The sequence below is a fragment of the Arthrobacter sp. AQ5-05 genome (assembly GCF_003287975.1).
Lineage (GTDB): Bacteria > Actinomycetota > Actinomycetes > Actinomycetales > Micrococcaceae > Paeniglutamicibacter.
Genome location: NZ_QMKQ01000018.1, coordinates 1 through 57,671 on the forward strand (window position 1 = coordinate 1; position 57,671 = coordinate 57,671).

Annotated in this window: 46 protein-coding genes and 3 pseudogenes; 19 read left to right on the top strand and 30 right to left on the bottom strand. The window is 61.8% G+C overall.

Annotated elements, in window-relative coordinates:
- Window positions 1–124: 124 nt before the first annotated feature.
- Window positions 125–1,222 (bottom strand): annotated as a pseudogene (locus tag DQ353_RS14630) (IS256 family transposase); the annotation flags it as partial.
- A 139-nt stretch (window positions 1,223–1,361) separates the two neighbouring features.
- Here DQ353_RS14630 and DQ353_RS14635 point away from each other — a divergent pair.
- On the top strand, window positions 1,362–1,643 hold the full coding sequence (locus tag DQ353_RS14635; protein ID WP_113763510.1) for a transposase: 282 nt from the start codon (window positions 1,362–1,364) through the stop codon (window positions 1,641–1,643).
- Between the two features lie 415 nt (window positions 1,644–2,058).
- Here DQ353_RS14635 and DQ353_RS14640 read toward each other — a convergent pair whose 3' ends face one another.
- Together DQ353_RS14640 and ffh are read right to left on the bottom strand one after the other, a co-directional pair.
- Window positions 2,059–3,276 carry a hypothetical protein gene (locus DQ353_RS14640; protein WP_146755260.1) on the bottom strand — a complete coding sequence of 406 codons (1,218 nt, stop codon included), beginning with the start codon at window positions 3,274–3,276 and terminating at the stop codon, window positions 2,059–2,061.
- On the bottom strand, window positions 3,266–4,816 hold the full coding sequence (ffh, locus tag DQ353_RS14645; protein WP_071215264.1) for a signal recognition particle protein: 1,551 nt from the start codon (window positions 4,814–4,816) through the stop codon (window positions 3,266–3,268). Before ffh ends, DQ353_RS14640 begins: the two co-directional genes overlap by 11 nt.
- A 115-nt stretch (window positions 4,817–4,931) precedes the next feature.
- Here ffh and DQ353_RS14650 point away from each other — a divergent pair, with 115 nt between their 5' ends.
- Both DQ353_RS14650 and DQ353_RS14655 read left to right on the top strand, forming a co-directional pair.
- Complete coding sequence (locus tag DQ353_RS14650; RefSeq protein WP_113763514.1) at window positions 4,932–6,350, top strand: glucose-6-phosphate dehydrogenase; 1,419 nt, start codon at window positions 4,932–4,934, stop codon at window positions 6,348–6,350.
- Window positions 6,351–6,502: 152 nt separating this feature from the next.
- Window positions 6,503–6,874 carry a DUF1003 domain-containing protein gene (locus DQ353_RS14655; RefSeq protein ID WP_353616694.1) on the top strand — a complete coding sequence of 124 codons (372 nt, stop codon included), beginning with the start codon at window positions 6,503–6,505 and terminating at the stop codon, window positions 6,872–6,874.
- 203 nt (window positions 6,875–7,077) lie between these two features.
- On the opposite strand, the gene DQ353_RS14660 is transcribed toward DQ353_RS14655, so the two are convergent.
- The 5 genes and pseudogenes from DQ353_RS14660 to DQ353_RS14675 all read right to left on the bottom strand — a co-directional run bounded on the left by DQ353_RS14660 (window position 7,078) and on the right by DQ353_RS14675 (window position 10,897).
- On the bottom strand, window positions 7,078–8,160 hold the full coding sequence (locus DQ353_RS14660; protein ID WP_181578414.1) for a carboxylate-amine ligase: 1,083 nt from the start codon (window positions 8,158–8,160) through the stop codon (window positions 7,078–7,080).
- A 195-nt stretch (window positions 8,161–8,355) separates the two neighbouring features.
- Complete coding sequence (locus DQ353_RS22625; RefSeq protein WP_113763517.1) at window positions 8,356–8,802, bottom strand: CDGSH iron-sulfur domain-containing protein; 447 nt, start codon at window positions 8,800–8,802, stop codon at window positions 8,356–8,358.
- Window positions 8,799–9,830, bottom strand: a complete 1,032-nt coding sequence (locus tag DQ353_RS22365) for an iron-containing redox enzyme family protein (RefSeq protein WP_146755261.1) — start codon at window positions 9,828–9,830, stop codon at window positions 8,799–8,801. Before DQ353_RS22365 ends, DQ353_RS22625 begins: the two co-directional genes overlap by 4 nt.
- Before the next feature lie 438 nt (window positions 9,831–10,268).
- A pseudogene (locus tag DQ353_RS22630) lies at window positions 10,269–10,514 on the bottom strand (IS5/IS1182 family transposase); the annotation flags it as partial.
- A complete protein-coding gene (locus tag DQ353_RS14675; protein ID WP_181578415.1) occupies window positions 10,514–10,897 on the bottom strand; it encodes a hypothetical protein in 384 nt (127 codons plus the stop codon). The pseudogene DQ353_RS22630 and the gene DQ353_RS14675, both read right to left, overlap by 1 nt.
- Here DQ353_RS14675 and DQ353_RS22370 point away from each other — a divergent pair.
- The 9 genes from DQ353_RS22370 (at window position 10,889) to DQ353_RS14715 (ending at window position 21,121) form a co-directional block, all read left to right on the top strand.
- The gene (locus DQ353_RS22370) at window positions 10,889–11,023 is read left to right on the top strand and encodes a hypothetical protein (RefSeq protein ID WP_286166836.1); all 135 of its coding nucleotides are present in this window, start codon (window positions 10,889–10,891) and stop codon (window positions 11,021–11,023) included. The two genes, DQ353_RS14675 and DQ353_RS22370, sit on opposite strands and share 9 nt — an antisense overlap.
- Before the next feature lie 47 nt (window positions 11,024–11,070).
- Window positions 11,071–11,817 carry a hypothetical protein gene (locus DQ353_RS14680; RefSeq protein ID WP_113763523.1) on the top strand — a complete coding sequence of 249 codons (747 nt, stop codon included), beginning with the start codon at window positions 11,071–11,073 and terminating at the stop codon, window positions 11,815–11,817.
- A 377-nt stretch (window positions 11,818–12,194) separates the two neighbouring features.
- Window positions 12,195–12,620, top strand: a complete 426-nt coding sequence (locus tag DQ353_RS14685; RefSeq protein WP_146755262.1) for a hypothetical protein — start codon at window positions 12,195–12,197, stop codon at window positions 12,618–12,620.
- A gap of 69 nt (window positions 12,621–12,689) precedes the next feature.
- Window positions 12,690–13,460: a hypothetical protein gene (locus DQ353_RS14690; RefSeq protein WP_146755263.1), complete on the top strand. Its 771-nt coding sequence runs from the start codon at window positions 12,690–12,692 to the stop codon at window positions 13,458–13,460.
- Between the two features lie 103 nt (window positions 13,461–13,563).
- Window positions 13,564–14,322, top strand: a complete 759-nt coding sequence (locus tag DQ353_RS14695; RefSeq protein ID WP_113763528.1) for a hypothetical protein — start codon at window positions 13,564–13,566, stop codon at window positions 14,320–14,322.
- Window positions 14,323–14,636: 314 nt separating this feature from the next.
- A complete protein-coding gene (locus DQ353_RS14700) occupies window positions 14,637–15,662 on the top strand; it encodes a 3-oxoacyl-ACP synthase III (RefSeq protein ID WP_071215254.1) in 1,026 nt (341 codons plus the stop codon).
- Complete coding sequence (locus DQ353_RS14705) at window positions 15,659–18,247, top strand: alpha/beta fold hydrolase (protein ID WP_113763530.1); 2,589 nt, start codon at window positions 15,659–15,661, stop codon at window positions 18,245–18,247. Before DQ353_RS14700 ends, DQ353_RS14705 begins: the two co-directional genes overlap by 4 nt.
- Window positions 18,244–19,272, top strand: coding sequence for an NAD-dependent epimerase/dehydratase family protein (locus DQ353_RS14710; protein WP_113763532.1), 1,029 nt, complete (start codon window positions 18,244–18,246; stop codon window positions 19,270–19,272). Before DQ353_RS14705 ends, DQ353_RS14710 begins: the two co-directional genes overlap by 4 nt.
- Window positions 19,273–20,290: 1,018 nt before the next feature.
- Complete coding sequence (locus tag DQ353_RS14715; RefSeq protein ID WP_113763534.1) at window positions 20,291–21,121, top strand: SGNH/GDSL hydrolase family protein; 831 nt, start codon at window positions 20,291–20,293, stop codon at window positions 21,119–21,121.
- 100 nt (window positions 21,122–21,221) lie between these two features.
- Here the strand turns inward: DQ353_RS14715 and DQ353_RS21745 are convergent, their stop codons facing one another.
- Entirely contained in the window at window positions 21,222–21,647 is a 426-nt protein-coding gene (locus DQ353_RS21745) for a hypothetical protein (protein ID WP_181578416.1), read from the bottom strand.
- 417 nt (window positions 21,648–22,064) lie between these two features.
- Here DQ353_RS21745 and DQ353_RS14720 point away from each other — a divergent pair, with 417 nt between their 5' ends.
- The gene (locus DQ353_RS14720) at window positions 22,065–23,909 is read left to right on the top strand and encodes a glycosyltransferase (protein ID WP_181578417.1); all 1,845 of its coding nucleotides are present in this window, start codon (window positions 22,065–22,067) and stop codon (window positions 23,907–23,909) included.
- A gap of 223 nt (window positions 23,910–24,132) precedes the next feature.
- Entirely contained in the window at window positions 24,133–25,410 is a 1,278-nt protein-coding gene (locus DQ353_RS14725) for a CDP-glycerol glycerophosphotransferase family protein (RefSeq protein ID WP_113763538.1), read from the top strand.
- 94 nt (window positions 25,411–25,504) lie between these two features.
- On the opposite strand, the gene DQ353_RS14730 is transcribed toward DQ353_RS14725, so the two are convergent.
- Window positions 25,505–25,768: a P-II family nitrogen regulator gene (locus tag DQ353_RS14730; protein ID WP_286166841.1), complete on the bottom strand. Its 264-nt coding sequence runs from the start codon at window positions 25,766–25,768 to the stop codon at window positions 25,505–25,507.
- An 85-nt stretch (window positions 25,769–25,853) separates the two neighbouring features.
- Between DQ353_RS14730 and istA the strand changes: the two genes are divergently transcribed.
- Both istA and DQ353_RS14740 read left to right on the top strand, forming a co-directional pair.
- Window positions 25,854–27,506 carry an IS21 family transposase gene (gene istA / locus DQ353_RS14735; protein WP_113763540.1) on the top strand — a complete coding sequence of 551 codons (1,653 nt, stop codon included), beginning with the start codon at window positions 25,854–25,856 and terminating at the stop codon, window positions 27,504–27,506.
- Window positions 27,499–28,272 (top strand): ATP-binding protein, encoded by a 774-nt coding sequence (locus tag DQ353_RS14740; RefSeq protein WP_113763542.1) that lies wholly within the window; start codon window positions 27,499–27,501, stop codon window positions 28,270–28,272. The genes istA and DQ353_RS14740 overlap by 8 nt, the downstream gene beginning before the upstream one ends.
- 95 nt (window positions 28,273–28,367) lie before the next feature.
- Here the strand turns inward: DQ353_RS14740 and DQ353_RS22375 are convergent.
- The 3 genes and pseudogenes from DQ353_RS22375 to ftsY form a co-directional block, all read right to left on the bottom strand.
- Window positions 28,368–28,508: pseudogene (locus tag DQ353_RS22375) on the bottom strand (P-II family nitrogen regulator); the annotation flags it as partial.
- Complete coding sequence (locus tag DQ353_RS14750; RefSeq protein WP_113763544.1) at window positions 28,505–29,836, bottom strand: ammonium transporter; 1,332 nt, start codon at window positions 29,834–29,836, stop codon at window positions 28,505–28,507. The gene DQ353_RS14750 and the pseudogene DQ353_RS22375, both read right to left, overlap by 4 nt.
- A gap of 239 nt (window positions 29,837–30,075) precedes the next feature.
- Window positions 30,076–31,263, bottom strand: coding sequence for a signal recognition particle-docking protein FtsY (gene ftsY / locus DQ353_RS14755; RefSeq protein ID WP_113763546.1), 1,188 nt, complete (start codon window positions 31,261–31,263; stop codon window positions 30,076–30,078).
- A gap of 36 nt (window positions 31,264–31,299) precedes the next feature.
- On the opposite strand from ftsY, the gene DQ353_RS14760 reads away from it, so the two are divergent.
- Window positions 31,300–32,571: an MFS transporter gene (locus tag DQ353_RS14760; protein WP_113763547.1), complete on the top strand. Its 1,272-nt coding sequence runs from the start codon at window positions 31,300–31,302 to the stop codon at window positions 32,569–32,571.
- Window positions 32,572–32,622: 51 nt separating this feature from the next.
- Here DQ353_RS14760 and smc read toward each other — a convergent pair whose 3' ends face one another.
- On the bottom strand, window positions 32,623–36,207 hold the full coding sequence (gene smc, locus DQ353_RS14765; protein WP_181578418.1) for a chromosome segregation protein SMC: 3,585 nt from the start codon (window positions 36,205–36,207) through the stop codon (window positions 32,623–32,625).
- A gap of 136 nt (window positions 36,208–36,343) precedes the next feature.
- Between smc and DQ353_RS14770 the strand changes: the two genes are divergently transcribed.
- Window positions 36,344–37,162 (top strand): serine hydrolase domain-containing protein, encoded by an 819-nt coding sequence (locus DQ353_RS14770; RefSeq protein ID WP_113763551.1) that lies wholly within the window; start codon window positions 36,344–36,346, stop codon window positions 37,160–37,162.
- A gap of 27 nt (window positions 37,163–37,189) precedes the next feature.
- Here the strand turns inward: DQ353_RS14770 and mutM are convergent, their stop codons facing one another.
- The 8 genes from mutM to DQ353_RS14810 all read right to left on the bottom strand — a co-directional run bounded on the left by mutM (window position 37,190) and on the right by DQ353_RS14810 (window position 47,555).
- The gene (gene mutM, locus DQ353_RS14775) at window positions 37,190–38,107 is read right to left on the bottom strand and encodes a bifunctional DNA-formamidopyrimidine glycosylase/DNA-(apurinic or apyrimidinic site) lyase (protein ID WP_113763553.1); all 918 of its coding nucleotides are present in this window, start codon (window positions 38,105–38,107) and stop codon (window positions 37,190–37,192) included.
- Window positions 38,108–38,110: 3 nt separating this feature from the next.
- Window positions 38,111–38,812, bottom strand: a complete 702-nt coding sequence (gene rnc, locus DQ353_RS14780; protein ID WP_113763555.1) for a ribonuclease III — start codon at window positions 38,810–38,812, stop codon at window positions 38,111–38,113.
- A 9-nt stretch (window positions 38,813–38,821) separates the two neighbouring features.
- The gene (rpmF, locus tag DQ353_RS14785) at window positions 38,822–39,025 is read right to left on the bottom strand and encodes a 50S ribosomal protein L32 (RefSeq protein ID WP_007273166.1); all 204 of its coding nucleotides are present in this window, start codon (window positions 39,023–39,025) and stop codon (window positions 38,822–38,824) included.
- 2 nt (window positions 39,026–39,027) lie between these two features.
- The gene (locus DQ353_RS14790; protein ID WP_083411287.1) at window positions 39,028–39,591 is read right to left on the bottom strand and encodes a YceD family protein; all 564 of its coding nucleotides are present in this window, start codon (window positions 39,589–39,591) and stop codon (window positions 39,028–39,030) included.
- 143 nt (window positions 39,592–39,734) lie between these two features.
- Window positions 39,735–41,060, bottom strand: a complete 1,326-nt coding sequence (locus tag DQ353_RS14795) for a LicD family protein (protein ID WP_286166842.1) — start codon at window positions 41,058–41,060, stop codon at window positions 39,735–39,737.
- A gap of 353 nt (window positions 41,061–41,413) precedes the next feature.
- Window positions 41,414–43,087, bottom strand: coding sequence for a stealth family protein (locus tag DQ353_RS14800; RefSeq protein ID WP_286166838.1), 1,674 nt, complete (start codon window positions 43,085–43,087; stop codon window positions 41,414–41,416).
- Window positions 43,088–43,138: 51 nt separating this feature from the next.
- Window positions 43,139–45,850: a bifunctional glycosyltransferase/CDP-glycerol:glycerophosphate glycerophosphotransferase gene (locus DQ353_RS14805; RefSeq protein WP_113763559.1), complete on the bottom strand. Its 2,712-nt coding sequence runs from the start codon at window positions 45,848–45,850 to the stop codon at window positions 43,139–43,141.
- A gap of 298 nt (window positions 45,851–46,148) precedes the next feature.
- Window positions 46,149–47,555, bottom strand: coding sequence for a stealth family protein (locus DQ353_RS14810; protein ID WP_113763561.1), 1,407 nt, complete (start codon window positions 47,553–47,555; stop codon window positions 46,149–46,151).
- A 190-nt stretch (window positions 47,556–47,745) separates the two neighbouring features.
- Here DQ353_RS14810 and DQ353_RS14815 point away from each other — a divergent pair, with 190 nt between their 5' ends.
- On the top strand, window positions 47,746–48,912 hold the full coding sequence (locus DQ353_RS14815) for a CDP-glycerol glycerophosphotransferase family protein (RefSeq protein WP_146755265.1): 1,167 nt from the start codon (window positions 47,746–47,748) through the stop codon (window positions 48,910–48,912).
- 171 nt (window positions 48,913–49,083) lie between these two features.
- Here the strand turns inward: DQ353_RS14815 and DQ353_RS14820 are convergent, their stop codons facing one another.
- The 8 genes from DQ353_RS14820 to DQ353_RS14855 all read right to left on the bottom strand — a co-directional run bounded on the left by DQ353_RS14820 (window position 49,084) and on the right by DQ353_RS14855 (window position 57,617).
- A complete protein-coding gene (locus DQ353_RS14820; protein WP_113763565.1) occupies window positions 49,084–51,150 on the bottom strand; it encodes an acyltransferase family protein in 2,067 nt (688 codons plus the stop codon).
- 304 nt (window positions 51,151–51,454) lie between these two features.
- A complete protein-coding gene (locus tag DQ353_RS14825) occupies window positions 51,455–51,916 on the bottom strand; it encodes an FAD synthase family protein (RefSeq protein ID WP_113763567.1) in 462 nt (153 codons plus the stop codon).
- Window positions 51,917–51,969: 53 nt separating this feature from the next.
- Window positions 51,970–52,863: a glycosyltransferase family 2 protein gene (locus DQ353_RS14830; RefSeq protein ID WP_113763569.1), complete on the bottom strand. Its 894-nt coding sequence runs from the start codon at window positions 52,861–52,863 to the stop codon at window positions 51,970–51,972.
- A gap of 4 nt (window positions 52,864–52,867) precedes the next feature.
- Window positions 52,868–53,692 carry a CDP-alcohol phosphatidyltransferase family protein gene (locus tag DQ353_RS14835; protein WP_113763571.1) on the bottom strand — a complete coding sequence of 275 codons (825 nt, stop codon included), beginning with the start codon at window positions 53,690–53,692 and terminating at the stop codon, window positions 52,868–52,870.
- Window positions 53,689–54,735, bottom strand: a complete 1,047-nt coding sequence (locus DQ353_RS14840) for a glycosyltransferase family 2 protein (protein WP_286166839.1) — start codon at window positions 54,733–54,735, stop codon at window positions 53,689–53,691. Before DQ353_RS14840 ends, DQ353_RS14835 begins: the two co-directional genes overlap by 4 nt.
- Window positions 54,732–55,595, bottom strand: coding sequence for an ABC transporter ATP-binding protein (locus DQ353_RS14845; protein WP_113763573.1), 864 nt, complete (start codon window positions 55,593–55,595; stop codon window positions 54,732–54,734). Before DQ353_RS14845 ends, DQ353_RS14840 begins: the two co-directional genes overlap by 4 nt.
- Window positions 55,579–56,451 carry an ABC transporter permease gene (locus DQ353_RS14850; protein ID WP_113763575.1) on the bottom strand — a complete coding sequence of 291 codons (873 nt, stop codon included), beginning with the start codon at window positions 56,449–56,451 and terminating at the stop codon, window positions 55,579–55,581. Before DQ353_RS14850 ends, DQ353_RS14845 begins: the two co-directional genes overlap by 17 nt.
- Before the next feature lie 110 nt (window positions 56,452–56,561).
- A complete protein-coding gene (locus tag DQ353_RS14855) occupies window positions 56,562–57,617 on the bottom strand; it encodes an LCP family protein (protein ID WP_113763577.1) in 1,056 nt (351 codons plus the stop codon).
- Window positions 57,618–57,671: the final 54 nt, after the last annotated feature.

Here is a 57,671-nt window from a genome sequence, read left to right on the forward strand (position 1 = left end):
TCATCACCCGGGTGGCCTTCGGATTCAAAGCACCCGAAGCCCTCATCGGCCTGGCGATGCTCAGCCTCGGAGGCCGGAAACCGGTACTCCCGGGACGGGGATGACCCACGGAAGAGTCAGTAGAGCCACGATTCTTCGTTACTTTGCGCAGCTGGAAATTCAGTGACTCAATGGCGTTCGTCGTGTAAATCACCTTTCTCAAGGCCGGCGGAAACGCCAAGAACGGCGTAAAACGCTCCCACGCGCTCTCCCACGTCTTTACCGCGGCCGGATACTTGGTGCCCCACTCGCCGTCCTTGAACCCCTTCAAAGCAGCGCTAGCGGCTTCCTGGTTCGGTGCCGTGTAGATGTTGCGCAGTTCCGCGGCGACCTTCTTGCGGTCCGCGTAGGAAACAAAGCGCATGGAGGAACGGATCAGGTGCACCACGCAGGTCTGCACCGTGGCGTAGGGCCACGTGGCGCCGATGGCCTCGGGGAATCCGGTGAGCCCGTCGCAGCACACGATCAGCACGTCCTGCACCCCGCGGTTGGCCAGCTCCGAGCAGACCTGGGCCCAGAACTTCGCGCCCTCGGCCGCGGCGATCCAGATCCCCAGCACGTGCTTGATCCCGTCCATGTCCACGCCGACGGCGATATGCGCTGCCTTGTTTTTCACATGCGCACCGTCGCGGATCTTGATGACGATCGCATCCAGATACATGATCGGGTAGATCGGATCCAGCGGGCGGTTCTGCCAGGCGATGACCTCGTCGAGGATCTCGTCGGTGATCTTCGAGATCGTCTCGCGCGAAAGCTCGGTGCCGATCGTGGTGGCCAGGTGGTGCTCGATGTCGCGCACCGTCATGCCCCCGGCGTAGAGGCTCACGATCATGTCGGCCAGCTGCCCGGTATGCCGCGAGCCCTTGGGAACCAGTCGCGGGACGAAGGTCCCGGCCCGGTCCCGCGGCACCGCCAGGTCGATGTCCCCGGCGCTGGTGGACACCGTCTTGGGGTAGGAGCCGTTGCGCGAGTTCGGCACTGCGCGGCCGGCGTACTCGTGCTTCTCGTAGCCCAGGTGCTCGGTCAGCTCGGTCTTCAGTCCCCGCTCCAGCCCGGCGCGGATCAGGTGCTGGATGAAGCCGTCCTTGCCATCGAGTTCGATCTCGCCCCGGTCGATCTGCCCCATCAACTCGTCGAAGGCGCCCGAGGCCTTCAGCGCTTCCATGTTCCCCACGGCGGCCATCCGCTCTGCCGCCGCGGAGGCGTCCACTTTCACTGCCAAATCCTTGTTTCCACTCACGGTCACAATTGTCTCCTGAATCAGATGGTGACTAGGTCACTTACACACTCCATCTGACACGCTCCAGGGGCTTGCCACGACTTTGCGGAAGCCCTGCCGAGGGCCCAAACAAGTCCAAGACCTGCTCAACAAATACGCTGATTGCCCGATCCCGGAGGTCAAGCGGCTTTGCAAGACCCTGAAGAAATGGCAGAAGGAAATTTGCGCCTACTTCGCCACCAAGGGCGCCTCCAACGGACCCACCGAGGCCATCAACGGTGTCATCGAAACCACGCGGAGGGTTGCCCGGGGATTCCGGAATTTCGAGAACTATCGCATCCGCTCCCTGCTCTCCGCCGGCGGCCACCGGCACTACCGGGCTTAGGACGTCCTCACCACGCTAGAATCCGTAGAGCCGCTTAACTGGAAAAATTTCACACGCGGTTAGTGGAAAAGTTTCAACGGCTTGCGCCAAAGCTGGCGTACGTTACGTTCCGTGCGAGACCATTGGCGATATCCGAAGTTTTCTGATCTGCTGCATGGATTAGGCTATTTATCTTCCAGCATTAAGAACTCACGTAGATTACACTAATGGGCTATCCATCCGAATCGATTCACTCGCAAGCTGCATTCCGTCCACAGAGTGTTAATATGGTCCCCTAGAGGTTGGTAACGGCTATCCAAAACAGAGATCAATCAAAACACTTTCAATTCTTGTCTGTTGATGCTGGCTGCCGATCGCGGATGGGTCATTCAATTGGGATCTCCATTTCCTTGAATGTTTCCGATTAGCTGATTGTTTAGAGAGATCTCTGGCGCTTGCCCCACAAGCGCCAGCCGCCGATCACCAGGTTCGTCAACGCATCGATGCCCCAGAACGCGGCAATAAGCGCCACCGCCCAGAACGGCAGCCACGGCTGCTGCCAGTCGGTGAGCATCGCCAGCGCCAGGGCCACCAGGGCCTCTATGACACCCCAGATCACCTGGGTGCGCGGGCGCCAGGAGAGCACGTTGAAGAACTTGCGGATGCCGGTGGCCTCGCGTGCGTCGGCGCTCATGCCGCTGGCAATCGTGCCGCCCAGGGACTTGGGCTCCACCAGCAGTGCGGTTTCCGGCAGCGTGCCTGCCTCGACGTAGTCGGCCAGGGATGGATCACGACCAAAGATTTCCAGTACGGTGCGCAGCTTGTCCACCGACCCGCTGCCGCCCAGGGCCTCGTTGAGCCGGGCGATCACGTCCTCGCCGATGCCGTATTCGGTCAGCTCGGCAATGGATTCCAGGTCCGGTGCCAGCCATTCGCGGGACAGGAAGTCGGCGACCTCGGCGGCAGGTGTTCCGGGCGCGGTGGCAAGCACCGGGGCTGCTGCCACCGACCAGCCGTGGCCGAAGCCCGGGTAGCCGTGGAGCTTGCGATTTTGGCCCTCGAACCAGAAGACCATGGAAAAGCGCGGGCCCAGCCTCGAAAGCATGATGGCGGGGAAGGTGGCTTTCGAAAGCATGATCTCGGGCATGTAGCCCTCGTGCACCGCCACGTCGCCGGAAGCGGTGGAAAAGTGTTGCCAGGCGGTCTTGGTCGCCCCGGCAAAGAGCGCGACCTCCGAGCCCTTGAAGGTGCCCAGCAGCACCGAACGCCCTCCGGTGGGGTATTCGAGCGCCGCGTCGTCGATGGGTTCGCCGCTTTCGGCATCCACCCCGTCGAAGTCGGCCCAACGGGCCCCGGTCCCCCGCTTCAGGGCAATGGCAAATCCCTCGATCTGCTGCCCGAAGCTGGTGTTGCCGTCCGCATCGGCCATAACGATGAACCCCTCGGCGTTCACCGCCAGGACCATCTCGATCACGCAGAGCTCACCCCAGGAGACCGGCTCGGCCAGCAGCGCAATGGACTGCCTGGCGCGCAGCGTCTCGGAGATCCGCCGGTGTGCATCGCTCCCGCTGGGCTCGTCGAAGATCAGGGCCATGGAGGCGATCAGCCACTGCGGGCTCTCGCCTCCCGGCCCGGGGTGGGGGCTACTTGCCAAGGAACTTCTCAAACCCCTTGGGCAGGTTCAGTTCCGACGGGTCGAAGTCCTTGGGCCCGGCGCCGAACGCGGCACCGGCCGGTGCCTTGGGCTTGTTGGCCTCGGCCGCGGCAAGCTGGGCGGCCTTGGCCGGGTTGCCGAACTTCGCCGGCTTCTTCTTCCCGCCCTTGGCGCCCTTCTTGGCCCCGCCGCGCCCGCCGGGCATGCCCGGGATGGCGCCGCCGGAGGCCAGCTTCTTCATCATCTTCTGCGCCTCGCCGAAGCGCTCGAGCATCGAGTTGACCTCGGAGACGTGCACGCCCGAGCCCTTGGCGATGCGGGCGCGGCGCGAGCCGTTGATGATCTTCGGGGCCACGCGCTCGTGCGGGGTCATCGAGCGGACGATGGCCTCGATGCGGTCCATCTGCGACTCGTCGAACTGCTCGAGCTGCTGGCGGGAGATCTGCGACCCGGGCATCATGCCCAGGATCTTCTTCATCGATCCCATCTTGCGGATCTGGGCCATCTGGGCCAGGAAGTCATCGAGGGTGAAGTCCTCGCGGTCGGCGAACTTCTTCGCCATCCGCTCGGCTTCGCCCTTGTCCCAGTTCTGCTCGGCCTGCTCGATCAGGGTGAGGATGTCGCCCATGTCCAGGATCCGCGAGGCCATGCGGTCCGGGTGGAAGATCTCGAAGTCGTCCAGGTTCTCGCCGGTGGAGGCGTACATGACCGGCTTGCCGGTCACCGAGGCCACGGAGAGGGCCGCGCCGCCGCGGGCGTCGCCGTCGAGCTTGGTCAGCACCACGCCGGTGACCCCGACGCCGTCGTTGAACGCCTGGGCGGTGTTGACCGCGTCCTGGCCGATCATCGCGTCGATGACGAACAGGACCTCGTCCGGGTTGACCGCGGCACGGATGTCCGCGGCCTGGGCCATCATCTCGGCGTCGATGCCCAAACGTCCCGCGGTGTCGACGATGACCACGTCGTGGAGCTTGGTGCGGGCTTCGGCCACGCCGTCGCGGGCCACCGCGACCGGGTCGCCGGTGGCGGACTCGAACTCGGAGGAGACGCCCGGGTGCGGTGCGTACACCGGCACGCCCGCGCGTTCGCCGTTGACCTGCAGCTGCTTGACGGCGTTGGGGCGCTGGAGGTCGCAGGCGACCAGCAGCGGGGTGTGGCCCTGGGCCTTGAGGTGCTTGGCCAGCTTGCCGGCCAGCGTGGTCTTGCCGGCGCCCTGCAGGCCCGCGAGCATGATCACGGTCGGCGGGTTCTTGGCCAGGTTCAGCCGGCGGGTCTCCCCGCCGAGGATGCCCACGAGTTCCTCGTTGACGATCTTGACGATCTGCTGGCCCGGGTTCAGCGAGGCCGAGACCTCTTCGCCCAGGGCGCGTTCCTTGACCTGGGCCACGAAGGCGCGGACCACCGGAACGGCGACGTCGGCGTCCAGCAGGGCACGGCGGATCTCGCGTACGGTGCCGTCGATGTCGGCCTCGGACAGCCTGCCCTTGCCGCGCAGGTTCTTGAAGGTGGATGTCAGGCGGTCGGAGAGTGAATTGAACACGTGCCGTGCACTTCTTTCGTTGTGGGATTCAGGCGCGGTCTAACCCGCTGGACTCAACATCCAAGATTACCAAGAAAGACTGAGCGTTTTGGGCAACACGTGGCAATGTAGAGGAGTGAGCATTGAAACAGGCCATCACGGCGGCACCCACGTAAGCACATTGTTGATCCTCGGAGCCTCCGGCGACCTGACCGGAAGGCTGCTGCTTCCGGGCCTGGCCCGGCTGATCGGCTCGGGCCGCGCCACCGGGCTGCACCTGGCCGGGGCCGGGGGCCCGGGCTACAGCCACGAAAAATGGGCCCAGCGCGTCACGGAAACCTGCGAGGCCGCCATGGAGCACGCCACCGAGGCCGGCCGGGCGGAACTGGCGAAGATCGCGGCGCACACCTCCTTCACCGAGCTCGATGTCACCAAGCCCAACGAGCTGGCCAACATGGTCGAGACGCTCGATGGCCCGGTGGCCCTCTACTTCGCCCTGCCCCCGGCCGTGAGCCAGAAGGCCTGCGAGGTCCTGGAACCCGGGCAGCTGCCCGAAACCACGCTCCTGGTCATGGAAAAGCCCTTCGGCTCCAACCAGCAATCCGCCCAGGGCCTGAACCGCACGCTGATCCGCCTGGTGCCGGAGGAGAACATCCACCGGGTCGACCACTTCCTGGGCAAGGGCACGGTGTTCAACATCCTGGGCCTGCGCTTCGCCAACCGGCTGCTCGAACCCCTGTTCACCTCCGAGCACGTGGAGAAGATCGAGATCTTCTACGACGAGGAGCTCGCCCTGGAGGACCGGGCCGGGTACTACGACGGGGCCGGGGCGCTGCGCGACATGATCCAGTCGCACCTGCTCCAGATCCTGGGACTGCTGACCATGAACGCCCCTGCAACCCTGAAGGAGCGCGACGTGCGCGACCACCTGGGCTCGGTGCTGCGTGCCACGGCCCTGGCCGGGGACCCGAGGAAGTTCACCCGGCGGGCCCGATACACCGCCGGCACCTCCAAGGGACGCCCGGTGCCGGACTACGCTGCCGAGAAGGGCGTGGAGCCGGCGCTGAAGACCGAGACGCTGGCCGAGGTCACGCTGCACATCAACAACTCGCGCTGGGCTTCGGTGCCGTTCATCCTGCGCGCCGGCAAGGCGCTGGGCACAGCCCGGAAGGAAGCGATCATCACCTTCCGCCCGGTCTCCCACCTGCCCACCGGCTTCAAGGGCACCGACAAGCCCACCAAGCTGCGCATCGGGTTCGGCCCCGACACCCTCTCGCTGGATTTGGACGTCAACGGCCCCGGGGACCTGTACACCCTGGACCACGTGACCCTGGCGGCGGAACTGAACTCCCCGGACCTGCTCCCCTACGGCGAAGTGCTGCTCGGGGTGCTCTCCGGGGACCCGACCCTGTCGGTGCGCGGGGACACCGCGGAGGAATGCTGGCGGATCGTGGACCCGATCCTCACCGCGTGGGCCGATGACATGGTGGACCTGGACGAGTACCCGGCCGGGGGCAACGGCCCGGCGGGCTGGGACACCAACTGCACGCTGTAGCCGTAGGCGCCCGCTGAGCCAGGGCAGGCCATGCAAGGAATGCCGGACTGCGGTGCCCGACCGGGCATTACGCTGATGCCACGGGTACACACCAGAAAACGTGGCATCAGCAGCACCGGGAAGCGCTGACCCTGGGCCAGCGCTCGGCCGACGTGCTGCGCAACTCCATGGGCAGTTGGCCGTTCGTGGGCAGCTTCGTGTTGTTCATGCTGCTCTGGGTGGCGGCCAACAGCTTCATCCGCCCCGGCCAGGTCTGGGATCCCTACCCGTACATCCTGCTGAACCTGTTTTTGAGCATGCTGGCGGGGCTCCAGGGCGCCATCTTGCTGATCGCGGCCAAGCGCCAGTACGCGATTGCCGCGGCCATGGCCCAGCACGACCTGGACACGGACATGGGCTCGAAGAGGGACCTGGACCTGTTGATGGAGATGAACCGGGCGCAGCTGGCCATGATCCAGCAGCTGCGCACCGAGCTGCAGCGCCTGGGCAAGCCCGGAACCGGCCCGGACACCCCGGGCCGGTGAACCGCCGCCATTGACTTGCCGCGCGGCACAGCCAGGAGGTCGCCCGATTGTGTTTTCCCGCGGGCAGCAGGCGGCAGGTCGGGCGATGGTGGGCACAGCCGATCGTGGAGTCCACGACACCTCTCGGTTGACCAGGCGTTACGCGCTGCCGTGGCCCACTTCGATCTGCCGGCGCGCCGTGCCCCCGCGCACCGGCCAACGGCTCAGGCCGTCAGCTCCTGCCCGGCGTCGCCGACCACTTGGACCAGGCCTCCGCGCTGGAAGCTGTTGCGCTGGCGCTGGGCACCGTTGCCGTGCCGTGCCAGGCGTTCCAGGCCCGCGTGGACAAAAGCCGTGTCGCCGTTCAGGGACAACGCCTCGCCAATGAACTGCAGCAACGCCTCGAGCAACAGGCCGGTCCCCAGCGTCCGCCCGCTGCCGGGGTCCACCTGGTTGCCGACCATGCCGTGCTTGGCTGCCTGCCAGAAGGCGAGGTCCAGGACCTCGGGCAACAGCGGCCCGCCCGTTGCGGGGGCACGCAGGGCCGTGTCGACCAGTGCTCGCACCAGCAGTGCCAGCAACACCGAGTCCTCGGCGCGCAGCTGCGCGTCCGCGATCCTGACCTCAACGGTCGGATACCGGCTCGACAGGCGCGCGGCCCAGCCGATGTGGCCCTGGTCCACGACCACCTCGGAAGCCAACAGGGTGTCCAACCGGGTCCGGTACTCGTGCCCGTCGGCAAAATGCGGCTGGATGCCCTGCACCGACCACCGCCGGTAATGGATGCTGCGCCAGGAAGCGAAGCCGGTGTCGGCACCGTGCCACCACGGGGAGTTCGACCCGATCGCCAGCAGCAGCGGCAGCCAGGGCCGCAGGGCGTTCAGGGCCACGACACCGGCATCCGCATCGGGCACCGAGACGTGGACATGCAGACCCGAGACGTATTGCTCCGAGCTGATTCCGGGCAGGTACTCGTGCAGCCTGCGGTAGCGTTCCTGGTCGGCGATGACGGCCGGACCGGTGGGGACCACCGGTGCCGCTCCGAGTCCGACGGGCAGCAGGCCCAGCTCCTGGGCGGTGCGGGCCAGTTCCTTGCGGTACTCGCGCAACGAGGCAAGCGCCGCCGGTCCGTCACTGCAGATCGGCGTGGCGGTCTCCACTTGGCAGGCCAACAGCTCGGACTGGGTGGAATTCCCCCCGGCCCGGATGTCCATCAGTGCGGCGGAGGCCGCGGGATCCGGAACGCCGGGCATCCCGGTGTCCGGGTTGAGCAGGAAGAACTCTTCTTCGATGCCGAACGTGCTCATGGGGGTCCTCCCGGACGGTCTGTGGACGAAGCATGGTGCTGGTGGCGCGGCAGGCCAACGGCCGGCGGGACGATCGTTCGGGTCGTGGTGGCAGGGAAGGCCCGCCGGCATCCGCTCGGGGGATGCCGGGCTTGCGTGGTCCCGGGCGACGTGCGACGCCCGGGACCACGGATCAACGGCCTTGGTGCCGAAGTCCTACTTGCTGTCGTCGGCGTCGAGGGCCGGTCCGGATTCGGTGGCTCCGCCTTCGTCGGTCCAGTCATGGCCCGGGTCGGTGGACAGTGCCGGGTCCGAGACGTGGTCCTTACGCGTGTCCCGGTCCTTGGCTTCATCCGAAACGTTGTTGGTGGGTTCCTGGTTTTCATTCATGGTGTCTTGCTCCTTGTTGTTGTTTTGTGAAGGATTCGGTGGAGTGCCGCCATCCCGGCCGGCGTTCTGCTGCTGGGGCTCGTCGAAGCGAAGCAGCTTGTGCGTGCCGTCGCAAAAGGGCTTGATCTTCGACCCGCCGCATCGGCACAGTGCCACGGTCCCGCGCCGCGGATCGACCGGTTGGTTGTCTCCGTCGAGGATGTCGAAGCTGCCCCGCACGATCAGCGGTCCACGCGGACACACGGTGATGCTGGTCGGCCCGGAACCGCTCACGATGCGCCCTGGAGTTGGGCGCGCAGGGAGCTGGTTCCCGACTGCCAGGCGTTCATCTGCCAGGTGCCGGCCAACGTGTCGAGCAGGATGACGGTCGCCGCACCGAAGAACACGTCCTGCATCATCCGGGGGTCCGCTTCGATGAGTCCGCCGGCGAGGTCCCTTCCGGCGATCTGCTCATGGACGGCATCCGCCTCCACGTGTTCATCGAAATAGTCGGTGACGGGCGAGTCGAATCCGAGGCGCCGGAATCCGCGGGCGTACTTGGCGTTGGGCAACGACGACGTCATCTCGTAGACCGCGAGGTGGCCGCAGGTCGCGCCGCGGTGGCGCCGGTGGAGCCCGAAGAGGGAGATGGCGTTGACCGAAGCCAGCGTGATGGCCGGGATGGCCTCGATGTAGCTCCCGAAGTCGTGCTCGAGTCCCAAGCCCTCCATGGTCCGGGCAAACAGCTCTGCATGCGTTCGACCGGGGACCCCGCCGCCGTATTCGTCGGCCTGGATCTCCACCAGCGCCGACTTTGCCCGTCCGGTCAGCCGGGGAATCGCCCAGGTGTGCGGATCGGCCTCCTTGAGCTGGTAGATGGATTTGTGGATGAGGAATTCGCGCGCCTGTTCCAGGGTTGCCTGGCGTGCCACAAACGAGGAGACCGAGGGGCCCGTCGCCGCCCGGGTCATCTCGAATAGCGCGTCGGCAACCGCCTGCGCGTTCGGGGCCGGGTGGGGAACTTCTCCCACGGCGTCCTTCAGGCGTTGCTCGAAGCGTTCTTCGATCCGCCTGCGCAGGGCCAGGAGCGGCGGATGCCATTCCCAGTCCTCGCGGATGGAATCGAAGCCCGAGTAGTGCAGTTCGTACAGGACAAACAGGGTCAGCTGGAGGTCCTCGTTGAACAGGATGTCGACATCGGCTCCGAAGGCCTCCTGAAGCGTTTCCCCGAGGTGGCGCAGGTCCGGGGGCAGGTCCGTGCGGATGAGTGTCGCCAACAGGGCGGAACTGAGCGGTCCACGTTCCGTGGGAAGTACTCGCATGATGCTCCGTTCGTGAATTGGTGCAGTTGGAAATCCGGCCAGGCAGCTGCGCTTGAGTTGGGCTGCCATGGTCCTCCTTGTCGTCTGCAGGGTTTCGTCCCCCACCAACCGTAATTCACCGATTCCTGGCCGACAAGGATTTTGGCATACGTCGACAGGCGGCCTGCAGCACCGCCGGTGGGCAAGGCCGGTTCCGGCCGGAAGGCGGACCATCCATGTCGTGAGGCACGACTTCGAGACGCACCGGGGCGTGTCCCCGATGGCGATTTTCTTGGGGGGGCGGCTCTCCGGATGGGCACGGTGCGGAGGTCGACGGCTCAGCGATAGGTCGGGGCTAGCAAGGCGCACCGGGTGGCCATGCCGTGCCACTGTCTCAGGGCGTTGAAGCTGCGCCCGACTTGCTTTGCGCCGCTTGAGCCCTCCCGCCTCGCAGGCCGCAGGCCGCCCGCGGGCCGGGTTCATGCGCTTCCGGTTGGGCTTCCGGTCGTCCTTTTCGGGGATCATGCATGGGATGCCGCGGTCCCGGAGGTGTTCCCGGTTGCCCTTCGAGGAATAGGCCTTGTAGGCCAGGGTCTTCTTCGGACGGGTCCAGAGCGGCCAGGCAAGGGGGGCCTTGGCCCTCAGGGCGTCCAGGAGGTTTTCGAACATCGCGAAATCGCCGGCCTGCCCGGGCCCGATCGGCATCACCAACCGGCGCTGCTTCCCCTCCACCAGACAGTGGATCTTGGTCCCCGGCCCGCTGCGGGACGTGCCGATGGCTCGTCAGGTGGCTCGCCGAGCACCTTCTTGTCAATCGACACGCTCCCCTGTGCGGCGCGGGGGCTGGTGCGGTGCTGGCGGGCACGGTTGATCGTGGAGTCCACCGACACGCCCCGGTCGATCAGTCCGCGACTCTCGGCCTGGCCCGGCAGGACCGCCAGCACGGTGTTCCAGGAGCCGATTTTCCAGGTGGAGTCGGCGGCGTACCGGCGATGGCCCTTCCACTCGGTGCTCTTCGAACCGATGTGTTCGGGCAGGTCACTCCGGGGATTGCCGACGCGTTGGCGGGAGATGCTGCCATGAACCACGAGCCGGTGGTCCTTGAACTGGTCTCTCCGCTCATGCCCGTGGAATCGGCCATGATCGAGGAGCGGCGCACCGAGCTGCAGCGCCTGGGCAACCCCGGAACCGGACCGGGCACCTCGGGCCGGTGAACCACCACCACCATTGACTTGCCGCGCGGCACAGCTACTGTGGTGCCATGTCGGCCACCAGCAAAACAGGCCAGTCCGAACTGGCCGTTCGCCTCCCCCGGGCCTCGGTCTTCGGGTTCCTTGTGGCCGCCGTGCTGTTCATGGCCTCGGCGGTGCTGCAGCACCTGGCTTCGATCCAACGCTGGGTGGTGCTGCGCGGGCAACGTCCCGGCAACGAGCTCACGGTCGAAGACCACCAATTGGACTACAGCTTCCCCGCAGATCCCTGGGAACCGATCGGGACCGCGGCCCAGCTCTTCGGGGCGGCCACGCTGCTCCAGGCCGCAGGCATCCTGGCCATGGCCGTGGGAGTGCTGGCCGTGCCCCGCGCGGCACCCAACAAGGTCGGCATCATCGCCGAGCCGGTGCTCGGGGTCTTGGTTGCCGCCGCGTTCGCGGTCCTGGGCGCCCATGCCCTGGTCTCGGGGATCACCGGCGCGCCCTCCGACCTGCAGCACTCGCGGGTGTTGGCCCCGCTCATGGTCTGGTGCGGATTCGGCGGCCTGGCCGCCCTGGCGTGGCTGTGGTCCGGCATGTCGAGGGCGGCATCGCTGGCGTGCGTGTTCCTGCTGGGTTCAAACATGTTCGGTGCCGCGATCGCCAATTTCACGGTCGCTGCAATGATCGCCGGCTACGTCTCGCACGACACGACCCCCTGGCTCGAAAGCGTGGCCGCCGGCACGAGCGCCGCGGCCGCCCTGGCCATGGTCTTCGCAGCCGGCACCGTGGCGCGCCGCTACCGGCGCGCGGGATAAAACCAAGCCCACGCACCGGCGCAGCGACGCTGCCATTGACTTCGGCGGTGCCCTGGCTAGGGTGGGGCCATGTCGGCCATCAACGATTCTTCCCGGCTCACGCGGAGCGTCGGCTTCCGCACTGCTTCGTTCACGCTCCTGCTCGGAGCCGCCTTGCTGTTTCTCGCCTCGGCCGTCATCCAGCAGCGGGCCTCGATCCAGGGCTGGGAGGTCTTCAACGGCGAGCTGTCCGGCGACGGGCCGGGGGTCGACCCCCAGGATCAGTTCGCCGCCACGGCTCGGCTGTACAGTGTGGCCAACTGGCTCAAGGTGCTCGGGATGCTGGCCATGGCCGCGGGGGTGCTGGCACTGCCGCGGGGGTGCTGGCACTGCCGCGGGTGGCGCACAAACGGAAGGCAGTGGTTGCCGGTTCGGTGGCAGTGGTCCTCGTGGCCGTCTCGTTCGGAATCCACGCGATGCTCGCCGGGGACCAGGGTTCCACCGGCATCCAGACCCTCGTGATGGATCCGGCGTTGCCGGTGCGGATGATGTTTCTTCTCTCCTTGGTCGGCCTGGTGGCAGCGGCCATCTGGTGGCGGGGCAGCTCGCTTCCGGCCATGATCGGGTGCCTGTTCCTGCTCGGATCCACCGTGCTGGGCGATTTCGTGGCTTCCATCGTCATCACTCCCCTGCTCTACATGTTTGCCGGCGACGGGTTCTTCCCGGTCACCGAAATGGTGGTCATTGCAACCACCGCCGCGGCCGGCATCTCGATGCTTTTCGCAGTCGGTTCGCAGGTGCGCAGGGCAAACCGTACCGACTGAGCACCGGGGCCCTTGGCCGGCTGCCCGGGCAACCATTGACTCCTGCAGGCATATTGCTACGGTTGGGCCATGTCGGGGTTAAGCGAAACCGGTGGGCATGCCCGGGAAGTGCGCTTCCGCAAGACATCGTTCCTATTCATGCTCGCCGCCACGGTGCTGCTCCTGGTGTCCTTTACGCTGCAGCTGATCGCCTCGTTGCAGCGCTGGGTGACCTTCAGCGGCCCCCAGGGGCCGGCTGACCGCTCGGTCGAAGACCACGCCTATGACTACTTCCTGCCTTTTGAGGGCTGGGAGCCCATCGGCAACGCCGCCCAGCTCCTCGGAGCGGGTTTGCTCATCCAGGTGCTCGGCCTGCTCGCGATGGCGCTGGCGGTCATGCTGCTTCCGGCCGCGTCAACGGTGTTCGGCCGGGCCGCCACCGTTGGCATCGCCGTGGTCGAAGTCGTTTTGGTGCTCCTGGTGGCGGCCGCCTTCACGCTCCATGGCGGATTGGTCTTGGTCGCCGGGGTCAACGGGACGGCTACCGCGCTGGAGATCGGACCGGGGGTGTTCTGGTCGATGCTCTTGGTCGCGCTGACCGGGCTGGTGGCCTTGGCCCTGTTCTGGGGATACAGGTTGCCGGCGGCCGGGATTGCGTGCGTGTTCCTGATCGGGTCGACCATGGCGGGCTACCTCTTGGCCACCTACATGGTGGCACCGCTCTTCTTTGGCATGTCCCACGACACCGCCCGCTTCACCGAGACAGTGGTCGCGGCATCCACCGCCGCCGCGGCGGTCGCCGCGGCCTTCGGCGCCAGGAACTTGGTTCGCCGCAAGGCCATCGGCATCGAACCTGCGTAGCGCCTGCCGCGACGACACCCGCACCGGCGAGCGCCTCCGGGGCTCCTGCGTGCGCTGCCCGGGCGCCCCTTGACTCGTGCGGGCACGTTGCTACGGTTGGGTCATGTCGGGCAGCAAGCCATCGGGAACGGGCCTCAAAGCCCTGCGTTTTCGTAGGGCCAGGATCCTGCGGCTGACCATTGCCGGTGCCCTGTTCCTGGCCTCCTGCCTCGTGCAGCTGGCCGCGGTGCTGCAACGCTGGGTGGTCCCAGCCGGCACCCGTGGACCCAGGGGCCTGTTGATCGAGAACCACCGCTACGACTACTACTTCCCCGTGGAGAGCTGGGTCCCGCTGGGCACGACCGCGCAGCTGTTCGGTCTGGCCATGCTGCTGCAGGCGATCGGGGTCCTGGCCATGGCCGCCGGCGTCATGTTCCTGCCAGATCCAACGGTGGACCACCTCAGGATCGCCGGGATCGCCGCTGCCACATGCGAGGCACTGCTTGCCGTCCTCTTCGCGGCCTCCTTCGCCGTGATCGGGTCCCATGCGCTCATTTCCGGCCTCGCCGGAGCCGCATCCGGGATGCCGGATGCCACGGGGCTGTCCTGGGGCGTGCTCGTGGCCGGGGTGGTGTCTCCGCTGATCCTTGCCGCCCTGTGGCGCGTCAGGCTGCCGGCCGCCGGCGCCGCATGCCTGTTCCTGCTCGGCACCGGCTTCGCGGGCTACCTCGCGGCCATCTACGTGATCTCGCCCCTGATTGCGCTCAAGGCCCATGACGCCCGGTGGGCCGAGACGGTGATGGCGGTGTCGACCGCAGCCGCGGCGGTGGCCATGGCGGTGGGTGCCCTGTTCCTTGCGCGGCGCTCGTTGCCTGCCGCTTAGCCGCCCGCAGTTCCTTGCGCCCTGGCCCGCTTTGCGCTTGGCTCTCAGGGAAACCGGCACCGGCCTTCCCGCGAACGAACAGCCGATTCCAGCCCCCCGGATTCCGGCCTGATTGCGCAGGCTTCCCGGCCCCATGGAGGCCGCTTCCTTTGCGCACCGCATACAACAAAGGGCGCGCCCGTGTGTGGCGCAGGGCCCGGCAGGGAATACGGTAGGAGGAGGACAACCTTTATCGTTGGATTCCCCGATGACCCCGACGACCATTTTCTGCGCGGCCGGCACCGGCACGACAGCCCCGACACAAAGGCTAGATTTTGAACGGCAATGCAACGTTTAGGCACGACAACGCGGCCCTCTTGGCCGTCACCAGCGTGCAGGCCCCCAGGGTCCTGAGTTCGGCCGAATTCGACGAACGCCTGGCCCCCAGCCTCAAGCGGTTGCGCCTGTCCAAGAAACTGCTTGAACGCGTTTCCGGTGTCGTGGAACGCCGTTGGTGGTCCGAGGGCACCAGCTTCGACGACGCAGCGGTGGAGGCCGGCGGCAAGGCCATGGCCGAGGCCGGCATCGAGGCGGGCCAGATCGGCCTGCTGATCAACACCTCGGTGACCCGGCGCAACCTGGAGCCCTCGGTGGCCTCGAAGGTGCACAACGATCTCGGCCTGCCTTCCTCGGCGATGAACTTCGACATCACCAATGCCTGCCTGGGCTTTGTCAACGGCATGACCCTGGCCGCGAACATGATCGACTCCGGGCAGATCAAGTACGCGCTGGTGGTGGCGGGCGAGGACGCCCAGACCACCCAGGAAACCACCTTTGCCCGGCTCAACGCCGAGGATTCGACCCGCGAGGATTACCTGAACCAGTTCGCCACCCTCACCCTGGGCTCGGGTGCCGCCGCCGCGGTGATCGGCCCGGCCGACGCACATCCCGGCGCCCACCGGATCGTGGGCGGCGTCTCGCGCGCCGGGACCGAACACCACGAACTGTGTGTGGGCGGCCTGAACGGCATGTACACCGACACCAAGGGACTGCTGGACAACGGACTGGAATTGGTGGTCAACGCCTGGGACGAGGCGCACCAAGCGGGCTGGAACTGGCGGTCAATGGATCGCTACGTGACCCACCAGGTATCCAATTCCTACACCAACGCCATTATCAAGGCCGTGGGCCTGGTCCGGGACCGGGTGCCGATCACGTTCCCCAAGTGGGGCAATGTCGGGCCGGCCTCGCTGCCCATGACGCTTTCCCAGGAAGCCAAGACGTTGAAGCCCGGTGACCGGGTGCTGTGCATGGGTGTCGGCTCGGGCCTGAACACCGCCATGATGGAGCTTGCCTGGTGACCGAGATCTTCCCCGGCGTCGATCGCAGGTACTCCCGCCGCGTCCAGGTCCCTGCCACCTCGGTCGTGGATGCACCGGGCACCAGCCACCAGTGGCACCTGCTGGACAACGACTCCGAGCTCAGGGACCAGGGCATCGAACCGGTGGGCACCCTGCTGTGCGTGCACGGCAACCCCACCTGGTCCTACCTCTGGCGCGGCCTGTTGAACCACGTCTCCGCCCACGAACTGCCCTGGCGCGTGGTGGCAGTGGACCAGCTGGACATGGGATTTTCCGCCCGCACCGGCGTGTTCCGCCGGCTCGCGGACCGGGTCAACGACCTCGACGACCTGACCACCACGCTGGGGATCACCGGCCCGGTCACCACGGTGGGACACGACTGGGGAGGACTCATCTCCCTGGGCTGGGCCCTGGCACACCGGGAGCAGCTGGCCAACGTGGTGCTCACCAACACCGCCGTGCACCCGGCCGGCTTCGAGTTGCCCGCCGCCCTGCGCCTGGCCTCCCACCCGGCGGTGCACGGCTGGGGAACCAAAACCACCGATGCGTTCCTGCGCACCACCCACTCGCTGGCCAACCCGGCCCTGCAGCCGGAGGTCCGCAAGGCCTTCATGGCCCCCTACGCAAACGCCAACCGGCGCACCGGGGTCGGAAACTTCGTGGCCGACATCCCCTTCGCCCAGGACCACCCCAGCCGACCCGCGCTCGAAGCAATCGCCGAGGGCATCAAATCCCTGGAGGTCCCCGCCCTGCTGCTCTGGGGCCCGAAGGACCCGGTCTTCTCCGACCGCTACCTGCGCGATCTGGTGGGCCGACTCCCCCACGCCGCGGTCCACCGCTTCGAGGGAGCCGGCCACCTGCTGCCCGAGGACCGCGACATCGCCACCCCGGTCTTTGACTGGCTCGGCCACAACACCGAATCGAAAGCCGCCCACCGCGCCGAAGCCCTGGCCGCCTACCGGCCGATGCTGGCCGAACTCGACGAGCGCACCGAGGACGACAGCACCGCGGTCGTTGACATCAACCCTCCGCGGTCCCTGTCCTGGTCGCAGCTGAGCCAACGGGTCAATGCCCTGGCCGGCGGACTGGCCGGGATCGGGGTCAAGCCCGGTGACCGGGTGAACCTGCTGGTGCCCCCGGGCATCGAGCTGACCTCGCTGATCTATGCCTGCCTGCGCCTGGGCGCAGTCATTGTCGTGGCCGATGCCGGACTGGGCACCCAGGGACTGGGACGGGCCATCCGCGGGGCGGGACCGAGCTACCTCATTGGAATCGACCGGGCGCTGACCGGCGCCAGGTTCCTGGGCTGGCCCGGAACCCGGATCGCCGTGTCGGACATGCCAACCGCCAAGCGCAAGCTGCTCGGCGTGGCACACACGATCCCCGAGCTGCTCGAGGCAGGAAACCTCGCAACACCAACGGTCACGGATTTCTCCCCGGCGGACCCGGACGCGGACGCCGCGGTGCTCTTCACCTCAGGCTCCACCGGGCCGGCCAAGGGCGTCGTGTACACCCACCGGCAGCTGGCAGCGATGCGGGACACCCTGCGCGAGACCTACGACCTGAAGGCGGGCTCGGCCCTGGTGGCCGGGTTCGCCCCGTTCGCGCTGCTCGGCCCGGCACTGGGTGCCACCTCGGTGACCCCGGACATGGATGTCACAGCGCCACGCACGCTCACCGCCGGCGCCCTGGCAGATGCCGCCGCGGCCGTGGATGCCACCACGGTGTTTGCCTCCCCCGCGGCCCTGGCCAATGTCCTGGAAACCCGGGATTCCTTGGACGCATCCCAGCGCCTGGTCCTGGAAGGAATCTCGCTGATGCTTTCGGCCGGGGCCCCGATCCCCGAACCCCTGCTCGCCAAGGTCCAGGACCTGGTCCCCAATGCCCGGGTGCACACTCCCTACGGGATGACGGAGGCCCTTCCGGTCACCGACATCGATCTGGAGTCCATCCGTGCCGCCGGATCGGGCAACGGGGTCTGCGTGGGCACCCCGGTCGCCGGGGCGCAGGTTGCCATTGCGCCCCTGGACGCGAATGGAACCGCGGGCGACACGCCGGAAACAACGCCCAACCTGACCGGTGAGATCCTGGTCCGCGCCCCGCACGTGAAGGACCGCTACGACAGGCTCTGGATCACCGAGCGCTTGAGCACCTCGATCCCCGGCTGGCACCGCACCGGGGACGTGGGGCACCTCGATGACGGCGGACGCCTCTGGGTCGAGGGACGGCTGGGCCACGTGCTCAACACCCCGACCGGGCCCAAGACCCCGGTGGCGGCAGAACAGGCCGCAGAGTCCGTGGCCGGCGCCGGACGCGCCGCGCTGGTCGGCGTGGGCCCCGCGGGGACCCAGGCCTCCGTGGTGGTCATGGAGACCGTGCCGCCGGCCCGCCGCGCGGCACCCGCACCCGAGGCACTGGCCCAGGCCGTGCGTGCCGCGGTCGCCCGCACCGGAACCAAGGTCTCCGCGGTGCTGGTGGTCCCGGAACTGCCCACCGACATCCGGCACAACTCAAAGATCGACCGGGCCGCGCTGGCAGCATGGGCCACCGGCACCTTGGCCGGTGGAAGGATCCGCAACCCATGAGCACCGAGCCGAATCCCGAGGCCCCGCGCCGCGTGCTGGTCACCGGGGCCAGCGGGCTGCTCGGCGGGGCCGTGGCAGCGCTGCTGCGGGCCAAGGGGCACCAGGTGCGCACCTTCCAGCGCCGCGCCTCAATCGCGGCCACCGACGAGGTGCTGGGCTCGCTGACCGACCCGGCCGCGGTCCGCCGTGCCGTGGACGGCATGGATGCCGTCATCCACCTGGCGGCCAAGGTCTCTTTCACCGGGTCCTGGCACGACTTCGTGGCCACCAACATCACCGGAACCAACACCCTGCTCGAAGCGGCCAGGGACGCCGGAGCCAGGGATTTCGTGTTTGTCTCCTCCCCCTCGGTCGCCCACTTCGGCGAGCCGCTGGCCGGAGCCGGGGCCGGTGTCGCGAATCCGGACCGGGCCCGCGGGAACTACGCCCGGTCCAAGGCTGCCGCCGAGCTCAGCGCGCTCGCTCAGGACTCACCGGAATTCCGGGTCACGGCCATCCGGCCGCACGTGGTCTGGGGCCCGGGCGACACCCAGCTGGTGGAACGGGTGATCGAGCGGGCCGCCGGCGGCAGGCTTCCGCTGCTGGACCAGGGTGCCGCGCTGATCGACACCACCTACATCGACAATGCCGCCGGCGCCATCGTGCGCGGGCTCGAACGCATGGAACACGCCCACGGGCGTGCCCTCGTGGTCACCAACGGCGAACCGCGCCCCGTGGGCGAGCTGATCGCCGGGATCTGCAATGCCGGAGGCGTTCCCGCACCGCGGATGAGCGTCCCGGGCTGGCTGGCGAGAGGTGCGGGCTCGGTCATTGAGCGCTTGTGGCTCGTGGCCGGGTCGCGGAACCTGGTGCGCGACGAACCGCCCATGACCAAGTTCCTGGCCGAACAGCTCTCCACCGCGCACTGGTTCGACCAGCGCGAAACCCGCGAGGTGCTGGACTGGGAGCCCAGCGTGGGCATTGACGAGGGGCTGGATCGGCTCGCCTCCCACTATGGCGGCACCGGCCCCGGGCAGGCAAGCTAACCCGGCACAACGCCGCACCACCGGCCATCTGGGTCTGCGCCACGGCGCTGAGGCCATGGTTGCCTGGGATGCCTCTCTCCATGGAAAACACGGCAATCAAGCCGACGGGACAATTCCCCGCGCATGGCCTCCCCCGTGGTCGCGCTCCTGGCTGGCGTCGGGTTGCTCTGCGTTCCCCCACGCCCGCTGCGCGGCGTGCTGGTGGTGACCTCGGGCATTTTCCACCTGGCCACGTAAATCGACTACGAAGAGGCAATCGTTGCACTGGTCGCGACCATGTGTTTGACCACCGCGCACGGTACCTTGCGGTGGTTCCCCAGCCGTAGTATGGCCATTTAAGCGGGGATGCTCGGACTGCGAGGCGCAGTGCCGGCGCCTGGAGTCGCGACGTTCTTGGCCTTGACGGATGACCGGCTCGGCCCACCGTGCCGAACACGAAAGGACCGGGCAATGACCGCGACCCACCGCGGCGCGACACTGGACTGATTTGTGCTGCGCGATGACAAAGACTGGTTCTTCTCCGGGCATTCCATGGCCGCCCGCATTGTGCGCAACAGCGTCGTCCGCTTCTCCCCGGACCCCGGCGGAAGCGCAAGGACATCTGGTCCGAATTCGTGATTTTCGCCCCGTGCCAGGGCCTCTCGGCCACCGTGCAGGGTGCCGTGCCGGAGCGGCTGTCCATCATTCACCCTGAAAACCCTCGCCAAGGGCAAGGGCGGCACGGCAACCCCACCCCAGGCTGCCTCTCGGTGGTGCCGGGATCCGCCGTGTCCCGGACCGGCGCCGGATGAAAGGCGCCGTGGAACAACCTTCCCCCGGGGTTGCCCGGAGAACGCCGAGGATCCCTGGAAACCGGTACATCACCGGCACGAAATAGACATCGGGGTGGCCCCGGCGATTCTCGGCATCATTGGACCCGATCGGGCGCATCCTTGTAGCAGGACCACACCGGTCTGCCGTCTGGTTCCCCAACTCCACGGGGAGAAACGGCACGAAACCGAGCGATTGCGAGCACGCCATGGCGCGAACCGGCCTCCCGGAACCTCTGGGCGCCTTGGCCGTGGCCGCGTGCCTTTCCCTCGCCGTGTTGTTTGGCGCCTCGCCGACGCCGGTGCCTTCGACGCCCCCGGCGGTGGGCACCGCGAGCACCGCCGGCCACGCAGAGTTGGTGCCGCACCGCGCGGGCCCCGCGGCAACAGCCAAAACCGCGTTGCTGGTCGGCGACTCGCAATCGGCCGGAGCCGCGAACGTTCCCGGGCATCGGACGTGGACCCAAACCGCGTTGCGGGCCGCCGGATACGGCGTGCAGTTCGTGGGCGCCGGAGGGATCGGTTTCGTCGCATCGAACGGGTCCGGATCGCCGAACTACCCCACCTCGCTCAACCAAGACCGATGGGCTCTTCCCTCCGGGGCGCCCGCATTGGTGGTCATCGAAGGCGGCGGCAACGATGCCAGGACCGGGGCCACCGATGCCCGGATCCTGCAGGGGGCCGACGCAACCGTCCAAGCACTTCACCACCGATACCCGACATCGCGGATGCTGATGATCGGGACCCTCTCCGGGGTCCGATCACCGGCTGGCTCCCGGCGCGCGGAGGTGGATCGCCTGTTGGGGAACTACGCCCGCACCCACCACATCGCCTTCGTGGGAGCCGGGGATTGGCTGGCACGCTACGGCCTGGTGGGCAACCTGGCCGACGACGTGCACCTGACCCAGGACGGGCACGACTTGCTCGCCGGGGTATTGGCCACGCGCCTGGCCACGCTTCACCTGAGCCAGAAGGACACTGCCGCGACGCTGCCGGCCTCGGTGCCGGCCAGCGCCCGGGCGGTCGACTCCCAGCGCTGATAGCGGAGCCCGGCGCAGGGGAGGGCGTCCGTTCTGCCCGTGGGAAGGGGCAGGGACGGGAAGACCGTCGGCACTGCGCCGCCGTCCGCCGGCAGGGACTCTAGAACAACCTCGCCACCATGCGGTGCATCGATCTCGGTGACACGGGCACGGCGGCCAAAGATGGTTGATCGCGCAGCAGTTCCGATTCCGGGCGGAATCGGCTGACTGCGGCGTCGAGCCCTGCTGCAACCTCGCGCACCATCGACCCTGCGGCTTCGGGTCCGGGGAGGCTTGGAACGGCGGTTGAGGCCCGGGGGCCCACATGGTCCACGAAGACATCGAACAGGTCGTGCCTGGCGCCGAGGATTTGGCGTTCTCGGCTGCGACCTTGCCCGGATTCACCCGAACTGAAACTGCACGAACCGGTGCTGCGGGGGCATGCTTCTTTAGGTGTGGTGCTGGCCGTCACCCGCCCGGAAATGCCCCAACCGAGGATTTCGCCGAGGCCACCGATGCTCTTGCTCCCCCTCTGGATCAGCATCACGAACCTTGCCAATCCACTCACACTCCTGGAGAACGCCGGACCCTGGATCTTGGGTTTCGTTGCGGTGATCGTCTTTGTCGAATCCGGTGTCCTCTTTCCCCTTTCTCACCGGGGATTCCTTGGTGTTCACCGCCGGTGTGGCCCACGAACGGCTGGGAATTCCCCCCGTTCCCTTTGATTTCGATCATTGTTGGTGCTGCGCGCTTGGGCGATCAGGTCGAGTATCGGATCGGACATCGGTACGGTGCGGCGATGTCCAAGGAAGACTCACGGCTCCCCAGGCACCGATGCCTGCGCAACGACGGGCAGTTTCTCCAGGATGGGCATCCATTCTTGGCCAGTGCCAAGGACGAAGGGTTACGGTGGACGAAGGCAACTCCCCCGAAGCCGCTTCCCCGACCCAAGGAGAACCCGTCGATGCCAACCCATGAAGCGTCAGGGTCTTCGGGCCACGTGGTCAGCCAGCCGGCACAAACCCACCGGGCGCCAAGGGCGGCGCTCATGGTCACGTGGGCGGTCGAACTGGGTTTCGGCGGCATGACCGCCATGTGCCTCAAGCGTGCCGGGCTCTTCCACGAGGGCGGCGTTCCCAGCGCCGTGGTGACCTTTGACGCAAATCCGGAGTTCGACGCCATTCGCTCCGCGATCACCGACAACGGGAAGCTCCACCCCGATGTCCCGCTGCTCAATCTCCACGAGTACTACGCCGAGCAATTTCCGGCCGCGGCCGGAGGCCGCGAGTTGAAGTTGCGCGGTGCCGGGATTCCCTGGACCGAAGGCTCGCGGCTCGAACGGTCGGTTGACGGGTCGCTGTTCTGCGTTGACTTCACTTTCCCCGGCAACGACAAGCTGTCCAAGCATGAATACCACCGCCGCGACGGCAGCGTGTACCTGGTGGATGCCATGATCCCTTCCCCGCACGATCCCGGCGAGGCAGTCAGGACGCTGCAGCTTCTGGCCGCCGGTGGCCGCGTCCAATACGAATTCACCAGTGCCGCGCGGCTCTATCGCCATTGGCTGACCGAATTGGTGAATCTGAGCAATGCCGATGTGATCATTGACAGCAAGTTCTCGGCGGGATTCCTCTTCGCCTGGCAGCACCCCACCGCACTGAAGTTCGTCAACTTCCACAGCACGCATGTCGCCGCCGGGCAAGACACGCTCACCGGGAAGCTGTCGCCCGCCCACCGGAAGATCCTCGACAACCGCGAGGCCTGGGATGGCATCACCTTCCTGACCGAATCCCAGCGCACCGCTTTTGTGCAGAGGTTCGGAGACGGTTCCAACACCGTGGTGATCAGCAACCCCGTGGACGGGCCCGCCGTGTTGCCGGCCTTCGAGGACCGGGAACCGGGCACGGTGGTGCACGTGGGCCGGTTCACCAAGGGCAAGAACATCGGGGCGGTCATTGACATCGTCAACGCCGTGGCCGCGGCGAACACCCCGGTGCGGCTGGAGCTGATCGGAGACGGAGACCAACGCCCGGTCCTTCAAGAACAGGTCAATCAGCTCGGTATCGGGCATCTGGTGAACTTCCACGGACACGTCCATGACGTGCCCCTGTACCTGTCCAGGGCACGCGGCCTGCTTTTGTGCAGCAGGTTCGAGGGCCAGTCACTGGCGATCCTTGAAGCCCAGGCCCACGGCTGCGTACCGGTCGCCTACGACGTGGACTTCGGTCCCCGGGACGTCATCGAAGATGGGAGCAACGGGTTCCTGATCCCCTTTGGCGACCAGGCAGCGGCAGCCACGGCCGTCGCCCGGCTCCTGGACGACGATTCAATGTGCACCGGGATGTCTGCCCGGGCGTTTGAAACGGCCAGGCAATACAGCAGCGAGAAGATCTTCACCCAATGGAAGGAAGCCCTCGAAATGGCCCGACTGAACAAAAAGGACCGCGAGATCCTCGCGGCTGCCACGGTCCGGTTGGCCGGGCTGCGGTTCCATGCGGACGGCGACACCGACCTTGAGGTCGCCGTCAACACCGGCACCGCGGAGGTCGGGGGCCTCACACTCGTTGTCACCGAACGGGGAACCGACGCCAGCCAGGGAAAGACATTTGAACCGTACAACGAATCGGACGGCATCTTCGGTTTCAGGATTCCCGCCTCCTTGCGCGCCCAACTTCCGGGATCCGATGCGCTGGACATCAACGCCGTGCTTGACGTTGGCGGCCTGACACGCACCATACGCCTCGGCGCCACGCCGAAACCGGCTTCTGTGCCCTATTTCACCGCCTACGGAAACCTGAGCTTCAAATAACGAGAGGATTCTCCGTCCTCACGCGCCAGGATCCGAGGGCCGAGACTAACAGCCCCGCACTATCAATACACCTTCCTGTGCCGGAAGATTGGTTCCATCAAGCTCGCCCTCATGAAGCACACAGGTTGCGATGCCAGCTTTGAGGGCAACGAACATATTGAGTTTCCCGTTTCTCGCCGGACGATATGCCGGCCGGAGAACGGGCATGAAATGACGGAAGCAGGTGACCGGCAAGATGAAGGATTGGTTGAGCCAACAGCTCAAGGCAGCGATCAGCTCCAAACCGGGCTTCAAGACCAGAAGATGGCTTGGCCTGGGCACGGCAACCGTTGCCAATCACGAATTGGACCATATTCCGGTGGCCGGAGACGTAGTCGTCTACTTCAGCGACGTGGTCAACAAGGCCTACCAACTTGAGCAATGGATCCCTACCTTGGAGAAGCTCCACGAGCTCCACCGCGTCGTGCTCGTCTTCCGGAAGGTGCCCACGATGCGCCATTTCAGGAAGTTGACCGACCTCCCCAAGATCTACGTCCGCCGTTTGGACGACCTCGTGAACTTCTACGACTTCAACGATTTCAGGCTATGCCTCTACGTCAACAACGGTATGGCGAACTTCCAGTCCCTGAGCGCCTCCAGACCGGTGCACGTCCATGTCAACCATGGTGAGAGCGACAAGCTTTCCATGGTCTCGAACCAAGCGAAAGCCTACGACAAGATCTTTGTTGCCGGACCGGCCGCCGTTGAACGCCACAAGGCGGTCCTGCTGGATTTCGACCTGGACAAACTTCTCAGCGTTGGCAGGCCACAGTTGGACTCGCAATTTGAGTCCGAACTTCCCGCATTCACCGGCAAGACCGTAATGTATGCGCCCACGTGGGAAGGTGAGAACGATGCAAACAACTACACCTCAATGGATCTCTTTGGCGAAAGCATCATCGAGGCATTGGTTGCACTCCCGGACACGCGAGTCATCTACAAGCCTCATCCACGCATCCTGACGTCCACGACAGCCGCTGTCGCAAGTGCGCACACACGGATCAGTGAAATCCTTGAGGAACACAACGCCGCCGGCGCCCAACACGTGATTGCTGAAGCCCAGAACATCTTGGCGCTATTCGAAGACATTGAAGCTTTGGTCACCGATGTGTCGAGCGTGGGCCTGGATTTCTTGTACTTGCACCCGGAAAAGCCGCTGATTCTTACCGATCGACGAAACGACCTGGAGAAGCTGAACCGGGAAGTTCCCGTCAGCAGGGCCTGCCCGGTAATCAACGATTCAACCCAAGCTCCCTTGCTGGCCTCAATGGCCACGCATCTGAACGCGGCCCCGAGTGAGGAACGCCTCCAGATGCGCGCATTCTATTTTGGGGATCGTCAGCGAGGATCCTCAACAACGGACTTCATCGCGGCGATCGACACGCTGATCAAGGGCCGGGAACAGCAGCTGCAGTCATACGAGCAACGCGCCAGCGCCGTGGACTCCGGGGACGACGACTGACAAGCTCCATTCCGTTCAAGGAAGCAGACACGCAGTAATGCGGGTTGGTCCATTCATTCAGAATGGACCAACCCGCATTCTCGTATTTGTCGGGCTACACCGCGGCCATGCCGCGTTCCCCGGTGCGGACCCTGATCACTTCCTCAACGTGGGTGACCCAGATCTTCCCGTCACCGGCGCTGCCGGTGTTCGCGGTGGAGATCAAGACATCCAGGATGTCGTCGCAGGAGTCCTCTTCCACCAGGATTTCGAGGCGGACCTTGGGAAGGAGATCGACCGTGTATTCGGCGCCCCGGTATGTATAGACGAGGCTTTGGGTAGCGGCTGTGGGTCGATCCGGTAACACTTGCGGGTGGATGCGGTAGCGCTTTTGGCCACGCCGGGACAGGATGGCTTTCACCCACGACATTGGGGTCGTGGACGGTGAAAGGAAACCAACTGTCATGGCTGATTACCGACACATCATGTCCCTGCTGGTGCGGGGCTATTCCTATCGGGAGGTCCAGGCATTGGCCGGATGCTCGCATCGCACGATCGCGAAGGCCCGCCAGATCCTCAACGCCGAGGGCTTCACGACCGACGAGCAGATCCAGGCGCTGACTGCCGAGGACGTGGACCGGTTGTTCACGGACGGGCGCAAGCCAACGCCCGGCGCGTTCGTCCCGATCGATATCGAGGCGGTGGTGGCGGCCCGGATCGGCCGGAAGAAGCCGCCATTGAAGGTCCTCTGGGCCCGCTACCTCGAGACCCCTGCGGACGGGTCCGCCCGGTTCTACGGGTATGACCGGTTCTGCGAGATCGTTTCCGAGCATGTCCGCGTCCATGACCTGACCAGCCCCATTACCCACGTGCCGGGACGCACGATGCAGGTCGACTGGGCCGGGACCCGGATGCGGCTGACGGACCCGATCACCCAGGAAACGAGTAACGTCTCGGTCTTCGTGGCGTCGTTGCCGTACTCGGGCATGATCTTCGCCCACGGCTTCCTGGACGAGAAAATGGCGGCGTGGTGCGACGCCCACCGACGGGCCTTCGAGTATTTTCAGGGTGTCAGCCAGGTCGTCGTGCCGGACAACGCCTCCACGGCATCGAACCAGATCAGCCGCTACGAAAAAGCCAGGGACGTCAACCAGTCCTACGCCGCATTCCTGGAGCATTACCGGACCGCGGCCGCCCCGACCAAGGCCGCAAGCCCGAAACAGAAGGCGAACGTGGAGGCGGGGGTGAAGGTCGTGACGAACTGGGTCATCCACTACCTGGCAGAGAGGCGCTTCGCGAGCCTGGACGAGCTGAACGAGGCCGTGGCGGAACGGGTGGAGATGATCAATGACCGCACCCCGTTCCGTGGCGAGGCCCGCTCCCGCCGGGCCTGGTTCCAGGAGGCCGAGCAGCCCGAGTTGATGGAGCTGCCCGAGCAGCGGTGGCAGCCGGTGCAGTGGCGGAAGGCGCGCGTCTCCCGTGACTGGCATGTCCAGCTCGATACGGTGAAATATTCGGTTCCCCACCGGCATGCCGGGCAGCTCCTGGACGTGCGGATCGTCGGCGAGCAGGTCGCGATCCTGGCCGACGGCGACATCGTGGCCACCCACCCGCGCGGCACGCGGCGCCACGGTTTTGTCACCGACCCGGTCCATGCCCCCGCCGGCTACGAGGACACGTCCCTTTTATGGACCCGGGCCTACTTCCTGCGGCAGGCGGCCAAGGTCGGCCCCCACACGGTTCAAGCCTTCACCCGGCTGCTGGACCGGATGAAGATCGAGGCCCAGGGTTATCGCTCCTGCATGAACATCCTGGGCCTGGGCAAGGGCAACAACCGCAGGCTGCTGGAACAGGCCTGTGGCGAGCTGTGTGGGCAGGACGAGCGGATCCAGATCAGCTATACCGCGCTCAAGAACCGGATGGCTGCGCTGCGGGCGGCCCATGCCGAACGGCCCGCAGCCGACGGCGGGCAGCGCTCAGCGGGGATGCCAGCGGCTCCGCCACCGGGGCACCGGGATACGAGCAAGGCCCATCTGGGCGGGATCGCGGAGTTCAGCCTCGAGGCGCTGAAGCGGCCAGCGGGGTCCGGGGACGAGAACGGAGCGGACCGTGCTTGACCACCACCTGACCGAAGACGACATGGGCCTGTTCACGCGGCTGCGGCTGACCGCGTTCGGCCAGGCCGTCATCGACATCGCCAACGATCCGGCCTACGACGAATGGACGTTCTCCCGGAAAATCCGCCATGCCCTGGAGCAGGAAACTGCCGCCCGGTCGCAACGGCGGATGCTGAAGCTGCTCAAGGAATCGAAAACACCGAACCCGGAGGCCTGCGTGGAGGATATCCATTTCCTTCCGGACCGGAGCCTGAACCGGGAAGTCATCGCACGGCTTGCCTCCTGCCGGTGGATCGAGAACACCACGAACCTGGTCATCCTCGGCAAATCCAGCGTCGGCAAGTCCTACCTCGCCCAGGCGTTAGTCAATGCCGCCTGCCGCCGGGACTACACCGCACGCTACTTCCGGCTCGATGACCTGGCAAACCAGCTGGCGGTCTATCACCGCTCCGACCCTCAACGGCTGGCCTTCCTGGCCGGCCTGCACGACTGCGATGTCCTGGTCCTGGACGATCTGCTGACCACGCCGATCACCCCGGACGCGGCCAGCGAACTGCTGAACATCCTTGCCGGGAGGGAAGGCCGCGGTGCCACGGTGGTGACCTCGCAGTTCGATCCCGAGGACTGGTACAAGTCGCTGCACGACGCGGTCGTCGCAGAATCGATCCTCAACCGCATCGTCTCGACCAGTGAGCTCATCCAGCTCGACGGACCGAACATGCGTCGTCACATCCACACCGAACAGGAAGGTGCCGTCACCTCCTAAACCGAAGGCAGCGGCGGTGGACCCGGTGCTTCCGGGTCCACCCACGCTTGCTACCGGATCGACCCGCACCTGCTACCGAAAGCCTCGTCTAAACACCGGTAGACCTGCGTGTGTCCGCGCTGCCGACCGTAACCGCTGGCTTGGCTGATGGTCATGCCCTGGACTCCGTAGGACTCGAGTGCCTCCCGGATCTGGTCGGTCTTTTCGGGCCGGATGATGGCTGTCACGAGTTTCATGCGTTGACCTCTTCCTTGACTCGATCCGCATCCTTGTCGGCGGCGGTGGACTTCAGGTGTGCCGAGGTGGCCGGGTGCGGGACGAAAGTTCCGCCGGTACCCAGGCCTCCGAACTCGTAGCCGGTTTCGGCGTGCTGCATCAGGTCGATGCCGGCGATTTCGTGCTCGGTGGTGATGCGGAAGCCCATGGTCTTGTGAATGGCAAGGCCGATGATGGCTGTCATGATGGCGGTGAAGGACATGACCACCAGGCAGGCAACAATCTGTGCCCAGAGCTGCCCGAACCCGCCGCCGTAGAAGAGTCCGCCACCCACCCCGTCAACGGGAAGGGCAATGAATCCCAGGGCCACGGTTCCAATGATGCCGGAGACCAGGTGCACACCCACCACATCAAGTGAATCGTCGTATCCCCAGCGGTACTTCAGCCCCACGGCCAGGGCCGAGGCGACGCCGGCAACGATGCCCAATCCAAGGGCGGCAACCGGAGTGATGTTGGCGCAGGCCGGGGTGATGGCCACCAGACCGGCCACGATTCCGGAGGCCGCGCCCAAGGACGTGCTGTGGCCGTCGCGAAGGCGCTCGACAAGGATCCAGCCAAGCAATGCTGCAGCGGGGGCTGCCAGGGTGTTCACCCAGATCAGGCCTGCCTCCTCGGCGGTGCTGGCGGCGCCGCCGTTGAACCCGAACCATCCGAACCAGAGCAGGGCCGCACCGAGCATGACAAAGGGGATATTGTGGGGTCGCTGGCTCGGATCCTTCCCGAAACCGCGACGCTTGCCAAGGATTAGCGCCAAGATCAATCCGGCAACGCCGGCATTGATGTGCACCACGGTGCCTCCGGCGAAGTCAATGGCCTCGCCCACCACCGAGCCGATGGCGCCGTCTGCTCCGAGGATGCCGCCGCCCCAGACCCAGAAGGCGATCGGTGCGTAGACCACGGTCACCCAGACGGGAACAAATACCATCCAGGCGCTGAATTTTGCGCGGTCCGCCACGGCCCCGGAAATCAGTGCAACGGTGATGATCGCGAAGGTCGCTCCGTAACCGGCGGCGATGAAGCCGTCGGTGCCGAGCATGGATCCCATCCCGAACCCGTCAGCGGGGTTTCCGAACAAGCCGCCAATGTTTGCGCCGCCGCCCGACATGGAGTTTCCCCAGAGCACCCACACCACGGTGACGAGGGCGATGGCAGAGAAACTCATCATCATCATGTTCAGTACGCTTTTGGCCCGGGTCATTCCACCGTAGAAGAATGCCAGTGCCGGGGTCATCAGCAGGACGAGCGCGGCACACACCATCATCCACACCTGAGTCGTTGTTAGCTCCATGTCTAACGCCTCCCTGAATCGCTCGCGAGTCTTTCTCGCCTGATTCAAGAATTCCTTGGCGGTGTTACGTGCGATTCGACCAACCGTTTCGGGGTGGTTACCGAATCGGCCTTGAAGTAAAAGGCTCGTGTCTTGCACATTGCGTGCTTGTTTCCGGGTCTTGGTGGCATGCGAAGGGCGGCCACGCTCTGCGTGGCCGCCCTTCGCTCAGCTATTGGGTTCAAGTCCCAAGGTAGTAGCTAGTCGAGCAGTGCGTCGACAAAGGCTTCGGCATCAAACGGTGCCAGGTCGTCCGGGCCTTCGCCCAGGCCAACCAGCTTGACCGGAACACCGAGCTGCCGCTGGATCGCCACGACGATGCCACCCTTGGCGGTGCCGTCGAGCTTGGTCAGGACGATACCGGTGACGTTGACGACCTCGGAGAAGACCTTGGCCTGGTTCAGGCCATTCTGTCCGGTCGTCGCATCCAGGACCAAAAGGACCTCGTCAACGGTTGCCTTCTTTTCAATGACTCGCTTGATCTTGCCAAGCTCATCCATGAGGCCAACCTTGTTCTGCAGGCGGCCGGCGGTGTCGATCATGACTATGTCGACTTCCTGCTCGATGCCCGCGGTCACTGCCTCGAAGGCAACGGATGCCGGGTCGGCTCCATCGATGTCGGACTTGACGGTGGGTACACCCACGCGGTCGCCCCATGTGGCCAGTTGTTCGGCGGCAGCGGCGCGGAAGGTATCTGCCGCACCGAGGATGACGTCCTTGTTCTCGGCAACCAACACGCGGGCCATCTTGCCGATGGTGGTGGTCTTGCCGACGCCGTTGACGCCAACCACCATGATCACGTTCGGGCGATCCGCATGGCGAACCGGGATGAAGTTGCGGTCCATGGTGGGGTCGACCAGCTTGATGAGTTCCTCGCGGAGCATGTCGTGGACCCGCTGCGGGTCACGGCTACCTTCAACCTTGACTCGTTCGCGCAAGGCGTCCACGAGCTCAAGGGTCGGTTCGGTGCCCAAATCTGCCAAGAGCAAGGTCTCTTCGATTTCGTCCCAGACGTCTTCGTCGATCTTGTCCTGGCTCAAGAGGGCGAGCAAGCTCTTGCCCAGGACGGTGTTGGACTTGCTCAGGCGGGCGCGCAGCCGCGCCAGACGCCCCTGGACCGGTTCCGGGACATCGGTGGGGACGAGCACCTTTCCGGCGGTTTCGTCCACAATTTCGATTTCCGCGGCCTCGGCCGGGGCCGATGCCTCCGGGGCTTCGGTGGATGGTGCATCTGTGGTGAGCGTGGGCGCTGGGTCGTTGGCGTCGCGCGGACCGGTGTACGTTCCCTTGGTTGCCTTACGGCCACGCACAAGGAAGAAGGCAGCACCAATACCAATGACGGCAACCACTGCAACGAGGACAATGATCAAGTTAAGTTGTTCTGACACTGTCCTAGCTTCTCACAGACTAAACTTGTCTTACCTATGCCTAAGAATGCTTCGACTTCCGATTTCCCAGAAAAACCGGTTAATCCGGATTTACGGAAATTGCCGTCGGTCCCCCGAGAAATCCGTGTCCTTGTCGCGGCCGCCTTTGTTGTTGCCTTGGGCTTCGGGCTCATTGCTCCGATCCTTCCCCAATTTGCGACCAGCTTTAACGTCGGTGTTGCCGCCGCCAGCGTCATTGTCAGCATCTTCGCTTTTGCCCGGCTGATCTTCGCACCCGTCAGCGGGAAGCTGACCGATCGGCTGGGGGAACCCACCGTCTATGTCACGGGTGTGTTGATTGTCGCCGCTTCGACGATCCTGTGCGGCTTCGCGCAGACTTATACCCAACTGCTGATCTTCCGCGGATTGGGCGGACTGGGTTCAACCATGTTTACGGTCTCGGCCATGGCCCTGATTGCCCGGATGTCGCCGCGAGAGATCCGGGGCCGCATCGCCGGGTTGTATTCCGGCTCGTTCCTGCTCGGAAATGTTGCTGGTCCTGTGCTGGGCTCCTTTGCGGCCGGCATGGGTTTCCGGATTCCGTTTTTCATCTACGGCGGTGCGCTCATTGTTGCCGCAGCAATTGTGTACTTCTCACTGTCGCATTCGCGTGGGGCCACCGAGAAAAGCGCAGCCGAAGAAGCCGTCGTTGTTGAACGAATTCCGCTGTCGGAGGCCTGGGGCGCTGCTTCCTTCAAGGCGGCGCTGGTGTCAGGGTTCACCAACGGCTGGATGGCCTTTGGCGTCCGAATGTCGTTGATCCCGCTCTTTGCCGTCGCCGCGTTTGCCTCAAAGGGAACGTTGCTGGCTGGCCTGGCGCTGGCAATCTTTGCCGTTGGCAACGGTGCAGCGTTGACCGTCGCCGGCAGGCTCACCGACACCTACGGACGGAGGCTCCCGATTCTTGTGGGGCTGTCAATCGCGTCGCTCTCCACTGCCGCAATCGGCTGGGTGGACAATATCCCGTGGTTCATTGCCCTATCAGTCATTGGCGGCATTGGCACCGGGCTCATGGGGCCGGCCCAACAGGCCGCCATTGCCGACGTGGTGGGACAGGGTCGAAACGGAGGGAAGGTCTTGGCCACATTCCAGATGGCCACCGACTTTGGATCCATCATTGGCCCAATCCTTGCAGGCCTCATTGCCGACCAGGTGGGCTTCGGATGGGCCTTCACCGTCAGTGGAGCCTTGGGCTTCTTCGGTGTCGTGGCCTGGTTGCTGGTCAAGGAGAAACGTGAACCCTCCACCCATGACTCGCCGATGCCCTAGTCAATGCGCGCGTCCGCCATTGCAGGATCTCCCGGCAACGACTCGGCACCTCTATGCGCTTTGGGCTTCCTCGCGCTCAACGCGTTGGCTGATCACCATGGAAACCCCGTCTCCACGCATGGTCACCCCGTATAGCGCATCCGCGACTTCCATGGTGCGCTTCTGGTGGGTGATCACAATCAGCTGGCTCGACTCGCGCAGCTCTTCAAAGATCGTGATCAGCCGACCCAGGTTGGTGTCGTCCAGTGCCGCTTCCACCTCGTCCATGACGTAGAAGGGTGAAGGCCGGGCCTTGAAGATGGCTACCAGCAAGGCAACGGCCGTCAGCGACCTTTCCCCGCCCGAGAGCAGTGACAGGCGTTTGATCTTCTTGCCTGCGGGGCGTGCCTCGACTTCGATGCCGGTGGTGAGCATGTTGTCCGGGTCGGTAAGGACAAGACGTCCGTCTCCCCCGGGAAAGAGACGGCCGAAGACGCGCTCGAATTGCGCCGCGGTGTCGTTGTAGGCCTCGGCGAAAACCCGCTCTACCCGCTCGTCAACGTCCTTGATAATGTCCAGCAGGTCCTTGCGACTGTTCTTCAAGTCCTCCAACTGGGAGGTCAGGAACTTGTGCCGTTCCTCGAGCGCGGCGAACTCTTCCAATGCCAACGGGTTTACCCGGCCCAAGGCCGAAAGGTCCCTTTCGGCCTTCTTCAGCCGTTTTTCCTGCTCGGCACGGTCAAAGGCAATTCCCTCGGGAACCGTGTTGCCCTCGTCATCGACTTCTTGGCGAAGGGCGGCCCACTTGTCGTCTTCAGGAGGCGGCTGGGGCACCGGCAGGTGAGGCCCAAAGTTTTCAACAAGGTGCTCACTGGTGAGCCCGAGTTCTTCAATCGACCGGTTCTCGAGCGTCTCGATCCGCAGGCGCTGCTCGGCACGCGCCATTTCGTCGCGGTGCACCGAGTTGGTCAGTTCGGCCAATTCGTGGCCCAGCTTGTCCACCCGCGCGCGGACCAATGACAGTTCTGCTTCCAGTTCTTCGCGCCGCTGCTGGAGCTGCTCGCGTTCCCGGTCGGCAAGCTCGATCGACACGTCCATAAAGGAAATGACGCGCTCGACCTTGCCCGAGACCTCTCGAGCAGCCAATGCCTGGCTTCGGCGAATCTCGGCGCGGCGCTGTGCCTCGGCACGGGCCCGGCGTTCGGTCTCCGCCGCCCGCTTCAGCGACTCGACGCGGCCACGAAGTGCGTTGGCGCGTTCCTCCGCACTGCGCAGGGCCAGACGGGCGTCGAGTTCCTTCTGCCGGGCTGCGGAGGCGGCCGCAGCAAGCTCATCGCGTTGGTCCGTTTCGGGTTCGTAGTCCTCGGGCGCTTCCTGGGCCATGTCCATGCGTTCGATAAGTTCGGCGAGCTTTTCCTGCTCCACCTCGAGCTTTTCTTGCGCCACCGCGATCTGTTGTTCGAGGCGTTCTCGCTCACCGTGGCCCTGGCGAAGCAAGGAACCTAGATGCTCCATGCGCTGGGCCACGGCCGAGATCCTGGCATCGGAATCGTGCAGCCGGCTCAGCGCCGCATCCGCGGCCTCCTCCGCCGCCATGAGCTGGGCGGTGAGCTCCGCGGCTTCGAGGCGCATGGCTACGAGCTTCTCGTCAACCGATGACAGCTCGGCCTCGGTTTCACTGATGGCGGCGTTCTGTTCAATCAATGAGGGGGCGGCTGTCGTCCCGCCACTGGCGGTGCCCGAGGTAAGGATGTCTCCGGCCAGTGTCACGGCCCTCAAATGTGGGTCGTTCTCCAGCAGTCTCCGGGCTTCGGATAGGTCGGCCACAACCACCGTGGCGTGAAGCAGGTGCGCAAGCGTTCCAGCCAATGCCTCGGGGGTTCCGATGACCTCAAGGACGTGCTTTCCAAGGGAAGCTGCGGCATTGGGCTGTGTTGCTGCATCCAGGTTGCCGTTGACCAAGTGCACCCGGCCGCCGTCGGTTTCCCGCAGGTCCCCAAGGATTGCCAACGCGTGGTCAAGTTCCTCCACGGCAATGGCTTCGGCAACCGGACCCAAGGCAGCGGCAACGGCAATTTCATAGCCGTTTTCAACCTCAAGGTATTGCGAAAAACGACCCAACAATCCTTCGTGCCCACCGGCTAGGATTTCTTCGGAGGCATCCTTGCGGACCGCCCCCATGCGCAGCGCCTCAAGCCTTCCTCGCAAGGCACCGAGCGTGGTTGCAAGTTCCTGCTCGGCCACCCGCTGGGCATCCATCTTGGCCACCAAGGCCTCGTGGCGGTCGGCTGCATTCTCATAGGCCGTGTCGAGGTCTTCCTCGCCGCCCTGGACGGAGGCTGCCTGTTGTTCGAGGGCGGCAAACTCGTTCGCGGTTCCCTCGCGACGCTCGGCCCATCCCGTCAGGGACTGCCTCAGGCGGCCCAGTTCCCCCTCGGTGGCTTCAGCCTTGCTGCGGGATGCACCGATCTGTCCGGCCAGCCGCGCCAATCCTTCGCGGCGGTCTGCAGCCGTGCGCAATTCGTTGGTCAGGCGCTGTTGCTCCGCGTGGGCGGCTTCCTCGGCTTCCGCTTTGGCTTCGAGTGCTTCTTCCAGCAGCTCCTGGCGCATCTCCAGGTTCTCTTCCAATTCCTCGAGTTCGTCGCCGAGGCGTTCGGCCTGCGACTCCAATCTGTCGGGATCGCGGCTTGGGTCGAATTCGGGGCCGTCGGTTCCCAGCAGGCGTGAGCGTTCGGCCGACAAGGCACCCAGGGACCTGAATCGTTCTCGGGTGGACGTCAGCCCGAACCAGAGGTCCCGGGCCTTGTTAAGTGCCGGAGTGGCATGTGCTGCGGCCACCTCCAGGCTGGTCAGTTCCGCCCTGGATTCTTCAAGTCGTCCTTGGACGACCTGCTGGGCAGCTCGCTGGGTTGCCTCGTCGGAGATGTCTTTTTCCAGGGCCGTGCGAAGCGTTACCAGGTCGTCTGCCATGAGCCGAGACTTGGCATCACGAACCTCGAATTGGACGGCCTGTGCGCGGCGGGCAATCTTGGCTTGTTTTCCCAAGGGGGTGAGCTGGCGGCGGATTTCACCGGTGAGGTCCTCGAGCCGGTTCAGGTTCCCCTGCATGGCATCGAGTTTGCGTACGGTCTTTTCCTTGCGTCGCCGGTGCTTGAGCACGCCGGCTGCTTCCTCGATGAATCCGCGGCGGTCCTCGGGTGTGGCATGCAGGATCCGGTCCAACTGCCCCTGGCCGACAATCACGTGCATTTCGCGGCCAAGGCCGGAATCAGACAAAAGCTCTTGGATGTCCAGCAGGCGGCAGGAATTGCCGTTGATGGCGTACTCGGAGCCGCCCGCGCGGAACAAGGTCCTGGAGATCGTGACTTCGGCGTACTCGATGGGTAGCGCGCCGTCGCTGTTGTCGATCGTCAGTGAGACGTGGGCTCGCCCCAACGGCGCCCGGCCGGAGGTCCCAGCGAAGATGACGTCTTCCATTTTGCCGCCGCGCAGCGTCTTGGCGCCCTGCTCCCCCATGACCCAGGCCAAAGCGTCCACAACGTTCGATTTGCCCGAACCGTTGGGCCCCACCACCGCGGTGACACCCGGTTCGAATTCAAAGGTCGTCGCCGAGGCGAAAGACTTGAAGCCGCGAACGGTGAGTGTTTTCAAATGCACGTGGGGGCGTCCTGGGTATTTGGTGGCTAAAGTGGTCGGTGGGCTGCCTTCCATCCTATCGAGTCACCCCGACTCGATGGCGTAGGTCAAGGCCGGCATGCAGGTATTTTCATCACGAAAGCTAGGAGCAGACCCCTTGAAGAGCCTTTTGGCCATTGATTCATGGCCTTCGACACACGCGGCCTCCGCCGTTGTTGCCGCGGACGGAACGGTCTTGGGATCGCATGGCGATGCGGATCATCGCTATGCACTTGCCTCGGTGACCAAGTTGCTCAGTTCCTATGCGTGCTTGGTGGCATTGGAGGAGGGCGCCTTTGAGCTTGACACCCCGGCCGGCCCCGAGGGGTCCACGGTCAAGCATCTCTTGGCACACACCTCCGGCTACGACTTTGCCGAGCGCAAGGTCCGTTTCGCTCCCGGGGATCGTCGGCTCTACTCGAATGTCGGTTTTGAGGTGCTTGCAGAGACTTTGGAACAGGCCACCGAGATGAGCTTTGCGGAATACCTGGGCGAGGCGGTCCTGCAGCCCCTGGGCATGGATTCAACCACCCTGGACGGCCGCGCAGCCGCGGACGGCACCTCCACGCTGGGCGACCTGGTCCTATTCGCCACCGAATTGCAGAGTCCCACGCTCTTGGACGTGCAAACCCACTCCCAGGCCACGCACGTGGTGTTCCCGGGTCTTCCCGGGATTCTGCCCGGTTATGGGCGCCAAACCGACAATACCTGGGGCCTGGGTTTCGAGATACGTTCCGAGAAGTCCCCGCACTGGACCGGGCTGCTCAATTCACCTCAGACCTATGGACACTTTGGCCAGGCCGGCACATTCCTGTGGGTAGACCCGGCGTTGGACGCCGCCTGCGTGACCCTGACAGACAAGCCCTTTGGACCGTGGGCAGTGGAGGCGTGGACACCGTTCAACGACAAGGTTGTTTCCGAGATCAGGGGTCGGTAGAGGTGAAGCCCCGCTGGACAGATCGGGCTAGCGGGGTTTTCGCTGGCACCGAGGGCAGCTGTAGGAAGATCGCCCCATGAACGGGTCACGACGAATCAGTGACACGAAGCCTTGTTCGGCACAACGCAGGCACTGCTTGCCTTCACGTCCGTAGGCGTTCAAGGACCTGTCAAAATATCCGGAAGCTCCGTTGACATTGACGTAGAGGGCATCGAAGCTGGTGCCGCCCGCATCCAACGCCCGGCCCATGACGTCCACAAGCGCGGCGTGAAGCCGGGCAACGTCCGGGCGGCGGATCGTGGCCGTAGAGCGCAACCCGTGGAGATTGGCCGCCCACAGGGCCTCGTCGGCGTAGATGTTGCCCACGCCGGAGATCACTTGCTGGTCGAGGATGGCGCGCTTGAGCTGGGTGTTTTTCTTGCGCAGGGCTTCATAGAGCGTTGCGGGAGTGGACGCCGGATCCAGCACGTCCCGAGCGATGTGCGCGGCAGCCTCCGGGATCAGGGGATCCTCGGACCCGATGCCTCCCGGGAAATGGTCGCCGGTTTGTACCATGGGCGAGAGAAACATGCCGCCAAAGATTCTTTGGTCAATGAACCGCAATTGGCCGGGCTTGTTGGCCTCACTGGAAAGTTCGAGTCGCACCTTGAGGTGCTTTTCATCCGGTGCCGCGGGTTCCTCCACCAGAAGCTGTCCGCTCATGCCCAGATGCGCCACCAGTGCGCTGGGGATGGACAAGCCGTCCACCGGCATCCAGAGGAACTTGCCGCGGCGGACGGCAGCCGTAATGCTTGCGTGGGTAAGGCTCGCGGCGAAGTCTGATGGACCGTCCACGTGTCGTCGAACGGACCGCGGGTCAACAACCTGGACCGACTCGATGGTGCGGCCAACGACCCAGTCATCCAGGCCGCGCCTCACCACCTCTACTTCAGGCAGCTCTGGCATTGCTTATTTGGCCTCGGTGGAATCATCCTGAGGGCGAACCATTTTCCAGGACACTGCAGCGGATTCCTGTTCGGCTTCCTTCTTTGAAGGTCCGGTTCCCGCACCGTAGGCGGTGCCGCCGATGTGCAGCACGGCTTGGTATGTGCGCTGGTGGTCAGGGCCGGAGCCCGTGACCCGGTACTCAATGTTGCCAAGCTTTTTGGCTGCGGCGATCTCTTGGATGGCCGTCTTCCAGTCGGTGCCGGCACCTAGGACATCCACATCGTGCAGCAGCGGCAGGATCAGGCGCATGACCATTTGCCGGGCAACTTCAATGCCGTGGTTCAGGAACGTTGCACCGATCAGGGATTCCATGGTGTCGGCAAGTATGGACGACTTGTCCTTGCCATTGGTAAGAATCTCACCTTGGCCCAGGAGGATGAACTCCCCCACGCCCAGGGAACGGGCTATGCCCGCGAGGGCACGGGTGCTAACCACTGCGGAGCGACGCTTGGCCAGATCGCCTTCGGGCAGATCCGGGTAGTTCTTGTAGAGGTGGTCGGTGACGGCATAGCCGAGGACCGAATCCCCCAGGAACTCGAGGCGTTCGTTGGTGGGAATGCCACCATGCTCGTAGGCGTAGGAACGGTGTGTGAGGGCAAGACGAAGCGTCTCGGGGTCAATATTGACCCCGAGACGCTTCAAAAGCTCTTCTATTGAAGGCATCAGACAGACTTACGCGTCTGCGACCTTGCGACCCTTGTATTCAAGGAACAGCTCGGTGCCTGCGGAATCCGTGACAACCTTTGCCTGGTGCGGCAGGCTGTAGGTGACGCGGCCATTTTCCATGGTCTTCACCAGGGTAGGCGCGGTTGCCTTCCACTGGGCGCGACGGGCGCGAGTGTTTGAGCGGGACATCTTCCTCTTCGGGACAGCCACGGCTACTTCTCTTCTCTCTCGACTGAATGTGTACTCTGTGTCGCGTCCTCTGCGACGATGTCGGTCAGCCCGGCAAGCGCTGCCCAACGAGGATCCAAGACCTCATGGTGATGCTCAGGATCCTCATTCAGGCTTTTTCCACATTCGGAGCAAAGCCCTGCACAGTCTTCCCGGCATACCGGTTGGAACGGCAGCGCGGTCACCACTGCATTCCGGAGCACAGGCTCGAGATCGATACGATCGTCTACAACCTGGTACTGGTCAAGCTCTTCTTCTTCGGTGAACTCGTGTAAGCCCTCGTAGTAGAAAAGTTCTTGAATGTCGGCATCGAAGTCATACGCGATGGCTTCCAAGCACCGGCCGCATTCACCGTCGATTTCGACGGTGGCGATTCCGGAAACCAGAATACCCTCGTGCACGGCTTCGAATCGCAGATCGAGGTCAATTTCTGACCCTTCACGGACTCCGATGAGTGCAACACCGATTTCAGCCGGTGCGGCGACCACCTCATCAAGGGTCGTCATGTTTCCCGGGCTGCGCCCGAGATCCTTGGTTAGAAAAACCAAGGGCGAACTGCGATCGATGCCGTGTGACGACGAACGATCTGAACGCTTTTCGCTAATGATGACTCCTGTAGAACATAGACCGACATTACATCTTAGCCCGATCGAAGATGAGATCCCAAACGGGGACCGCCCAAACCTTGGAATCAGGCACGTTTTGCGACGATCCTCACAAGGTGGGGGTCCTCGCGTCCGAACGGGGCAAGCCCTTCGCCCGCTTCGCAGTGGAGAATGGTCATCCCATGCGCCTCCAGGGACGCGGCAGTTTCAGTCGCAGCAATAAATCGCCGATAGGATCGAAAAAGTGCCTTCTTTCGCTCCTCATCCTGATCCGTCCGATGTTCGAATGCGACGTAATCGCCAGGCTTGGTTGAAGCTGCGAGTTCAGAAAAGAGAACTTCCCCTTCTGCCGAAGTGAGTCCACTAAGAATGAAACGATGATAATAGAGCACGACACCAGATGCTTCGTCCCGGTGTTCATTTGCAAGGTTCTGGATTGTTCCCGGCTCCAGGACGTCATCTTCCTCGATATAGATCCCGGGGACTGTACGGGTATGCCTTCGCGCCGCCTGTGCAGCATAGCGACTCCGATCGACACCTACCACTACGGGAGCCAGGTTTTGCAACGTGGCCAAATCGCGCCCGTTGCCGCAACCAATGTCCAGAACCAATCCTGTTTGTGGCACTAGTTCAGATTCAACCAGCCACCGGGCGAACGAAGATGGTGCATCCTCCACCGGACGTGAGTAGAAGTCATCCATGGCAATTCGTGATCGTCGAGCATAGGAAAGCAAGGCTTGAGCGTCTCGACGGCGTCGCCGCTCCGACCATTTGAAGTTCGGATCCGGAATACCCCAATCCTCGCCGTAAACATGGCCCACAACATCCTTGGGGCTTGCAGGAATGCCGACATTAAATCCGCTAAGTAGGCCGCTTCCAACAGGTTCGAAGTTCGCAAGTGGTACAGGGTCAACGCCAACCGTCCCAAACGGAAACCCGATATGTCCGTCTGCCTTTATGAATAGATGTGCGATATCAACCATGACTTTGGAACCCGTAGATTCCCTCACCGAAATGCATGAGGCCTTTGGAGTCACTTGATAGCCAGCAGCGATAAGGGCCTCACCAAGCGCTGCAAATTCGTCAGCCACGTCTTCCGGGGAGCCCTCCTTGCTGACATATGCACAGTCCATATCCTTATCGTGAGGAATGAACCCGTTGTTTCTTACATATCCGAGCAACGTGCCGCTGTATATGAAAGATTTGGAACCTGTCACTGACCTGATGACGCGATCTACTGCTTGATAGAGCGAGAGCACACCGTCTTGCCAAGTCAGATCTAAGTCCTTGGGCAAATGCGTTATCTTGCCATTGGCGTCAAACCCCTGGCCCGAATCGAAGCGTCTACGGAGCGCTACCAGGTCCTCCTTGCCATCTTTGGCTGGATGGCTAAATCGTTTGCCATTTGGCATCGTCAAGCAGTGCCCCGAGTACCTTACAGATATCAGATCGGATCGCTTAGCAAAACGCCAAACATCGTAGACACCTATCTTGAAAGATCCCCAGCCATGACGATCCGAAATTACGGGAGACTTAAGGACGAGCGTTTCGTTGATGAAAAGCTCAACATGTACAGCTCGCTCCGAGTTCTGGGGGAACCTTACCCGCCCGTCAATTCCCTGCTTCTCATAGTTTTCTACAAACCCGAGCTTCCTTGCCCCGTGGGCCCTAGAGAGAGACCTCAATAAACTACGCATTTAACACTCCTTTACATACACGCATTAGGGAATTTCGGGCGTTTCGTGACGCAAACAGCCCCACACACCTAATTTTCAAAGCTGGACTTCACTGGAAAGTAGTTTTCCAAGAAGTTGGTGACTTCGTCATCAGGGATGGGAGTAGCCCCGTCAACGGGCGCATCGTTAATGCAAAAAGTGTCTCGATGACGTAGGCGGAGCGTGTTTTGCATGGTTCCCCTGTACTGGTCATCAAGAATATTGATGTAGTTGTAACGCAAATTGGTCGGTACGGCCTTACCAACTATCTGAGCGTAATAGTGATGCAGCTGGTCAGCGACAATGTCCTGGTGGTGGCGAAAACGACTGGACCAAGTTTGTTCATAAGCCTCAGCATATTTGGATTCCATCTCGAAGTGAACGCTGCGCAGCTGGGGATGCGGCGTATGCTTAATCGCCCGTGAGATCGTCACACCAAAGTCTCTCTCAAGCAGCGCGCGCATGTTGCGAGTTAGATTCAGATGCGGTTCGTCATGCGCTGTTGGAGATCCGAAGGGACGGCGATTCCTCGATGGAGAAACCTTCGCAATGCCGCTTGGCAAGAAGAATCGATCCTTCGCCAAAGGCCTACCAAAAAACACATCATCATTTATGTAGACATAGTGTTCACTAAGCCCCTGAATATGATGAAGTCTCGAAATAATCGAATTACTATTAAATGTGGGTAGGTAGCTAGCATCCGGATAGATGTCCCGATGATCAACGAGCTTGATTTTCGGGTGATCCGTGTTTAGCCATTCGGGTACCTGACCAGCCGTGACAATGAAAATATTCCTAAACCACGGCGCATACATCTCGAGTGAACGTAAGGAGTACTTGAGCTCGTCACGGGACCGAAAGCGCGCGATGTGGTTGGCCTCGCCATGGTATTCCACACCCGCGATCTCCGATTCCGTCCGATGCTTGGATTTAATCCAGTCGGGATCTTCACCATCAACCCAAGTGTAGACGGCGTCCACCGGGAAAATCACATCATCAAGCATTCTCTTTTTCAAAACGCTGGGAACTCTGGCGCTTGAGATTGAAGGGTCGTCTTCAACGAGCAAAAAATCTTCTCTAGAAATCACTCTCGATGCGCGGTTCTCTCGTGGCGCAGTCACCTGTTCTTCATCGCCAAACCGCCAAAATTCGATCTGGCACGCCGTTGCAATCCCGTATTCAAGCGTAGAATCGACAACTGCTCGCGGCGCCAAAACGTTGATCACGTCGGCACTCTTCAAGTCCATGCTCTTGGATATTGTGGAAACGTGCCGAAGTACGATGGGAGCCTCGATGCCACTCGCATATACCGGCGCTTCAGAATCGAGAGATGACAAAGCTTGGAGAATCGTGTCACGAGACTCCACGTCCACGCCTATAACGGCGTGCCGGGACGGAGTGTTCTCAACCAGCCACCACGAAACACCCGACTTATCAAGCACATCGGTGACCATACGACAATTTGCCTCAAGGGCTTGCGCGAAAGTCATTTGTTGTACGACGGACCAAGAAACTCCGTGTTTGTATACCGTGTTTCCCCGGGCATCCCTCAGCCCGAAGTTGACAATTCGCTGTGACGCTCGCGCTTGAAGACGGTCAACCGTCTTCTCGGCTCTGAGCCCCCTTGCCCGCAGCGCTCGATATACTTCCGGCCCCAGGCAGCGTTCAATTATGCTTTTCGCTTCCAGTCGACGCATCACCGAACGAATTGAGAACTTGGTCATTTATATCCCTTTATTTATAAATCAAGGATTGTCTGGATAAATCCCGCAAACCTACTGAATAATTTCCTTCGGCTTGGCGGGCCGGATCAGTTTCGTCATTTCCCGGTAAACTCGCTCCGAGTTCCCAGCATCGAGGAACTTGAACGTCGATTCCGTGCGTGCAGCGTACTTGGGGTCTCGAGACTCAGTGACGGACGCAATGGTCGCCTGAACAGCTATTTCTGCATCCGTGGTCACCGGGCCGAAACCATCATCGTGAAAATCAAAATATCCAACGTCATACGTATGGGATCCAGATTTGATGGCTTCTTGATCGAATTGGAAGTAGACGACCGGTACACCACTGTAGGCTGCTTCAAAAGCTGTCGATGAATAGTCGGTTACCAGCACCGCGCTTTCCTGAACAAATTCGGCAAAAGGCTTTTGATCCCAGTCGAGGACCGCAACTTCCGGGCTCAGATCCATTTCAGCGACATATTCTGCCAGTGATGGATGTGGAAGCAATCCGATGTGGAAGCCATTGCTTCTCGCGAATTGTGTCAACTGTGGATTAGTTAGAAACGCCCCCCACGAGAGCGCATAATCAGACTCGGCAAACCCTTCAATGCGGCCACGGCGTCCCAGCGCATCTGACGGGCCAACGAGGCTTTGCCTCCATGTTGGCGAGACCAATATCCACTTCTTATCCGGGGCATGCGATCGACTAACGAGTGCATCGTGCCGAGGGAAGCCGGTGAGTTTAACTTCCTTGGTTGAAAAACGGTAGGCCGTATCGTTCCCAACAATTGATTCATACTCAGGGACCGTGCTGGTTACAAGCAAGTCTATGCGTTTGCCATTGAACCAGTAAGAGAGATCGTGGTCCGTGACCCCATGTTGAAGAAACACAAACTTCCAGCCGGCCTTTGCTGCCAGCTTCCCCGTCAGCGGATCGGTAACGAATTTGTCAAGGTGCGAAGATGCGTAGATCTTTGCGTTAATTAGGGCAAGCTTGTGATCTTCGGATCCGTGTTCAAGAAGTTTGAAACCTTCCTGGGAGAGTCGCCCCCAATCAGGCGATTGCCTCTCCAGCACAAACCAGGCATTAACGCGCGGGTGCTTTGTGGATATGTGACGGTATAGGTGTTCGGCATTGTCGTTTGCGCGATATATGCGATCCATAAAAATCCACGAATTAAGGTACTTCGCTTTGACCTTCGGGCTGTCAGCCAATCGGAGGATCCTTGATTGTACATTCGATTTCTTGATCCATGCATCCTGCAACTGCTTACGAAAGCCAACCCCAATTCGCTGCGCTTTCTTTAATGCACGAACCGGCAAGAATTTGGATCGCTTGACCTTTGGCTTAGATGCTTCCTTCGTTAGATCCACACCGGCCAAGGCCTTGCTGACCGTGTACGGCCTGAGACTGTAGTGCTGACGGGGTGGTCGCCCGATGATCAGCTGTTTCTGAGCCCCATCGAGAGCGATCTCAAAAGTACCGTTGGCCGGAATCCAAATGTATCGATGGCAGAAGAGTGTCTTACCCAAGAACGTCATCGTTCTCGTCTTAGCGTGACGTGGAGTTACACTCTTACCCTTATAAGTAATCGTTTCTTCGGGCAAAGATCCGGAATAGACATAGTGCAGGAGGGTCATCTGCTGATCGGTATCCAGCTTTTCTACATAGACTTCACCGGGTCTATGATCAGGCTGCTTATAGCCAAGAATCAATGCGTTTCGCAGATCGTCGTCGGTTGCCATAACTTCAAAAGAATGCACGGCAATTTCGGAAATGCCGTCCATGACTTGCCCAACGAGCCTATGGAACTCTTCTAGAACATTGGCATCCATACTTCGAGAGGGGGCTCCCACCCGGCGATCGCCGCGGTAATACCAGAGCAGGTCGTAAATCAACATCAACTGCAACCACAGGGGGATATCGCCGCTGGTTGCCTTGGCACGAGCCAAGAGATCAAGGTGACCATGCGTAAGCACCGCACCGTATTTCTCTGCCTTGAAAGCCGAGATTTGAACCGACGAGTTCCCAGCAGCACGGCGACGGTAGAAATAGTCGCTGCTGGCAACAATTCCGATGACAGGTTCTGCTTGTTGAAGTAAGTAGGACGCCACGAAATGAGCGTCCTCAAAGCTGAATGTGAGCTCTTCCTGAAACTCATGGCCCAGTCGCTTCAGCTCGCTACTTCGGACAACAGCGGTAGCACCACTCATATGGAAAAAGCTCGGGGATCGTTCCAAACTCACGAAACGGTCCCCATCGCGAAATCGGCCGTTTAGCGGATGTGATGCCGAAATCTTACCGCTGGCTTCGTCAAACCCAACTACACGCGTCGCATACATCGACGCGGTGTCATTGATGTCCGAATCCATGAATGCCGTCAGGTTCTCAAAATAGTCGTCGGCCAAGTAGTCGTCAGGGTCACAGAAAGTGACCCATTCACCCTTGGCTATCTTTATTCCTACATTTCGCGCCGAGGCTTGGCCGCCATTCACCTTTGTGAGGATCGAGTGCGCGAGCGATGTACGTTCAGCCCATTCGCGAATCTTTTGCTCGGAGGAGTCTGTCGAGCCGTCCAGCACCAAAATTACTTCGATCGTGTTCGGTGAAGCCTGCCGATCCAAAGAATCCAGGTAGTCGGCTATGTAGTCTTCGACATTATAGACGGCAGTTACTACGGAAACTTTGGGTGATGATTCTTCACCAACGATTCGTGAATTGTTTGACACAGACGGGTTGACCTTCTCTACTGATGCAGCATACACAGTAGTCCATTGTAGTGGTCATGGTCGCCGCTTATGGCATTCTCAGACCTTTGGCACGACCTAAGTTGAAAATCTTGTTCACGCTTGGCTAATAAACTGGCGTCTGCAATCGACGCCCAAGATCTAGCAAGCTCTTCCAACGTCAGCCAAACTCCTTGCGCGTCTCGTGCCGTACCCACTTCGATGGTTCAGCCCGGCATCGAAGAGTTCAGCATCGGCTAAAGCACCATCGAATGATATGGACAGCATCGCGGACGCTGGCCACGGTGCAGTCCATATCATTTCCTAGAGTCTCACATCAGTCGTTGGGCGCGGTACCTTCTTGATGACCACCCAAACGCTCAAACGAAGATGGCCAAGGAAACATCCGTTGGAGGGTCTCGTGAATTACTGAGTTGCGCCTGATCCTTTCCCGGTGACCGACGCTGACCTCGTTGAGACAAAATACTTGCGGACGTTTCCAAAGGAACAACCTCGCAAGTTTCATGTGCACCTGATCCGAGGCAATGTCGATGTATCGGTAATCGATTTCACCGGGAAACGCTGCGCCCATAGCGCAACCATAGTAATGCGCGAGGGCGGAGGGAATTGAAAGATCTGTCGCACTTCTAAATTTGGCAAAAGCCGTCTTCCTGGTTTCAACAGGATGCGATTCGGAAATAGTGGCCAAGGTGCTCTTGAGCTGGGCATGTGCCACGTGTTTGAACTTGTGCGCCGTCGCCTTTCCGAAAGTGGTCTCAAGAAGTCGACTGTTGTTCTGCGCTGCCACGTTTACCGGAAGATTCTCGGTTTCCTCGAGGTCAAAGCGGCTCTCTGACAGCGCGAACTTTGGGTAGCCGGTAGGTGTAAAGAAAACTTGCTGTCCCAACAGTCGACCGAAAAAAACGTCGTCATTGACATAGAGGAACCTTTCCGACAGATTCGGGATCCGATGTAACTGGGACTCGATGGCGTGGGAATTAAACGTCGGTAATGCGGAACGGTCCTCAAAAATATCTTTATGATCGACCAAAGATATCTTTGGGCTGCTCCCATTCATCCATTCGGGACGTTGACCGGCCGTGACCACATAGATGTGGTTGACCCACGGTATAAACGATTCTACGGATCGAAGCGAGTATCGGAGCTCGTCGTGTGAAATGTAACGCGCTTGGTCATTGGCAGTTGGCAAAAGTACGCCGTCAAATTCAGTTTCGGCTTTGCGTCGTCTCTCCTGCCATTCTTCGTCGGCGCCGTTCACCCATGTATAGACCAAATCGATGGGTTCGGGTACCTCGAGCATGGACTTCCTAGCAGGTGCCGTGCCGCCAGGGGTCGCCAGTAGACGTACCCCGATCGCTTCTACAAGGTCACGGCGGCGACCAACCTGGGACTTGGTCGCGCATTTCCAACCCTCGACGGCTGAAGGGTCCAGAGAGTCCCTGGCAATCGGAACGAGGACAAAGCCCTGAGATTTCAACTCCCCACAAACTTGCTGCATGTCGCTTGGGCTTACGTAGGCGCGAGCTTCACCGTCTGCCCATAGGACACGGTGGGATTGACTAAGCGAACTATTCTCGAAAGCCTTTGCCTGCAGAACTCTGAGGTCGGCTATCGATGCGGTCGAAACCGGAGTCTTGTTGTCGATGAGTTTAATGGCCTGTCGCCAACAGCCCGCTGGAACCGCAGCTCCAACGTGACTCTTCCAACGGGACAAGAAACTCATATGCACATCCTTCAAGATATTGCTCTCGACTCGCACGTCTACGGCAGAGACCTTAACAGTCTATTCAGTTTTCTTTGAAACGAACGACACCTGATACCTAGTCCTAAAAGTACGGACATAGTATGGTGCCGTGACTATATTCGATCTCCTGAAACGGCAGTCCCACCTCTTGCCCGCGAGAATCCACGCCGTGGCAGTGGAGAAAAAGGTCAGCCGGACACTTAGCAATACCACTCCTGCGCCTACAGCTGTGGTGGAATTCGCCGTTTTTTTCGCCGATGGACCTAGCCAAAGCTATCAGCTGGAACAATGGGTCGCACCGTTTGAAGCCCTTCAAAAGCGTGGCTACGGCGTGTGCCTGCTAGTCATGAATGCGCTTACCGCCCGCAAATTGAACCGGCAGACCAACCTTCCGATACTTTTAACTCGTTCCATGGAACAAATTGAAACCGCGTTAGCTTCTTGGAACACCCTGGGCATCTTTTACGTCAACAATTCGCAGGCAAACTTCACGATGTTGCGATTCAACGGTCCCGCGCATATACACCTGAGCCATGGCGAGAGCGAAAAGTCATCGATGGTCTCTAACCAACTAAAGGCTTACGACTTTGCATTCATCGCTGGGCTAGCTGCGAGGCGTCGCATTATGGCGAATGTCGCACGTATCGATCCGGCAAAGTTAATTGAAATAGGCCGGCCGCAACTCGACGTTCAATTTGCAAGGCCCGCAGCACTGCGCACCAACCCACGCATCAGAGTCCTGTATGCCCCTACATGGGAGGGAGATGGACAAAATATGGCCTACAGCTCAATTGTTTCAATTGGTGCCAAGTTGGTCACAGCCTTGCTAAGCGACGAGCGCTTCACTGTTGTGTTCCGCCCGCATCCCAAGACCGGAAGCAGTTCGGTGGAAGCACGCCACGAATTGGGCCGCATTCGTAAAGCCATTACTACCGCGATCCATAGGACGCCCGATGCTGGTCATTTCGTCGATAGGGCAGTCGATTCTTCGCTTAGCATCTACGACGCGGATATCGTGCTATGCGATATTTCGGCTATGGCGATGGACAGCGTGGGTCTAAACAAGCCGCTGATGCTCCTCTATACTTTCCCGACAACGATGACAGACGACCTTGCCATTCGGCAGTCAGTGTCTACACAGGACGCGAGCAGAATGCTGGCCGAGGAAAACGGAAATCCACTGCTGAGTATCATCGCCACCTTGAGCAAGTCCGAACCGCCGCAACAGCAACAAGCTCTGCGCGACGTGATATTCGGTGATCCTGCGTTGGGCAGCGCCACAGAACGGTTTATCGACGCAACACTAACTGTCACGAGTGCCGCTGATAGGCCGTAGCTGTCACCAGTGCCACTGATGGGCCGTATGCAGCTTTCGGAACCCAGGTCCAGTTCAACCTGCGACGTTGGGTTTGCATAGCACCGTCTCGTAGCGCCATCGTTGACATAGCTATTCGAGCTTCTTCACGGACTTTTGTCCCGCTTCCGGCGCCCATTTGACTTCGGAGCCCTACTCGGCAATCGATTGCAGCGCCTCGTTGAGGTCCGTTTCCAGATAAGGAACGAGCGTCTCTGCGTACGTCGCTGTAATGTGCGATGCATCGAAGTAAACTACCACCCCGCCGATAACAGCAGGGCAGACTCCCTCTTGGCAGAAATACCGCGTGGGATCGATGACCGCCACATTCGGGTGCCTGGTTCGATCTGCGGCATCCACCAACGGATCCATCCACTCCCATTCTTTGACGCTACCGGAACACTCAGCATTGGCGTTCATCGCCGTCGCAACACAATCCGGAATGTTCTTGAGCGTAGCGCCCGGGAACGGAGTGTCACGAATAATCAGGATCGGAGTATTGGATGCGCTCCATCGTTTCAAGTAAGTTTCATAGCCTAGTCGAGCCGGGACTTCCGTCGCACCGAGGGAATGGCCCACGATTGGGACCGACTGCCGTTCGGAGGTAACAATGAGATCGAACTGGCCGTGGCTGGTCTGATCCAGAACCCATCGACCATAATCGGCGCATCCTTGCGACTTGGTTTCGGCATCAAACTTCAAACGGCCATCTGTTGGGTTACATCGGGACGCCAAGAAGGTAGTGATGGTCCAATCTCTATCCTTAGCCATTTTGTCGAGTGCGGGCAGCCAATGGCCCGCGTGCGAGTTGCCGACGAGTGCGACCTTGGTCTTGCCGGTTCCATACGTGCATTTTGGCTTTTTTTCAAACGGTTCGTTAGACCAACAGCCGTCGGCATAGGCGTCAGACTTGTCAACCTTTGCCAAGGCCGGAGACAGGATCAGTTCCTTGTCCGCTTCGTATTGGCAATCGCCACTCTGATCCGCAAGCGCTGCCGCCCCGAAGCAGGGAACTCCCCCGTTAAGCGCGGCCTCAAGGGAAACGGATGCGTTCTCCTCCCGTTTCTGGGCTTCGCCCGCGACACCAGCGGCGACCAGCGCGACGGAGGCCGTGGCAACCACCAGGAACCTCAGGGGCGTCACCAGTGTCGAGACATCAAGCGTCTTGCGGAATGCATCCTCGACATACTTCTTGGTGAGCATCGACAGAAGGATGGTTGCGAGGGCCACGGCCACCAGGTCCAAAGCACCCAAGGTGTCTGATAAGAACGGTAGCAAGACAATGATCGGCCAGTGCCAGAGGTAGATCGAGTAGGAGTGGTCACCGATAAATCGGAACGGCCAGGAAGCGAGAAATACGGTTGGTGAGAAGCGAGAGGTCGCCGCAACCCAGATCACCAGTGCCGTCCCCACAACCGGCAGGGCAGCCTGGTAGCCGGGGAAAGGAGTGGCCGAATCGTAGGCGATACCGGAGCCAATGATCCCGGCAAGGCCGACCCAGGCTATCGCAGCACCGGCCAGCGAGGAACTGAAACGCTGCCGCGGGGCGGGGACCAGTGCCACCATGGCGCCCAGGGCTAGTTCCCAGGCCCGGGTGAAGGTGGAGAAGTAGGCAACCCCAGGATCAACGGAGGTCAGGTAGATCGAATAGGCGCAGGATAACGCGACAATCAGCGAAACGCCGATAAGCACGCATCTCTTGGGTATGAGCTTCTTCCGGACCGCAAACCACCAGAGGGCGGCGATGCAGAGGGGCCAGACGAGGTAGAACTGTTCCTCGACCGCCAGTGACCAATAGTGCTGAACGGCCGTGGGCGCGTTGTCCTCGGCCAAATAGTCCACGCTGGTGGCCAACAGGAACCAGTTCTGCGAGTAGAAGGCAGAGGCGATCGCCTGGAACGTGTTGTCCCGCCAAAACGATTCCGGCGTTAGGAGCCGAACCGCGATGACGGTAGTGAACAGGACCAGCATTGATGCTGGAATGAGCCGCTTGATGCGGCGCAGCCAGAAGGTCCCGAACTCCTTGGGGCTGCTGGGCGGATGCTTGATCAGGTGGGAGGTGATCAGGTAGCCGGAGATCACGAAGAATACGTCTACACCAACGAAGCCGCCGGTGATGCTTTGCGGCAGCAGGTGGTAGATGACAACAAGTCCAACGGCGATGGCGCGTAGGCCTTGGATGTCGAGCCTGAATTGTGTTCGCGTATTCGTGTTGCTCATGATCTCTCGTTGCCTAATTTTGATTCCTTGGTCTATTGCGCGGCCATGACCGTGGTTCTTGGGGTGGACGGCTCATTCGCCGCTCGTCGAATCTGCGCTTCATCGAGCCCGGGTCTCGGGATCACTTGGTCTAGCTTCCGAAGGGACACTGTGCGCTGTCCCGACGGTGCCGGGATTCCGGGTAGCAGCCATGCGGATTGCCAGTGACCACCCCCGGAGATCGGCGGCAGGTACGGGATGGCGGACCAGCACCGGTGGGACGACATCCCTGATAATGGCCAAATGTCCGGAGGACAGAGACTCCCTAGCTGAGCTCCTTGACGATCTGGCTCAGACTATCGAGGGTGTCCTTCAGCTTGGCGACGTGACGCTCGTCGAACGCACTCAACACTCGCTTCAGTTCGGTCGTGGAGATCCCCGAGGTGCGTGGAAGGTACACAACCTCGACCTTGTCGCCGAGGTCGTCAAACTTACCCTTCCAATCCTCTCCGATGCCGAAGACATCGACACCGTACTTGGCAATGTCCAGACGCTTCTGATCCCAGTTGTCTTCCGGAATGGCTTCGTCCACGTACTTGATCGCCCGGACGATCTCGATGCGTTGCTCGAAGGGAACGATGGGCTTCTTGCCCTTGATGGCATTGAATCCGTCGGTGGACACACCGACAATCAAACGGTCGCCTTTTTCCTTTAGGCGCTTGAGGATGTTCAAGTGACCAACGTGGAAAAGATCGAACGTGCCGTAGGTCAGAACTGTTTTTGCCATGTTCAACTCCATTTGCTGATTTGCTGCGCTCTGGGACGCAGAGATCGAAGGTCTTAGATTACGGGTGGTCTGCCGGCCAACAGCATTCGGAGGTGGGTCGACCATTTGAGTTTGCGCCGCGGTGTTGAGTACCAGGGACTTTCCCTCCAGCCCCCCATCCATCCGCTGAAGTACTGTCGCACTGCTCCGCGATCCTTGCGCAACCGTGCACTCTCAATCAGGGCCCAGCTGCCAACGTAGATCCAGCTAAATGGCCAGTGTAGGTTACGCTTGGCCAGCCACACACGGTTTCTTGCGTTGAGGCGGTAGAACTCCTCGTGTCGACGTTGGTCTACGACGGGGTGGCCGATTCTCATGTCACCGGCGTACCAAACGTGATGACCAGTGTCCCAGACCCGCCACGCGAGTTCGATTCCCTCGTGGGCGTACCAGAAACCACCGGCCCATCCTCCGGTTTCGTCGAAAATGAACCTAGGCATCATCAGACAGGTTTCACCCACGTGAAAGACGCGGCTGGATTCCTCCGCCGTGCGTTTGTTCAAACGAGGGATCCAACGTGTCGGATCGTCATCACGTTCGGGGTCGGTGATCCGTGGCTGGAGCAGCCCCATCTTTGGGTGCAGCTTGAACCGCGTGACGGCTTCTTCGAGAAAGTCCCCATCCAAAAACCATGAGTCGTCATCCAGGAAGCACAAATACTCCCCCGTCACCAGCGGTACCCCTGCATTGCGGCCTGCCGGGATGCCCAGATTGTCCTCCAGATAATGGGCTCGCACGCCAGAGGGCAGGCCGATCGGATCCCAGCCATTGCCCACCACCACAACGTCAAGTTTGACGTTGCGCTGGGCAAGGAGGCTCCGGAGGGCGCGGTCCAATTCCGTGGGTCTGTCGCCCATGGTCAGCACCACGACACCGACCGAAGGAAAATCATCTGCTGGGCTCGTCATGGGTTCACCGCAACCGAGATGAGGCCATGGTCGCCACGAAGTGACCGATATTCACAAGGACAACGGCAGGCAATAGGATCCAAAGCATCCACTTTTCGGCTACGCCGGGAACACCCACGATGGCCGAAACAATGGACAGCGCCAGGATGAGTAAGCTGAGTTCCACTGCATGAAGCATCTTGTGGAAGGGCAGGAAGCGGGCAGCAGAACGTAGTTTCCCCACTAGGCTGGTCTGCGACACGGCACGTGCCTCCGCCGTGTCTGGTAGCTTGCCAAGACCTGCCATGCTTCGTGCCGCATGGACCATGAGGCTCTGGGAGCGGTTGAGCACCAGGAGCACCGAGAGAACCGCCGCGATAAAGAGCGTCGGCCATGCCTGTGCCGCATCGGCACCCTGGGTCTGCAGTTCAAGGAATACCCGGTAGCCCAAAGCGATGGGAATCAGTGCCTCGGTGGTGTGGTGACCCACCATGTCGATGAAGATGCCGCGCGGCGACTGCGTGCCTCGCCAGCGGGCTACTTCCCCATCGCTGCAGTCGAAGTAGAGCTGCACCTGCGACAGGACCACCGCCAACAGCGGCCCCCATACACCGGGGACCAGTAGTGCTGCCGACATGAGCCAACCCGCCAGGATCATGAGCCCCGTAACACCGTTGGCGCTGATGCGGGTACGCACCAGCGCTGCGGTCAAATAGATTGAGATGTGTCGAAGGTAGAGTTCTGCGGTCCAATGCTCTGCGTTGCGCCGAGCTCGGACTTCCGGGGGCTGGCACACCGCGCGCAGCTGTTCGAGCGTCGGATTGCGTGGTCGAATAGTTTCATTGTTCATGAACGCACCCGCCCCCTGTCCAAGGTACCTTGAGCGCCACGAACACGACCCTTCACGAAGCCAACGGCCCAAGGGAAATGAATGGTCGGGAAAACACCTAGCATTAAAAGCTTTTCTTTCAGGGTTGTTCGCTTGCCGGTCAGCGTCGCAAATACCACTAGACCGGCGTAGGCCACCGGTGCGAGCTTCAACAAGTTGAGGACCACCCTTACGGTGTTGGGGGCATCGGTTGTCAGCCACGGGTCAATCAACCAGGCAACGGCTCCCAGGGTGGTTCCGACAACCATTAACGGCGGCAGGTCATGGCGGATCGATTTTCCGGCCGGGTAACGACGTGACAGTTCGCCCCGCCAGACACCCGAGGCATAAGACTGCGCTGCCAGAGCCTTGTACTTGTCGCGAGGGTAGTATGCGGTCTCAAGTTCTGGATCAAACCACACCTTGAATCCGGCTTGGCGAATACGCAGGCATAGTTCCCAATCTTGGGCACGGTGCAGCGATTCGTCGTAGTAGCCGACTTCGTCAAAGACCTCGCGGCGAAAAATACCCAGGTAGGCAGATTCCGAGGGTCCCTCCGGGGCACCGCTGTGATAGGCCGCTCCGCCAAGACCCCACGGGGAGTGATAAGCGGCCGCCACCGCGCGCTGAAGCGGATTCTTCCCCTGCGCATCCATGAGTCCGCCGACGTCGTGTGCATCCACCCGGAACATTGTCTCGACACCGCGGGCCGTGTAGTTGGGCGCAAGTTCGCTGTGCGCATCTACGCGCACCACGATCGGGTATTGCGAGGCTTTGATCGCCAGATTCAGGCCTATCGGAGTGCGCCCCTGCGGGTTATGGACCAGCTTGACCCTGGAATCCTCGGCTGCCAACGCCGCGGCGACTTCGTCAGTGAAATCGGTGCTGGGGCCAAGCGCCAGTACGATTTCCTTGTCGCCGGCGTAGTCCTGGCCAAGCACGCTGGCGACGGCATCTCGCAGGTACCCGGCTTCATTGAGCACCGGCATCACGTACGAAACGCCTAGGTTGATTGTCTTCGTCACTTCTTTTTGCCCTTATAGGCGTTGACGACGGTCTTGGCATCCCCGTCCATCATCAGTACGCCCTTCTCGATCCAGATCGCCCTGTTGCAGGTGTCCAGGATCGAGTTCATGGAGTGCGAAACCAGGAAGATGGTGCCGGCGTTTTCCCGGATTTCACGGATCTTGGCCTCGCTTCGCTTACGGAAGCGGGCATCGCCCACGGCAAGCGCCTCATCTACGATGAGGATGTCGTGCTGCTTCGAAGCAGCGATCGCAAATTTCAGGCGCGCGGACATTCCGGAACTGTAGGTACGCATCGGCAGGTCAATGAATTCCTCAAGTTCTGCGAACTTGATGATGTCGTCGCGCATCTGGTTGATTTCCTGGCGGTTATAGCCGAGCGCCAGACCGCCAAGCATGATGTTCTTGTCACCGGACAAATCGGCAATCAGTGCAGCGCCAACACCAAGCATGTTCGGACGCGAAGATGCATAGACAGATCCGGCCGCCGGCGTAGTCAGCCCAGTGATCGTTCGCATGAGGGTAGATTTCCCTGAACCGTTCGAGCCAATGATCCCGATGGATTCGTTCTCGTAGGCAACGAAGGAAACACCTTTCACCGCATGCACTTCACGGATTCCTCGAGCCGATGCTTGCAGCAAACGTTTGGCTCCGGCGGATCCGGCGGCTTTCCCGCTCGCGTATACCTGGTACTTGACGTGGAGGTCATCAACGATGACAACCGGTGTACGGGATTCATCGATCTTGATGGTCGATGCCGCCGGGGCGTCGTGGGGTTCCAGATCGTAGACAGGTTTCGGTTCGAATTTGCCGTGTAGACGGGGGTTGATCAGATCATCGAAGTTAGTCAACTCGACCATAACGCTCCTCGGCTGCCCAGAAGTAGATGGTGCCACCAACGAGGGCGACCACGGCCCAGACTGCCATGACAATCCAATAGAACGAGGGGTACTCCACACCGTTCATAATGGACCCGCGGGCAACCTGAAGGGCCTGGTAGATCGGATGGAAATCAAACAAACGCACGAGAAAAGGGAATGCATTCAGGACCCTCTCGACGGGGAAGAGCACGCCGGAGGTGAAGAAAAGTATCCGCGTAATCAACGGGAGAATCTGCGTGAAGTCACGAATGTGCACAGTCAACCGGGCGCAGATCAAGGCCATGCCAGTGTTGAACATGGTGAACAGTACCAACACTGGAACGATCATCAGCCAGCTCCAGCGTGGATATGTTCCCAAGATCATGCAGTACACGTACATGACTACAACCATGGGGACCAGTGTCAAGAATTGCTGGATTACCGCGGAAATCACTAGTGTGATGCGCGGGAAGGCCAGCGATTGCACCAGTGCCGCATTCCCGGTAATTGCTTTTGCCCCGGTGGTTACGGATCCCGCAAAGAACTCAAAGAGGAATACGCCAATGACGACGTAAACGGGGAAGTCATGGCCTCGGCTACCACCCTGCAGGATTCCGAATATAAACCCATACATCAGGGCGTTCATGGTTGGCTTGATGACTACCCACAACATGCCGAGGCGGTTGCGTTGGTTCGAAGACTGCAGTCTGCTTTTGGCCAACTCGTACGCGAAATCGCGCCTGCCCCAGGCTTGCTTCAGATAGCTCACCAGTCCTGGGCGAGCACCAACCCTGTGCAGGCCGTACTTCGCCGCATATTCGGCAGCTGTCATAATTCTCGATACCTCGTTGATCACGGTTGTCTCGTCGGCTATGGCCGACGAACCTATTGAAGTCTAGTAGATGCGCGTACTGAAGGCCGATTGGCATCGTCCCATTTCACGATGTGTGATCTATGCATCACTTCTCAATGCGTTAAGTTTGCGCTGTCCAAGTAGGCCCGAAGGGTGTCGGTGCGAAGCGCCTTGCCGATCTCCACGATTGCCTTTTCGTCACGAAGCTCAATCGATTCCCCGCCAGGCGACGTACTGCTTCCGGCAGTTGGCAGGGTGAACATTTCGATGCCAGAAGCTCGCAGGCCTTTCAGCTGAAGCCCCAATCCAGCGGCTGTTGCCGCATCAAAACCATCATCCAGCGAAAGATACGGGGAAATCTTGTCGATGACCTCATAGACTGTAGCTGGATTGGTCAAGGTGTCTTTGGACAGCAGTCCATTCATGACAGCCTTGATGAATTTCTGCTGGTTCTTCACGCGTTGGTAGTCGCCGTCGACGAACGGCTTTCGTTCACGGACGAACCTCAGGGCCTGGTTGCCTTTAAGAACAACATCACCCACAGGGTAAAAATACTTTTTGTTATCCGTCGAATAGAACTCAATGTCGTTGCGAACGGTGACTCCGCCGAGTGCAGTTGTGAGTTCCTTGAAACCATCGAAGTCAATCATGGCCACATGGTCGATCTTGGTATCCAGCATGCCTTCGATCGTTTGAACGACCAGAGGCACACCGCCCAGCGCCATTGATGCATTGATTTTTTGGCGCCCATATCCAGGAATGTCAGTGTAGAGATCACGCACGATCGACATTACGTATACGCCTTTGCGATCCTCTGGGATGTGCATCAGCATCATCGAGTCGGATCGCTGATCCGTGCCCCCGCCCTGCAGCAAGTCCGACGTCTCCGAGCCGTCTGCACCGTGGTCGACGCCCAACAACAGGAAATTCAAGGAACCGTCCTCGGGGTTCTTGACCGGGCGCAATTCCTCGTCGGGGAAAGCCTCTGCAATTACCTGCGTCTTGTTGTCAAACGTCTGGGCAAGACTACCGAGGTAGGTACTGGCCACAACTGCCGCCACGACCACCACGGCAATCGCGCTCAGAAGCACAACCAGGCCAGTGCGTTTCTTTCGACGGGCCAGCCGCCGCGGTAGGTAACCGCCTTCAAATTCTCTATTGTCAGTCAATCAACGTCTCCATCAGACCAGAACGAGAAGCCTTGGACGACTCGAGGCAATGTT

Bases quoted from the DNA above. Each gene is read 5' to 3' on its own strand.
- DQ353_RS14800 (WP_286166838.1), bottom strand. From the start codon at position 43,087: ATGACCAAGTTCTCAATTCGTTCGGTGATGCGTCGACTGGAAGCGAAA.
- DQ353_RS14715 (WP_113763534.1), top strand. From the start codon at position 20,291: ATGGCGCGAACCGGCCTCCCGGAACCTCTGGGCGCCTTGGCCGTGGCC.
- DQ353_RS14820 (WP_113763565.1), bottom strand. From the start codon at position 51,150: ATGAGCAACACGAATACGCGAACACAATTCAGGCTCGACATCCAAGGC.
- DQ353_RS14660 (WP_181578414.1), bottom strand. From the start codon at position 8,160: ATGAGCACGTTCGGCATCGAAGAAGAGTTCTTCCTGCTCAACCCGGAC.
- DQ353_RS14680 (WP_113763523.1), top strand. From the start codon at position 11,071: ATGTCGGCCACCAGCAAAACAGGCCAGTCCGAACTGGCCGTTCGCCTC.
- DQ353_RS14720 (WP_181578417.1), top strand. From the start codon at position 22,065: ATGCCAACCCATGAAGCGTCAGGGTCTTCGGGCCACGTGGTCAGCCAG.
- DQ353_RS14795 (WP_286166842.1), bottom strand. From the start codon at position 41,060: ATGCCAAATGGCAAACGATTTAGCCATCCAGCCAAAGATGGCAAGGAG.
- DQ353_RS22365 (WP_146755261.1), bottom strand. From the start codon at position 9,830: ATGCGAGTACTTCCCACGGAACGTGGACCGCTCAGTTCCGCCCTGTTG.
- DQ353_RS22370 (WP_286166836.1), top strand. From the start codon at position 10,889: ATGAACCACGAGCCGGTGGTCCTTGAACTGGTCTCTCCGCTCATGCCC.
- DQ353_RS14710 (WP_113763532.1), top strand. From the start codon at position 18,244: ATGAGCACCGAGCCGAATCCCGAGGCCCCGCGCCGCGTGCTGGTCACC.
- DQ353_RS14690 (WP_146755263.1), top strand. From the start codon at position 12,690: ATGTCGGGGTTAAGCGAAACCGGTGGGCATGCCCGGGAAGTGCGCTTC.
- DQ353_RS14825 (WP_113763567.1), bottom strand. From the start codon at position 51,916: ATGGCAAAAACAGTTCTGACCTACGGCACGTTCGATCTTTTCCACGTT.
- istA (WP_113763540.1), top strand. From the start codon at position 25,854: ATGGCTGATTACCGACACATCATGTCCCTGCTGGTGCGGGGCTATTCC.
- DQ353_RS14835 (WP_113763571.1), bottom strand. From the start codon at position 53,692: ATGAACAATGAAACTATTCGACCACGCAATCCGACGCTCGAACAGCTG.
- mutM (WP_113763553.1), bottom strand. From the start codon at position 38,107: ATGCCAGAGCTGCCTGAAGTAGAGGTGGTGAGGCGCGGCCTGGATGAC.
- DQ353_RS14810 (WP_113763561.1), bottom strand. From the start codon at position 47,555: ATGAGTTTCTTGTCCCGTTGGAAGAGTCACGTTGGAGCTGCGGTTCCA.
- rnc (WP_113763555.1), bottom strand. From the start codon at position 38,812: ATGCCTTCAATAGAAGAGCTTTTGAAGCGTCTCGGGGTCAATATTGAC.
- DQ353_RS14750 (WP_113763544.1), bottom strand. From the start codon at position 29,836: ATGGAGCTAACAACGACTCAGGTGTGGATGATGGTGTGTGCCGCGCTC.
- DQ353_RS14695 (WP_113763528.1), top strand. From the start codon at position 13,564: ATGTCGGGCAGCAAGCCATCGGGAACGGGCCTCAAAGCCCTGCGTTTT.
- DQ353_RS14760 (WP_113763547.1), top strand. From the start codon at position 31,300: ATGCCTAAGAATGCTTCGACTTCCGATTTCCCAGAAAAACCGGTTAAT.
- DQ353_RS14830 (WP_113763569.1), bottom strand. From the start codon at position 52,863: ATGACGAGCCCAGCAGATGATTTTCCTTCGGTCGGTGTCGTGGTGCTG.
- DQ353_RS14845 (WP_113763573.1), bottom strand. From the start codon at position 55,595: ATGGTCGAGTTGACTAACTTCGATGATCTGATCAACCCCCGTCTACAC.